The sequence below is a fragment of the Arcicella rosea genome (genome assembly GCF_014204325.1).
Taxonomy (GTDB): Bacteria; Bacteroidota; Bacteroidia; order Cytophagales; family Spirosomataceae; genus Arcicella; species Arcicella rosea_A.
In genome coordinates this window covers 1-57,671 of the sequence record NZ_JACHKT010000001.1, presented here as the reverse complement: position 1 = coordinate 57,671, position 57,671 = coordinate 1, and the positions used below count along the sequence as shown (strand labels likewise).

48 protein-coding genes (1 of these 48 running past the window's edge) are annotated in these 57,671 nt (G+C 34.1%); 27 read left to right on the top strand and 21 right to left on the bottom strand.

Annotated elements, in window-relative coordinates; all coding sequences use genetic code 11:
* The 5 genes from HNP25_RS00240 to HNP25_RS00220 all read right to left on the bottom strand — a co-directional run.
* Window positions 1-56, bottom strand: the beginning of a protein-coding gene (locus HNP25_RS00240) for a sterol desaturase family protein (RefSeq protein WP_184128336.1). The gene continues 712 nt to the left of window position 1, outside the view; 56 of the gene's 768 nt are visible here — the first part of the coding sequence; it begins with the start codon at window positions 54-56; its stop codon lies off the left edge, out of view.
* Between the two features lie 112 nt (window positions 57-168).
* Window positions 169-948, bottom strand: a complete 780-nt coding sequence (locus HNP25_RS00235; protein ID WP_184128334.1) for a LytR/AlgR family response regulator transcription factor — start codon at window positions 946-948, stop codon at window positions 169-171.
* Window positions 945-1,967, bottom strand: a complete 1,023-nt coding sequence (locus HNP25_RS00230) for a sensor histidine kinase (RefSeq protein WP_184128331.1) — start codon at window positions 1,965-1,967, stop codon at window positions 945-947. Before HNP25_RS00230 ends, HNP25_RS00235 begins: the two co-directional genes overlap by 4 nt.
* A gap of 378 nt (window positions 1,968-2,345) precedes the next feature.
* The gene (locus HNP25_RS00225) at window positions 2,346-2,885 is read right to left on the bottom strand and encodes a DUF2911 domain-containing protein (RefSeq protein ID WP_184128328.1); all 540 of its coding nucleotides are present in this window, start codon (window positions 2,883-2,885) and stop codon (window positions 2,346-2,348) included.
* Window positions 2,886-3,002: 117 nt separating this feature from the next.
* On the bottom strand, window positions 3,003-3,578 hold the full coding sequence (locus tag HNP25_RS00220) for an acyl-CoA thioesterase (RefSeq protein WP_184128325.1): 576 nt from the start codon (window positions 3,576-3,578) through the stop codon (window positions 3,003-3,005).
* Between the two features lie 224 nt (window positions 3,579-3,802).
* Here HNP25_RS00220 and nuoL point away from each other — a divergent pair, with 224 nt between their 5' ends.
* The gene (nuoL, locus tag HNP25_RS00215) at window positions 3,803-5,722 is read left to right on the top strand and encodes an NADH-quinone oxidoreductase subunit L (protein WP_184128322.1); all 1,920 of its coding nucleotides are present in this window, start codon (window positions 3,803-3,805) and stop codon (window positions 5,720-5,722) included.
* 45 nt (window positions 5,723-5,767) lie between these two features.
* A complete protein-coding gene (locus tag HNP25_RS00210) occupies window positions 5,768-7,423 on the top strand; it encodes a complex I subunit 4 family protein (RefSeq protein WP_184128319.1) in 1,656 nt (551 codons plus the stop codon).
* Here the strand turns inward: HNP25_RS00210 and HNP25_RS00205 are convergent, their stop codons facing one another.
* Window positions 7,424-8,434 (bottom strand): sensor histidine kinase, encoded by a 1,011-nt coding sequence (locus HNP25_RS00205; protein ID WP_184128316.1) that lies wholly within the window; start codon window positions 8,432-8,434, stop codon window positions 7,424-7,426.
* A gap of 73 nt (window positions 8,435-8,507) precedes the next feature.
* Here HNP25_RS00205 and HNP25_RS00200 point away from each other — a divergent pair, with 73 nt between their 5' ends.
* A complete protein-coding gene (locus HNP25_RS00200; protein ID WP_184128313.1) occupies window positions 8,508-10,034 on the top strand; it encodes an NADH-quinone oxidoreductase subunit N in 1,527 nt (508 codons plus the stop codon).
* Window positions 10,035-10,036: 2 nt separating this feature from the next.
* Here the strand turns inward: HNP25_RS00200 and HNP25_RS00195 are convergent, their stop codons facing one another.
* Window positions 10,037-10,546, bottom strand: a complete 510-nt coding sequence (locus HNP25_RS00195) for a phosphoribosyltransferase family protein (protein ID WP_184128311.1) — start codon at window positions 10,544-10,546, stop codon at window positions 10,037-10,039.
* A 242-nt stretch (window positions 10,547-10,788) separates the two neighbouring features.
* Here HNP25_RS00195 and HNP25_RS00190 point away from each other — a divergent pair, with 242 nt between their 5' ends.
* The gene (locus HNP25_RS00190) at window positions 10,789-11,346 is read left to right on the top strand and encodes a YcxB family protein (RefSeq protein ID WP_184128308.1); all 558 of its coding nucleotides are present in this window, start codon (window positions 10,789-10,791) and stop codon (window positions 11,344-11,346) included.
* Between the two features lie 61 nt (window positions 11,347-11,407).
* On the opposite strand, the gene HNP25_RS00185 is transcribed toward HNP25_RS00190, so the two are convergent.
* Both HNP25_RS00185 and HNP25_RS00180 read right to left on the bottom strand, forming a co-directional pair.
* On the bottom strand, window positions 11,408-11,947 hold the full coding sequence (locus HNP25_RS00185) for a hypothetical protein (RefSeq protein WP_184128305.1): 540 nt from the start codon (window positions 11,945-11,947) through the stop codon (window positions 11,408-11,410).
* 24 nt (window positions 11,948-11,971) lie between these two features.
* Entirely contained in the window at window positions 11,972-13,666 is a 1,695-nt protein-coding gene (locus HNP25_RS00180; protein WP_184128302.1) for a S41 family peptidase, read from the bottom strand.
* 266 nt (window positions 13,667-13,932) lie between these two features.
* Between HNP25_RS00180 and ruvX the strand changes: the two genes are divergently transcribed.
* Together ruvX and HNP25_RS00170 are read left to right on the top strand one after the other, a co-directional pair.
* Entirely contained in the window at window positions 13,933-14,349 is a 417-nt protein-coding gene (ruvX, locus tag HNP25_RS00175; protein WP_184128299.1) for a Holliday junction resolvase RuvX, read from the top strand.
* A gap of 102 nt (window positions 14,350-14,451) precedes the next feature.
* Entirely contained in the window at window positions 14,452-15,204 is a 753-nt protein-coding gene (locus HNP25_RS00170; RefSeq protein ID WP_184128296.1) for a shikimate dehydrogenase family protein, read from the top strand.
* Window positions 15,205-15,411: 207 nt separating this feature from the next.
* Here the strand turns inward: HNP25_RS00170 and HNP25_RS00165 are convergent, their stop codons facing one another.
* Window positions 15,412-15,633 carry a DUF2059 domain-containing protein gene (locus HNP25_RS00165; protein WP_184128293.1) on the bottom strand — a complete coding sequence of 74 codons (222 nt, stop codon included), beginning with the start codon at window positions 15,631-15,633 and terminating at the stop codon, window positions 15,412-15,414.
* A gap of 63 nt (window positions 15,634-15,696) precedes the next feature.
* Between HNP25_RS00165 and HNP25_RS00160 the strand changes: the two genes are divergently transcribed.
* Complete coding sequence (locus tag HNP25_RS00160) at window positions 15,697-17,070, top strand: hypothetical protein (RefSeq protein WP_184128290.1); 1,374 nt, start codon at window positions 15,697-15,699, stop codon at window positions 17,068-17,070.
* Window positions 17,071-17,130: 60 nt separating this feature from the next.
* Here the strand turns inward: HNP25_RS00160 and HNP25_RS00155 are convergent, their stop codons facing one another.
* Window positions 17,131-18,870, bottom strand: coding sequence for a sensor histidine kinase (locus tag HNP25_RS00155; RefSeq protein WP_184128288.1), 1,740 nt, complete (start codon window positions 18,868-18,870; stop codon window positions 17,131-17,133).
* Between the two features lie 39 nt (window positions 18,871-18,909).
* On the opposite strand from HNP25_RS00155, the gene HNP25_RS00150 reads away from it, so the two are divergent.
* Entirely contained in the window at window positions 18,910-19,551 is a 642-nt protein-coding gene (locus tag HNP25_RS00150; RefSeq protein ID WP_184128285.1) for a response regulator, read from the top strand.
* A 278-nt stretch (window positions 19,552-19,829) separates the two neighbouring features.
* Here the strand turns inward: HNP25_RS00150 and HNP25_RS00145 are convergent, their stop codons facing one another.
* Both HNP25_RS00145 and HNP25_RS00140 read right to left on the bottom strand, forming a co-directional pair.
* Window positions 19,830-20,762, bottom strand: a complete 933-nt coding sequence (locus HNP25_RS00145) for a metallophosphoesterase family protein (protein ID WP_184128282.1) — start codon at window positions 20,760-20,762, stop codon at window positions 19,830-19,832.
* 259 nt (window positions 20,763-21,021) lie between these two features.
* Window positions 21,022-21,963, bottom strand: a complete 942-nt coding sequence (locus HNP25_RS00140; protein ID WP_184128279.1) for an ATP-grasp domain-containing protein — start codon at window positions 21,961-21,963, stop codon at window positions 21,022-21,024.
* Between the two features lie 358 nt (window positions 21,964-22,321).
* Between HNP25_RS00140 and HNP25_RS00135 the strand changes: the two genes are divergently transcribed.
* The 3 genes from HNP25_RS00135 (at window position 22,322) to HNP25_RS00125 (ending at window position 25,081) form a co-directional block, all read left to right on the top strand.
* Window positions 22,322-23,008, top strand: coding sequence for a response regulator transcription factor (locus HNP25_RS00135; RefSeq protein WP_184128276.1), 687 nt, complete (start codon window positions 22,322-22,324; stop codon window positions 23,006-23,008).
* Window positions 23,009-23,071: 63 nt separating this feature from the next.
* Window positions 23,072-23,905, top strand: coding sequence for a UDP-2,3-diacylglucosamine diphosphatase (locus tag HNP25_RS00130; protein WP_184128273.1), 834 nt, complete (start codon window positions 23,072-23,074; stop codon window positions 23,903-23,905).
* A gap of 12 nt (window positions 23,906-23,917) precedes the next feature.
* A complete protein-coding gene (locus HNP25_RS00125; protein WP_184128270.1) occupies window positions 23,918-25,081 on the top strand; it encodes a glycosyltransferase family protein in 1,164 nt (387 codons plus the stop codon).
* On the opposite strand, the gene HNP25_RS00120 is transcribed toward HNP25_RS00125, so the two are convergent.
* Window positions 25,036-25,500, bottom strand: coding sequence for a type II toxin-antitoxin system VapC family toxin (locus tag HNP25_RS00120; RefSeq protein WP_184128267.1), 465 nt, complete (start codon window positions 25,498-25,500; stop codon window positions 25,036-25,038). The genes HNP25_RS00125 and HNP25_RS00120 overlap by 46 nt on opposite strands.
* Complete coding sequence (locus tag HNP25_RS00115) at window positions 25,501-25,704, bottom strand: hypothetical protein (protein ID WP_184128264.1); 204 nt, start codon at window positions 25,702-25,704, stop codon at window positions 25,501-25,503.
* 245 nt (window positions 25,705-25,949) lie between these two features.
* Here HNP25_RS00115 and HNP25_RS00110 point away from each other — a divergent pair, with 245 nt between their 5' ends.
* Window positions 25,950-26,486 carry a C40 family peptidase gene (locus HNP25_RS00110; RefSeq protein WP_184128261.1) on the top strand — a complete coding sequence of 179 codons (537 nt, stop codon included), beginning with the start codon at window positions 25,950-25,952 and terminating at the stop codon, window positions 26,484-26,486.
* 35 nt (window positions 26,487-26,521) lie between these two features.
* Here the strand turns inward: HNP25_RS00110 and HNP25_RS00105 are convergent, their stop codons facing one another.
* Together HNP25_RS00105 and HNP25_RS00100 are read right to left on the bottom strand one after the other, a co-directional pair.
* Window positions 26,522-26,845, bottom strand: coding sequence for a hypothetical protein (locus HNP25_RS00105; protein WP_184128258.1), 324 nt, complete (start codon window positions 26,843-26,845; stop codon window positions 26,522-26,524).
* Window positions 26,842-27,717 carry a pirin family protein gene (locus HNP25_RS00100; protein ID WP_184128255.1) on the bottom strand — a complete coding sequence of 292 codons (876 nt, stop codon included), beginning with the start codon at window positions 27,715-27,717 and terminating at the stop codon, window positions 26,842-26,844. Before HNP25_RS00100 ends, HNP25_RS00105 begins: the two co-directional genes overlap by 4 nt.
* Window positions 27,718-28,205: 488 nt before the next feature.
* Between HNP25_RS00100 and HNP25_RS00095 the strand changes: the two genes are divergently transcribed.
* The 4 genes from HNP25_RS00095 (at window position 28,206) to HNP25_RS00080 (ending at window position 32,485) form a co-directional block, all read left to right on the top strand.
* Window positions 28,206-28,730 (top strand): hypothetical protein, encoded by a 525-nt coding sequence (locus HNP25_RS00095; protein WP_184128252.1) that lies wholly within the window; start codon window positions 28,206-28,208, stop codon window positions 28,728-28,730.
* Between the two features lie 164 nt (window positions 28,731-28,894).
* Entirely contained in the window at window positions 28,895-30,271 is a 1,377-nt protein-coding gene (locus HNP25_RS00090; RefSeq protein ID WP_184128250.1) for an AAA family ATPase, read from the top strand.
* Entirely contained in the window at window positions 30,246-30,941 is a 696-nt protein-coding gene (locus HNP25_RS00085) for an RloB family protein (protein ID WP_184128247.1), read from the top strand. Before HNP25_RS00090 ends, HNP25_RS00085 begins: the two co-directional genes overlap by 26 nt.
* A 155-nt stretch (window positions 30,942-31,096) precedes the next feature.
* A complete protein-coding gene (locus HNP25_RS00080) occupies window positions 31,097-32,485 on the top strand; it encodes a GH1 family beta-glucosidase (protein WP_184128244.1) in 1,389 nt (462 codons plus the stop codon).
* Window positions 32,486-32,568: 83 nt separating this feature from the next.
* Here HNP25_RS00080 and HNP25_RS00075 read toward each other — a convergent pair whose 3' ends face one another.
* Together HNP25_RS00075 and HNP25_RS00070 are read right to left on the bottom strand one after the other, a co-directional pair.
* Entirely contained in the window at window positions 32,569-33,324 is a 756-nt protein-coding gene (locus HNP25_RS00075) for a LytR/AlgR family response regulator transcription factor (protein ID WP_184128241.1), read from the bottom strand.
* Window positions 33,325-33,456: 132 nt separating this feature from the next.
* The gene (locus HNP25_RS00070; RefSeq protein ID WP_184128238.1) at window positions 33,457-34,485 is read right to left on the bottom strand and encodes a sensor histidine kinase; all 1,029 of its coding nucleotides are present in this window, start codon (window positions 34,483-34,485) and stop codon (window positions 33,457-33,459) included.
* Window positions 34,486-34,804: 319 nt separating this feature from the next.
* Here HNP25_RS00070 and HNP25_RS00065 point away from each other — a divergent pair, with 319 nt between their 5' ends.
* On the top strand, window positions 34,805-37,336 hold the full coding sequence (locus HNP25_RS00065; RefSeq protein ID WP_184128235.1) for a TonB-dependent receptor: 2,532 nt from the start codon (window positions 34,805-34,807) through the stop codon (window positions 37,334-37,336).
* Between the two features lie 56 nt (window positions 37,337-37,392).
* Window positions 37,393-37,962 carry a YceI family protein gene (locus tag HNP25_RS00060; RefSeq protein ID WP_184128232.1) on the top strand — a complete coding sequence of 190 codons (570 nt, stop codon included), beginning with the start codon at window positions 37,393-37,395 and terminating at the stop codon, window positions 37,960-37,962.
* 137 nt (window positions 37,963-38,099) lie between these two features.
* Here HNP25_RS00060 and HNP25_RS00055 read toward each other — a convergent pair whose 3' ends face one another.
* The gene (locus tag HNP25_RS00055) at window positions 38,100-38,807 is read right to left on the bottom strand and encodes an NUDIX hydrolase (RefSeq protein ID WP_184128229.1); all 708 of its coding nucleotides are present in this window, start codon (window positions 38,805-38,807) and stop codon (window positions 38,100-38,102) included.
* 688 nt (window positions 38,808-39,495) lie between these two features.
* On the opposite strand from HNP25_RS00055, the gene HNP25_RS00050 reads away from it, so the two are divergent.
* The 8 genes from HNP25_RS00050 to HNP25_RS00015 all read left to right on the top strand — a co-directional run bounded on the left by HNP25_RS00050 (window position 39,496) and on the right by HNP25_RS00015 (window position 54,086).
* Window positions 39,496-40,425: a sugar phosphate isomerase/epimerase family protein gene (locus HNP25_RS00050; protein WP_184128226.1), complete on the top strand. Its 930-nt coding sequence runs from the start codon at window positions 39,496-39,498 to the stop codon at window positions 40,423-40,425.
* Between the two features lie 413 nt (window positions 40,426-40,838).
* A complete protein-coding gene (locus HNP25_RS00045; RefSeq protein ID WP_184128223.1) occupies window positions 40,839-44,024 on the top strand; it encodes a SusC/RagA family TonB-linked outer membrane protein in 3,186 nt (1,061 codons plus the stop codon).
* 36 nt (window positions 44,025-44,060) lie between these two features.
* Window positions 44,061-45,695 carry a RagB/SusD family nutrient uptake outer membrane protein gene (locus tag HNP25_RS00040; RefSeq protein ID WP_184128220.1) on the top strand — a complete coding sequence of 545 codons (1,635 nt, stop codon included), beginning with the start codon at window positions 44,061-44,063 and terminating at the stop codon, window positions 45,693-45,695.
* 80 nt (window positions 45,696-45,775) lie between these two features.
* On the top strand, window positions 45,776-47,029 hold the full coding sequence (locus tag HNP25_RS00035; RefSeq protein ID WP_184128217.1) for a glycan-binding surface protein: 1,254 nt from the start codon (window positions 45,776-45,778) through the stop codon (window positions 47,027-47,029).
* A gap of 100 nt (window positions 47,030-47,129) precedes the next feature.
* Complete coding sequence (locus tag HNP25_RS00030) at window positions 47,130-48,914, top strand: alpha-L-arabinofuranosidase (RefSeq protein WP_184128214.1); 1,785 nt, start codon at window positions 47,130-47,132, stop codon at window positions 48,912-48,914.
* Window positions 48,915-48,960: 46 nt separating this feature from the next.
* Window positions 48,961-50,829 carry a T9SS type A sorting domain-containing protein gene (locus tag HNP25_RS00025; protein ID WP_184128211.1) on the top strand — a complete coding sequence of 623 codons (1,869 nt, stop codon included), beginning with the start codon at window positions 48,961-48,963 and terminating at the stop codon, window positions 50,827-50,829.
* Between the two features lie 110 nt (window positions 50,830-50,939).
* Window positions 50,940-52,694, top strand: coding sequence for a glycoside hydrolase family 9 protein (locus HNP25_RS00020; protein ID WP_184128208.1), 1,755 nt, complete (start codon window positions 50,940-50,942; stop codon window positions 52,692-52,694).
* 6 nt (window positions 52,695-52,700) lie between these two features.
* Window positions 52,701-54,086: a cellulase family glycosylhydrolase gene (locus HNP25_RS00015; protein ID WP_184128206.1), complete on the top strand. Its 1,386-nt coding sequence runs from the start codon at window positions 52,701-52,703 to the stop codon at window positions 54,084-54,086.
* A gap of 79 nt (window positions 54,087-54,165) precedes the next feature.
* Here the strand turns inward: HNP25_RS00015 and HNP25_RS00010 are convergent, their stop codons facing one another.
* Window positions 54,166-54,540: a hypothetical protein gene (locus HNP25_RS00010; protein ID WP_184128203.1), complete on the bottom strand. Its 375-nt coding sequence runs from the start codon at window positions 54,538-54,540 to the stop codon at window positions 54,166-54,168.
* Window positions 54,541-55,405: 865 nt separating this feature from the next.
* Here HNP25_RS00010 and HNP25_RS00005 point away from each other — a divergent pair.
* The gene (locus tag HNP25_RS00005) at window positions 55,406-57,442 is read left to right on the top strand and encodes an LruC domain-containing protein (protein ID WP_184128199.1); all 2,037 of its coding nucleotides are present in this window, start codon (window positions 55,406-55,408) and stop codon (window positions 57,440-57,442) included.
* Window positions 57,443-57,671 lie beyond the last annotated feature (229 nt).

The window sequence follows — 57,671 nt, the reverse complement described above, 5'->3', positions numbered from 1 at the left end:
AGCAGAAAAATAAATAGAAGTATGTAAATGCGAAAAGGTTCTATTGAATGTTTCATCTTCTTAGGATTAAATACGATGTAAATTTGGCTAAGAAAAAGAATACATATCAGCGAAAAACAGGTGAAACTGACAAACTGAGGGATGAAGTGTTTTAATACCAGAATTAGCTTAATTATTCATCCAATTTTTAAAAACTGATACTCTTACTTTACTAATTAAGATGTGTTCAGTAGGTTCGGGTTTTACTTTTACAGAAAGGCGACCATTGAAGTAAAATTCAATTTCAAGAATAGCCTTGCGATTGACAATAAATTGACGATTCGCCCTGAAAAATAGTGCTGGGTCGATTTGCTGTTCTAATTGTTCCATCGAAAACTCCATGATGTACTGCTTATCATCTAAAGTATGAGCATATACAATTTCGTTGCTGGTATAAAACCAAGCAATTTTAGCTGTTTCTAAAGGCAATAACTTATCTCGATGATGAACAAGGAAAGATTTTTTATAGGATTTTAGTCCAGCATTTACATTGTCCAACAATTGGGCTAACTTTTTCCCGTCCAATTCCTGTTCAGAAGGTTTTGTTAGGTTTTCAAACTTAGCTAAAGCTTGCTCAATTTCCTGTTCGTCAAATGGTTTCAGGATATAATCAATGCCATTATTTTTAAATGCTTGAATGGCGTAATCATTATAGGCAGTCACAAAAATAACTGGACGATTGATGTTTACTTTTTTAAAGATGTCGAACGATAAACCATCCGCCAATCTGATGTCCATAAAAACTAAATCGTATGGTGATTGATTGTTCTCGAACCAGTTTATCGCTTCGCTTACACTTTGGAGTATCGCTAAAATGCTGATTTTTTCGTTCAGATTTTTCAATACATATTCCAAATTTCGGGCAGTGACGACCTCATCTTCTACCAATACTAAGCGTAATTCTTTCATATTTTGATAGGCAATTTAACGCTAAAGGATTCTTTTGTTTTTTCAATCTCAATGTCAGCATTGAAAAGTAATCTAAAACGCTCATTCAGATTAACCAAACCTATACCAGTACTACCTTCGGGCGTTGTTATTTCTTGCAAATTATTACTCACAATTAGCCATTTCCCTTCCGTATAAATACGAACAGACAAAGGTTTTTCAAGCGTGGTAATATTATGTTTGGCAGCATTTTCCAATAAAGGCTGTAAAGATAAATGGGGAATCATTGCTGAATAAAATGGTTCATCTATATCTATCAACACACTAAAGGCATTTTCAAAACGCATTTTGATAAGTTGTTCGTAAGATTTGAGCGAACTAAGTTCTTCTTCCACCGTAACCAAACTTGTTCCAGCACGCACCAAGGCATGACGAAATACTTTGGAAAGATGGACAATATAAAATTGTGCCAATTTGGGATTTTCCCTAACGATGCCTGATAAACTACTGAGGGAATTGAATAATAAATGTGGATTGAGTTGTTCTTTCAATAACTCCAACTGAGCTTCCAAGTAAAGGCTTTTCAATTGCTCATGTTCATTGTCTTTGCGTTTACTTTCTCGGAGCAATAAAATTATCTTAACAATAATGGCAACAAGTAATGTACTCAATCCAAAACGAGCTAAATAACCAGCACGCACAACACCATTCAGATGATTTTCGGCAAATAAATGCGACTGCACCCATGTACCAACCATGATAGCCAAAAGCACCGCAAAAGCATTGAACAAGTAATACAAACCATATTTCTTTTGCTCACGAATTTGTGCAAAACTTCGGTAAGGATTTAGATTAAGGTAAAAAAGTAATCCACAAAATGCCAAATTATACAACAATTGAAAACTGTATTCGGCAAAATCAAATTGCCAGTAGCGAGCAATAATACCTTTCTCCCTCAAAGCCAACAAACGAGTAGCGTTAACAAGCAAGGCAATCAATAGCGAGCTATACCAACATATCCATTTTTCATTTTTATCCATGCTTTAAATTACTAAAAAAAATCAACTGAATAAGTTTAGCAATTGGTTGAAGCTGAAAAAATTGGGGGTGAAGTGTTTAAGATGAAAGATAAAATATTTCATTTACTATTGATGAGGGAGTGTTTTTAATATAGCTATTGATATAAAAAGAGTCTCCCGACATACTTCAAGTATATTGAGAGACTCCTTTTTGAGGTATTTTGCGGTAATTTATATCTCACGAGATACTTGAAGTATATCACGAGATACTTTTTTGCGGTATTTTGCGGTATTTAGTATCTATCGACATACTCAAAGTATATCACGAGATACTTCAAGTATGTCAAAACCGAAGAAAACCGCAAAATGTTTATTTTTTGATTTCGATGCAAAATGAAACTACTGAATCGGAACGCTTACAATTGTAGTATCCCAATGTAAAATCATATCAACGCCTACTTCTTTTTCATTGAAATCAATCGTAAATTTTTCTGCGTTATCTGTTGTTTGTGTAGATGGAGCTGGTACTCTCAAAACGTCTTTATTTTCATCATAAGATAAACCCCATTGCCCAACTTCAGCATTGAAAATGATTGTCCAATCTCCTTTTTCTGGAATGGTAAAGAGCGTATATGTACCTGCTTTGAGTAATTTTCCTGAAATTGTTACATCTTTTGAAAACTTAATGACTGTTGCTTCGTTCGCTCCAGTTCTCCACCACTTTCCATAAGGTACGAGGGCTTTTTCTGAATCTGTTCCGAAAATCAATCTGCCTTTTTTGGAAGGCTGACAATAATCTACGGTAATACTTAAACCATTTTTTTCGTATGATGCCGTTGAAGATGGACTAAATGATTTGGTATAGTAAAATCTAAATAAAACTGCTACAGAAGCTAAAATTGCTAGGATAATCAGGATAACTCTTAATATTTTCATCATGAATTCTCAATTAGAGAGATTTGGAAACAGTAGGTTGTGATAAATTTGGAATCAATTTTGTAAAAATACGCCATTTTATCTTGGCTTCAAAATGATTCCAAACACCTAATAATTAATTTATATCCACTCGCTCTGCATATCTTTTTCACGTTTTACAATACAACGTTCGGCATCTAATAAATGTAAGTTTTCGTCAATTTCCATACAAGTTTTGGCATCGTGTAACAACTCTTTGTACGAACTCTTGATTTCTTTACGTTTCAGTGCCTCCAAAAATCTACGAATATCTTCATCACTTTCTAAAATCAATGGTGGAACAGCCGTCAATTTTCCGTGGTCATCTTTGGCAACCATCGTAAAATAAGAAGTATTCGTATGTTTTACACTTGCCGTTTTGATGTTTTCGGCCACTACTTTTATACCAACAATCAAAGAACTATTACCCACATAATTCACAGAAGCGTGCAATGAAACAAGCTCTCCTACTTCTACGGGTTGTTTAAATTCAACATTATCTACCGATACCGTAACCACATAAGTTCCCGAATGCTTGGCTGCACATACATAAGCCACCTTATCCATCAATGATAATAAAATTCCTCCGTGAATTTTCCCTCCAAAATTAGCATAAGAAGGAATCATTAACTCTGTAATGGTCGTTCTTGAGTAGTTTACTGTTTTTGCGTTATCCATTGTATTAAAGGTATTTGGTTAGTAAAGACTGTTAAAAACAAAGTAAGGAGATACGATTAATGACTCATAAATATCAAATATTCTGACATTACTCCACAAACTTAGTGGGTTTTATCTAAATTCAATTAGGAGTAAATACATTTTGACCCGTATATTTGCACAAAAATTGAAATTTTCCAAGAAAATCTCTACGAAGAAGTACAAATCCTTCGTAATTAAGCTATATGAATCCTTCCACTTTGATTTGGCTCATTTTATTAACCCCACTCGCAGGGTTTATTGTGCCAATTCTGTTGGGTAAAAAATATAATGCTACAGCTGCTTGGCTGAGCATCGCTTTAACAGGGCTCAACCTTATTTTTTCAATCTTACTGCTTCGTCAAAATCTGCACATTGCCAATCCTCATTTAGTTTTCAATTGGTTTATACTCGGCAAAGAATCTTACTCTTTTGGTTTCTTAACAGATTCGCTGACTTTAATGATGCTGATATTGGTAAACTTTATTGCTTTACTGGTACAGATTTTCTCGTTAGAGTATATGGAAAAAGAACCTGACCAATATCGTTACGTCGGATTTTTAAGTCTTTTCGTATTCTCGATGTTGGGTATCGTTTTGACCGATAATTTATTGGTAATGTATGCTTTTTGGGAATTGGTAGGTTTGAGTTCATACTTATTGATTGGTTTCTGGTATCAAAAACCAGAAGCCGTGAATGCTTCCAAAAAGGCTTTTTTGGTGAATCGTGTAGGTGATGTTGGTTTTTTACTAGGGATTTTTCTTGCCTATTACTTGTTTGGTCTTAGCAATTTTCTGTCATTTAGTACCGAAATGGCGAATGTTTCAGATACTTCGCTAGTACCAGTAGCAGGCTTATTGCTTTTCTGTGGATGTATCGGTAAATCTGCACAATTTCCATTACATACTTGGTTGCCAGATGCCATGGAAGGTCCAACGCCCGTTTCGGCATTGATTCATGCCGCCACGATGGTTGTCGCTGGAGTTTATTTATTGGCTCGCATTCATCCATTATTGGGTTTTGATGAATCTGTGATGGTAGCTTCTGTGGGCTGTATAACGATGTTGATGGGTTCGGTTTATGCCATTTTTCAAACAGATATTAAAAAGACTTTAGCTTATTCTACCATTTCGCAAGTAGGTTTGATGGTGGTTGGCTTGGGTTCTGATGCGTCTATTTTCCATTTATTAACCCATGCTTTCTTTAAAGCTGGATTATTTTTGAGTGCTGGTTCAATTATCCATGCACTCCATCATGTCGGACATGACTTTGATGCCCAAGATATGCGTCTGATGGGAGGTTTACGAAAAAGATTGCCTTTTACTTTTGTTTGTTACATCGTCTGTTCCTTGGCTTTGGCAGGGATTCCATTCTTTTCTGGATTTTTATCGAAAGATTCTATTCTTGCACAAGTAATCGCACAGGCGGAACAACATCAGAGTTTAGCACTACAAGTAATTTCTGTGGTATTTTTTATCGGTATTTTGTTATCTGCATTTTACATGACTCGTCAGGTTTGGATGATTTTCTTTGGTGAATTCAGAAACGAGAAAGCAGATGAATTTGCCATTCATGAAGGTTCTTGGAAAATCACTTTTCCTATCGGTTTATTAGCCATTTTATCGCTTGGTTTTGTATTCACTTTCAACCCACTCAATGCAGAAAGTGCTTGGTTTTGGGAATTTATGAAACCTGAAATGATAGAAAAATCAAGCGAAAACCACTGGGTTGCTTACCTCTCTACAGCTTTGGCTTTTGCAGGAATCGCTTTAGGATATGTATCAAGAAATAAAGTATTTGAATTTACTGTACCAACGTTGGATGTTCTCTATCAAAAAGTATTTGTTAATCCTGTGTTGAAATTATCAGCATGGTTACAAATATTTGACAAAGATTTTCTTGATAGATTCGTGAATATATTTGCAAAATTACAAGTATTGATTGCTAATATGATTGCTTGGTTTGATGCCAAATTTATTGATGGCATTCCGAATACAATGGCATTTTTTGCTGGACTCATCGGAAAAATTACTCGCTCAGTGCAAGCGGGTAAAGTACAACTTTATGTAGCCATGTCGTTTTTAGGCTTGATTGCATTGGTAATTTTTATCGTTTTTTCATCTTGATATTGCGTTTGATACTCTATCAAACACAATTTTTCTTATATCATTATGCCCATTTTATCAGTACTAATATTTTTACCATTGATTGCTTCGTTGGTTGTGGCTTTTTCTCCAGACCAATTCAAGGCGTATTTCAAATGGTTTACGCTAGGCGTTACAGCGATAGAATTAGCGATTTGTATTTACTTATACCAAAATTTTAACCACGATGTTGCCGATTATCAATTCCTTGAACAATTGGATTGGATAACGCTACCATTGGGAAATTTGGGGATTGGTTCTATCGACTACCTTTTGGGTGTAGATGGTATCAGTATGCCTATGGTTTTATTGACGGGCATTGTGATGTTTGTAGGTGCTCTTTCTTCTTTCCAAATTGAACAAAAAGAAAGAGGTTATTTTTCACTTTACTTGTTATTGACAGGTTCGGTGATTGGCTGTTTTATGGCTTTGGATATGTTTTTGTTCTACCTTTTCTTTGAATTCATGCTTTTACCAATGTACTTTTTGATTGGTATTTGGGGCGGACCAAGAAAAGAATATGCTTCTATCAAATTTTTCCTTTATACTTTATTTGGCTCTATTTTTATCTTAATTGTGATGATTGCCCTTTACCTTTCTGTAGTTGACCCAGTAGAAACGGCTGTCAGAATTGGTTTAATTAATGATGTTTCGGAAATCACGCCACAAATTATTACAGAAGTACAAAACTTATTGAAAGACCTAAAAATTCCTTCAGAGCAAATTGTACATACTTTTGATTTAAGATTTATGCCAGATGCAGGTAATTTCCTTCCTGATTCTTGGTTAAATATTTTATCAGGAACACAGATTTTCAGTTTCTCGGCTCGTGCTTTAGCTTTTATTTTATTGATGATTGGCTTTGGTATTAAATTACCAGCCGTGCCAGTGCATACTTGGTTGCCAGATGCTCACGTAGAAGCACCAACACCAGTTTCGGTTGTACTTGCAGGTATTTTATTAAAAATTGGTGGCTACGGATTTTTAAGAATTGCTTATCCAATTTTTCCAGAAGTAGCGACAGAATACGCTTTTGTAATTGTAGCCTTTGGCGTATTATCCATTATTTACGGAGCATTCAACGCTTTAGCCATGAATGATTTGAAGAAAATGATTGCTTACTCTTCGGTTTCGCACATGGGTTTCGTACTCTTAGGTATTGGTTCATTAACTAGCGAAGGTATTAACGGAGCGGTATATCAAATGTTTTCGCATGGAGTGCTTTCGGCAATGTTATTTTTATTGGTGGGGGTTTTATACGACCGCACACACGACCGCCGCATTGATAGCTATCAAGGTTTAGCCAATAAAATGCCACTATATACAGCCATGACGGCTATTGCCTTTTTTGCCTCATTGGGTTTACCTGCATTTTCTGGTTTTATTGGCGAAGTTTTCACGCTGATGGGCGGTTTTAATAGTCCATTAATTCCAAGATGGTTAACAGCAATTGCTGCCTTTGGTTTGGTATTAGGTGCTGGCTATTTTCTTTGGACTTTGCAACGAATTTTCTTTGGAAAATACTGGGTAAGACAATTTGAAGGAACTTTAGAAGACTTAACTTTTAGAGAAAAATCAATGCTTTATCCTTTAGCAATCTTAGCTTTTGTATTTGGTATTTTTCCTCATCTCATTTTTGATTTGACGAATGCTACCATTTCTGAACTATTAAAATTATTTTAACTAATAAGGCATTTTAATAATGGCTGATACTTTTCCTTGAGTATTTACAATTTTCAATGAAGCATTATCGCCATATTGCAATTCTAGGCGTTTTTTTAGGTTCTCTAATCCAATACCGCCCTCATTACTTTTAGGTCTTGGATCAAAAATACCAGAATTTTCAACACTCAAAATGATATAACCTTTTTCTGTTTTGGCAATGACCCTGATATGTCCGCCAGATTTTAATTGTCCTATTCCGTGTTTTACAGCATTTTCTAAAAGTGTATTCAAGGTCATTGGCATAATTAAAATATTTCCAATGTCTTCTTGAATCTGGAAATCATACTCTAGTCGAGTATCAAAACGGAGTTTTTCAAGAGAAAGGTAATTTTCAGCCAAACGAAGTTCTTCACTCAATGTAGCTTTTTGTTGTTCACCAAGGTTCAAAGAAAGCCTGAGTAAATCAGACAATTGAATGATAGATTCACGAGCTTGAACATTATCAATAAGTGTTAATGCTTTAATACTATTCAAAGCATTGAATAAAAAATGAGGATTTAACTGTTTTTTAAGGCTTTCAAGCTTTGATATTCTTAATTCGTTTTCTGTTTGAGACTCTCTTTGTTTTCTATCTTGATAAATGCTTAGGAAACGATACAAATGAAAAAACATAAACCAAGGCCATACTTTCCATACGTTTTTTAGAAAAACTACGATGAAAGCTCCAAAAGTATGATCTGGATAATTAAACAGTTGATAGTCGATAACGGTATAAATTGAGCCTATAGACAAACCTCCAACAATTGGGAAGAGTGCATATTGAAGATGAGTAATATCATCAGGATGAAATCGACCGAGTATGACTTTATAAAAGTGGCTCGAAATTAGTCCAGAAAAAAAATAAAGTAAAAGATAAATAGTTTTAGTAGATTGGCTGAAATCAGCAAATTCAATATGTTGAATGGAAAGAAGTGTAACAATTGTCCAACATATCAATTGAATCAACCAGTAGAATTTAGTTTTATTCATAATTTATAAAATTGAAGTTATACTCAAAAATACTAACAATAGTAGAATAAAACACGTTTGCGAAGAAAAAATAATGACCAAAAAAATATACTTAGCCGATTTACTTGAACATATTCTCGAAAGTCTGAATATTATTTCTCCAGAAGTATTTTTAGGAGCAGTCTTTTTACTCCTTATTATTGCTGAATTATTCCTTTATAAATACGCTTCTCAAAAGACTGATTTATCTGAAAGTACCAACGAAAATACTTATCAAAATACTTTGTGGGGTATAACTTTAATTTCTGTTTTAATCGCTCTCAATCAAGTAATCTTACAATTTTCGAATACAAACGATACTTTTCTATTTGGCGAAATGCTAATATTAGATAGCAAAGCTATTTTCTTTAAAGCATTAAATACACTTTCTGTTTTTTTTCTATTGGCTCATATTTATGTTTCAAAAAGAAAGTACGCTGGAGAATTCTACCCTTTAGTGATTAGTGTTTTGATTGGACTGAATTTAATGACAATGTCAGTCAATTTATTAATGATTTACCTTTCTATCGAAATCGTTTCTATTTCATCCTATATTCTTACAGCATTTAATAAAACCAGAAAAGCTGCTGAAGGTGGTTTGAAATATATACTTTTCGGTGCAGCTGCTTCGGCAGTTATGCTTTATGGAATGTCATTATTATATGGCATGACGGGCACTTTAAACATTGCTTCGCCAGATTTTTCAAGAGGAATTGCTCAAACAGATAATATTGCCTCAACCATTGCGATTGTACTGACACTTTGTGGGTTTTTATTTAAAATATCAGCCAGTCCATTTCATATCTGGACGCCAGATGTGTATCAATCTGCCCCAACGCCAATTGTTGCTTTCTTTGCTGTTGCACCCAAAATTGCGGCTTTTCTTGTCATTATTCGTTTTTACTCTGCTGTTCCTAACGACTTGCAAGTACTTACTGCTGTAATCGCTTTGGCAAGTATTACTTTCGGAAACTTCTCGGCTTTATGGCAAAAAGATACCAAAAGACTACTGGCTTATTCAACCATTGCTCATACAGGTTTTATGTTGATTGGTTTAGTAACGCTTTCTGAATTGGGAGTAAAAAGTGTAGTTTTTTACTTAATTGTAAGCTTGTTTACTAATTTTTCAGCCTTTTTATTGATTGATTTAGCGGCTAATAGAACAGGAAATGATGTTCCAGAAAGTACTTCAAAATTTGCTATCGACAATTTTAAAGGTTTAGGAAGAATTAATCCTCTATTCGGAATACTCGTAGTAATCGTGATGATTTCATTGGCGGGCTTACCTCCTACTGCTGGTTTCTTTGCGAAACTCAACGTATTTTCAGCACTTTGGGAAGCCTACCAATTATCGGGAAGACAAATCTTATTATTACTCTTCGCTTTTGGCTTGTTGAATACAGTAATTTCTTTATTCTTCTATTTAAAAATTCCTTTCTTAATGTTTTTTAAAGAAAGTGAAGAAGGACAAACTTTTCAACTTAGCACTGAGCAACTGGCTTTGGCAATACTATTAGTTTTACCAATTTTATTGTTATTTTTTAAAGCAGATTGGTTGATGAATATCATCAGTCAACTGTAAATTTATTTAAGATAAACGCCCATTCTGCTTTCGTCGTCTAGCACGACAGAGACATATTCGCTTAAAGTTGTTGAAAGTTCATAACCTACATAGTCTGCCATGATGGGAAAACGACGGTAATTTCTATCAACAATTACTGCTACTTGAATGCGTTTTACTGGAATACTTAAAAAAGGCGACAAAGAGTAAGCCAATGTTCTACCACTATTTAGTACGTCGTCAACAACGATAATGGTTTTACGTTCTAAGAATCTTTCGTCACAATCAAACTCAACTGGACTTTCGTAAGTAACATCTTTATCTACATCAATCAACACCGCACTGGCTTCAATTGGTGAAATTTCTTTCAAGGTACTTGCCAATAATTTAGCAAAAGCATGACCTTGCCCTCTGATTCCAGCAATGACAATATCCGACTCCTCAAAATTATTTTCATAAATTTCAAAAGCAATTCTTCTAATTTTTTGAAGTACTTGTGTCTGACTCAGGATTTGGCTTTCGATAAGTTCCATAATTTACAATGCTTGAAAAGTCTTGGATATTTATTCATTAAGATGTTAAAATTAGCATTCAAAAATACCTAAAACAAATCATTAAAGGTAATTTACCCATAATTTCATCTTGTACTTAAATTAATTACAGCCCAATAATTCTATGATGAAATCATTAATTTGATGCTGATAAAGCTCTTCACTACAAAACTTCCTTATTTTTTGTACCTTTGTGTTCTGAATCACCAAATTTTATTATAGACATGGCAAAAGGATACGCTCAGTCACAACAAAGACGAGTACAACAACCAATTCAATCAAATCCATTAGCAATCAAAACCAAAAAGTTTGCCCTTGAAAAAAATAAATTCATCGGAATAAACATGATGCAACTCATTAAAAATCAATGGTATTGGGGATTTGTGCCTTTAGCATTAATTTTTATCAATGTAATCGTAAACCTTACTGGTGTTTATCATAATTACTGGATTTATGTGTTGACGATTATTGGAGCATTAGCTTATTTGATTTTCTGGGCAATTCAATTTACAGGTGTTACGCAATTAGAACAATACAAACAGCTTTTTAGTAAATACCGTTACGAAATTGATAGTCGCCAGATTTTGATGAAATTGAATGACACTGAAGGAGGCGTTATTAAATGGGATATGATTAAAAATGCTAGAAAAACCAAAGAAGCATTTATCTTAGATATGGGTCAATATCAGTTTATTTACTTGCCATTCACAGTATTTAATAATGATAGCGATAAAAAATTATTAGATAGAATTTTGAAAGACAAAGGATATACGATTGACTAATCTGACATTCAATTTTTAATAAAAATCCCCTATAAACTTGGTTTTCAGGGGATTTTTATTGTTAAGTAAACTCTTTTAAAAACTCTTTATAGTTAAAGAATATCCAGAAAATATACATAACAGTTGTTACTCCTATTATCAATAAACAAGCCTTGAGAGACGAAAAAATAACGTCTTCTTTTATTGATTCATAGGCTAAATCTTTACATGATATATTTTGTTCAGGATTACTTGCTAGGTATTGCACACAAATTGTTTGACCAATTTGTCCCTCGTAACTTTTAAATGTTGTACCTACATAACTTTCACCAGAAACAGAGAATTTAAACTCTCCAAGATAACCAGTACTTCTTCTTAATGAACTCTTCTTTCTAACAATAACCGCTCTAGTTTCAACAGGATTTTTTAAAACAGCATCTCTGACCGAATTTCTGTCAACTACTTGAAATAAAAGTATAACAAAAATAAACAGAGAGATACCAATCCAAAGTAAAAACATAAAACGAATAAATGATTTTACTTTATCCCAATTTAGTTTTCTACTTTGCCGTTGTGACTTTGCATTCTCTCTAATTAATGCTCTTTTTAATCTCCTATTCAATGTTGCAAGTTTAATAAGATATTTCTACTGTTTACCCGAATGCGTCAGGGTTTCAACCATTTCTCCACGAGCTAGTTTTTCTGCTTTTTCAAAGTTTTGTAATGCTTTTTGAACTGTTTCATCGAAAGACATCAACACTTGATAATATTCATTATTTAATGTTCTGTTGGTTTTTCTTTGCCAAATATTTCTAGCTACTAAAGCTTTTACTTGTCCTCGGATATAATTGGCAGAACGCTCATAATCTTTGGCTGAATATTTAATTTTTGCTTGTGTTGCCAGTTTTTGTAAATCTGCCATCATGACATCTGTTACTACAAATTGTTTTGAAAAATCTTTGAAACTAAGTTTATCTAAAGTTTTCAAATTGTTGTTTGCATAATTCAAGGCATATTCTCTGATGACATTCTTGCTAAACAATTCGGTTAAATACTTAGAATAATAAGTAGTGTCTCTTGCCACAAATACATCTGGTGTAATACCTCCGCCACCATACACTGTTCTTCCTGCAACTGTTTTATACTTTAGTTTCTCATTAAATTTGATACTGTCAGAACTAAAAAACTCTCCGCTTTTTATTCGTTGTTCATAGTCTTTTTCGTAATCTTCTTCTTTTCCTAAAGCGTATGGTTTTTGAATACTTCTACCGCTTGGCGTGTAATATCTCGAAATGGTCAATCTCAATTCTGAACCATCATGCAAAGTAATTGGCATTTGTACCAAACCTTTTCCAAACGAACGTCTGCCGACAATCAAAGCACGGTCATTATCTTGTAAAGCTCCTGCTACAATTTCAGAAGCCGAAGCACTGTTTTCATCAACTAATACAATCACTGCTCCTTTTTCAAAAATACCTTCTTGACGAGTAAATGTTTGCGAATCAAACTTTGTGCCTTTTCCATCTGTGTAAACAATCAGTCTATCGTCAGATAATAATTCATCAACCATTTTCTCGGCACGGTCTTTATATCCTCCTGGATTTCCACGCAAATCAAGTACTAATCTTTTCAAGCCTTGCGATTTCAAAGAAGTTAACGCCTTCTTGAATTCATCATAAGTAGATTCTGTAAAACGGTCAACTTTGATATATCCCGTTTGGCTATCCAGCATAAACCCTGCATTGATTGAATAAGAAGGAATTCTATCACGAGTAACGGTAAAAGTTCTGACTTTACTTTCACCATTTCTTACAATTTCTAGGTTTACTTCACTGCCTCTTGGCCCTCTGAGTTTACTAAATATCAAACTTGAATTTACTTTTTGCCCAATCAATGAAACACCATCTGCTTTAATCAATCGGTCGCCACTTTTGATACCTACAGCATCTGATGGCCCACCTACCATCGCATTAACCACATAGACGGTATCATTAAAAACATTGAATTCAATACCAATGCCATCAAAACCCGATTCCAATTGTGAACGTGCCGCTGCTACATCTTCTGTTGAAAAGTAGGAAGTATGTGGGTCTAATTTCTCTAACATTTTTTTGATAGAAAACTCTACTAAAGAATCTGTACTGACAGAATCTACATAATTGGTTTCAACCAAAGAAAGTACTTCACGATACTTGGCAATACCTTTGGCTACATTATTCATCCTCGACTGACCACCAAAGAAATTGGCACCAACAAGCATACCTATCACCAAAGTAAAAGCAATGATAATTGGGATTCTGACACTCATTGGAGAATTATTTACGGGCTTATTTTCCTTCATCTTTTAAACAAAAAATTATTTTAACAACAAAATACCAATAAATTCTTAAAAAGCATATAATATTCTACCTTTTTCAGCAGGAATAGGTTTTTTAATAACGATGAATCCTTTCGGAAAATATTTGCCCGATAAAATGATGTAACTTTGTAAGATTATCAATCAACAATACTTCATCCTTAGCTTTCCTATTCAGAAGAAAGATTTTTCAATTCAATTTCTTTCTCTTGAATATTTAAAAGAGTAATGGTTGAAGTAATTCAAATACAATGGGAAGAATTTTAGCCATCGATTATGGCAGTAAAAGAGTAGGTTTGGCAGTAACTGACCCTTTAAAAATCATTGCTTCTGCTTTAGATACCATTCATAGTAAAGATGTCTTGGAATTCTTGAAGACCTATGTTGCCCGTGAAGAAGTAGAAGCAATGGTTGTGGGAATGCCCGTAAACCTAGATGGCGAAGACACCAACAATACGCCACAAGTAAAAGGCTTTGTGAAAGGTCTAAAAAAAGCATTTCCTGAAATGCCCATTCATTTGCATGATGAACGTTTTACTTCGTCGATGGCAATGAGTGCGATGATTGCGAGCGGATACTCTAAAAAAGACCGCCGTGAAAAAGGAAATATTGATAAAATCTCTGCGACAATCATTTTACAATCTTTCATGGAAAGTAAAGGAATGTAATTAATTGAGCGTTTGAATGAATGATTTAGTGATTAATACATTCAAAAACAACAATTTTCAACAAAGCTTATAGCGTACGCTTCAAGCCAAAAAACAATCAACATGAATCTTTACGGACTTATTGGCTATCCGCTTGGACATTCATTTTCTAAAGGATACTTCACTGAAAAATTCCAACAATTAGGCATTGCCGACACCCATACTTATGAAAAATTTGAATTAGAAAACATTCAAGATTTTCCTGCTTTATTGAAAAGTAATAGTCCAGCACTGAAAGGTTTGAACGTTACCATTCCGCATAAACAAAACGTTATTCCATTTTTGGATGCAGTAGATGAAGCCGCTTTAAAAATCGGTGCGGTTAATACCATCAAAATCATGCCTGATGGTTCTACTAAAGGTTTCAATACTGATTATTGGGGTTTCAGATGGACTTTAGAAAAGTGGGCGGATTTTCAAGAAATCTTACCTCAGAAAGCTTTAGTGTTAGGAAAAGGTGGTGCAGCAAAAGCAATTATTCAAGCTTTGCAAGATTTGGGATTAACAACACAATATGTATCAAGAACGAAAGAAGAAGACACCATTACTTATGAAGAATTAACTGAAGAAGTAATGAAAGAACATCTTTTTATCGTGAATACTACTCCTTTAGGAATGTATCCTAAAACAGAAAACTTTCCAGCAATACCATATCATTTATTGACAGATAAGCACTTGTTGTATGACATCGTCTATAATCCATTAGAGACTACTTTCTTAAAAAAAGGAATGGAAAATGGGGCAAAAGGTGTTCATTTCGGTTTAGAAATGCTTCACGGACAAGCAGAAAAAGCTTGGGAAATTTGGAATACATAAAACAATGTTCCCAATTACACGGCTTGTTTGCCAAGTCACAAAGCTAGATTCCTTAATGGGTTTTAATTTTTATTAATAAGAATTAGGAAATCGAGGAAGATAAATTCCATTTATTCTTTATAAATAATTCCGTAACACGGATTTTCATTCCGTCATAAAATCAATAAAGTGCATAAAAAAACACGAGTTGGAAACTCGTGCTACGGTTTATTTATTTTCTTCTTCTTCTTCGGTTTCTTCTTCTTCGCCTTTTTCTTCTAGCATTTGTTGATATACTTTCTTACCTAGCTTCTCTCCAAATTCTTTACCCATTTGCATGGAATCAGCTAGGATGAGTGGTTGTTTTTCAATTACTTTTTTCCCTATCGGACTTTCATGATATGCTATCAGTTCTTTTATTTCACTATGGGTGAAATACTTAGTGTACAATAAGCGTTTTTTAGTAGCTTTGTGAAATACCTTATTAATTCAACTTGTAACATTTCTATCACTATGAAACACTCCGTTTTTTACATCGTACTGTTATGTACTTTTTTTACCCTTTCAAACCTTCGTGCACAAGTACAATTTGACAATTTCCCTTCTTATGAAAAGTTAATCTCTGAAGCCCAAAAAGACAAAAAACTCATTTTTGTTCAATTAAATGCAGCCACTTGTAATCAATGTAATGAAGTAGCTCAACAAGGGCTTTCTAGCATTATTTTGAAAGAAAAATATGCACTCAATTTTATTGCTGTTTCAGTAAAAAAAGAAGATGAAATCTTTAAACAAATCAACGAAAAAAATCAACTAGAGAACTTTAATATGGGTTCTATTTTTTTAGATGCTGATGGATTTATTTTACGAAAAGCAAACTCTACCAATTCAGATCCTACCTTTTATTTAGAATTAGCTGATAAAGCCATTAAACTTTCAAAGAACAATCCTTTAAAAGAGTTAGAATTGAAATACAAAAAAGGAGATAGAAGCAAAGAACTAATTAGAAAAATTATTGAAGAAAGAAACAATTTTGATATCGAAGCTTATGAATTGGTGGATGAATACCTTCAGATGCAAACTTTAGCAGAACTTTCAACGATTGAAATGGCTAAATTCATCACAGTACAAGCTTTACCACTGAACAATATTGGTAGAAAACTCTTGTTAAATCTTTTTTCTAAAAAAACTGTTGATAGCTTATTTTTTACTTATTCTTTAAAAGAAAGAGTAAATATTAACAACAAAATCATACAAAGTACTAATGCCATTGCAATGAAAAATAAGGACAAAGCTTTGGCATATCAGATTGGTGGTTTTATAGAAAATGTCAATACTGATGGTTTTGAAAAAGGAAGTTTCAAAAAGTATAGTTATCTACTTAGCTTCTTTGAAGCTATTAAAGACACTACTGCATATTTAAGAGATTCTCAGGCTTTTTGTGATTATTTGTTGATGAATATATCGGTAGATAATTTGAAAAAAAGAGAAGATAAAGAACGAAATGCTATACTTGATACGAAGAAAAAAGAGCAAAATGGTATCGCAGTCGTGTCCATCACATATACTCCTTTTTTCATGGGTTATGCCCGACAATTGAATAATGTTGCTTTTTCTTATTATAAATATACCAACAATTCAGAAAACTTATCAAACGCTTTAAGATGGTCGAAGAGGTCTATGGAGATCTACGAAGCACTTTCGCCTGATGTAAATCATAAACAAAACCCAATGATGATGGATACTTATGCTTGTTTACTTTATAAGACTGGAAAAAAAGAAGAAGCGATTCAATGGGAAACAAATGCGGTAGAAACTTTAAAAAAATATGGTCAAGAAAGTAGTAGTTTAGAGAAGACTTTAGACAAAATGAAAAGAGGAGTTTTGTAGAAAAGAGTAATTTTAACGCTCAATACTGAATCGAAAACATTTAGTATTGAGCGTTTTTTATCAAACAAAAGGAATTGAAATCGTTACAGAAGTACCAGCCGTAGGTTCTGAATGTAAAGTAATAATGCCATGCAAATAATTTACTCTTGAGCGAATATTGTTCCAGCCATTATTTTCGGGTTGGGCTTTGCTATCATCAAAGCCTTTTCCATCATCTTCTACCGTAATTGTCAAGGTTCTTTCTTCTTGATAAACAAGCTGAATCAGGATTTCAGAAGCATCAGCATGTTTGAGGGCATTTGTCATCAATTCTTGAATAATTCTAAAAATCATCAAGCTACTTTCAGGCGAAATCTCAAATTCTTTCCCAAAATGTTGAAAGATAATATTCGGTGAAGTACTGTTTTGTTTTAAAATCAAATCATCAATCGAACGAATTAACCCAAATTGTGTTAGTGCATTGGGTTGTAAATTACTTGAAATAATACGAACTTCAGCACAGGCATCGTCTATCATTTCGGCAATTTGGTCTTTAGAAGTATTGATGTTTTCAGTCTGGAATTTAATTCTGGACAACAAAGTACCTAAGCCATCATGAAGTTCTTGCGAGATGCGAAGTCTTTCAATTTCTTGTCCGTTAATCAAAGCACGAAGTGTTTCGATTTGAATATTTTTCTTTACTTTCTCGGCATCCAAACGATTGAAGCGTTGTCGGCTAAAATAGGCATAAGCCAGCACACTAATCAAAAGAATCGCCAAAATAATCAAGACTATATACATTTGTTGGCGAATCAAAAGTTTATCTAATTCAATATCAGCAAGTTTCTTTTCTAAAGCAATTTTAGAAACTACCATACGCTGTTTTTCCAGCAAATTATATTCGCTAAAAGCACGAACATCGCTTTCCATTTTAGAGAAATAGATTTCTTCAGTAGTTTTTCTAGCCTTATTCATAAAGTCGTAAGCCTTCTGGAAATTCTTTTGTTTGAAGTAATAGTTTTGTGTTTCATAATACACTTCCTTTTGTAATGGTAACAAAATGCTATTGCTTTCAACAATTTTTTGACTTTCTAGTAAGGCTTGCAACCTTTCTTCTTGATTATCAAGTGCATCTAAGCATTTAGATTTTACATATAGAGAAAGAGCCTCCAACCAATCAATTTGTAATTTTTTACCTATTCTATAACTTATTTCAGCATGTTTCAGCGACTCGTCGTAGTTTGCTATACGATAATAATAATCTGAATAAGAAGAATGAAGTCTTCCTTCGTATGCCTCATCTTTTACTTTTTTGTTAAGCATTTCAACCCTATCAAGAATTTCTTTTACGTTTTTAAAATTATTCTCGTGAATATCAATATTGGCTAAATTCACTAAATGTCCAATTTCACTAATTGGTTGATTTTTTACTCTGAAATAATCAACAGCACTTGTAATGTATTCTTTTGCGTATTCTTTGATAAAAGGTCTATCCATAAAGTAAGAACCCAAAGCACCTCGAATATTGTAAAAATTAGCGGAATCTTTCATTATTAAAAAACACTCCATACTTTTACGGAGGTTCGTAAGCGGAGAATAATTGAGTCCGTACTGTTTCTCTTCACTTTTGGCATAACTCCAATAAGTATAGGCAAGCCCAAGCGTATCTTTTTTGTTTTGATATTTTTGTAGCAGTTGGTCTAATTGAGTTTTAGTATAGTTTTTACTTAAACTAGGGTACTCATCTTGGGAAATTGCAAAAGAAACCTTGAGAAGCAAAAATAATATTGTTATTTTAGGAGATAAAAGGAGGTTCTTCATATTAGTATAAATATACATTTGCCAAATATTAATCACGTAATGATACGCATTTTATTAGTTGATGACCATAAAATTTTCACAGAGGGAGTAGCTTCATTGTTATCACCTATTTCAGATTTTGAAGTAGTTGGTGCTTACAAAACAGCTGAACAAGTTAAGACTTTTTTAGCTGCAAATAGCATTGATGTAGTCTTGTTAGACATCAACCTTGGCGAAGACAGTGGCTTGGATGTTTGTAAGTATATTTCAGATAATTATCCTACAGTAAAAGTATTGGCGATGTCGATGTATAATGATGAAAGCTTTATCACGAAAATGATTAAAAATGGTTCTTCGGGCTATATTTTGAAGAACACTGGTACGGAAGAATTACAAAAAGCCATTAGAACAGTTTACGAAGGTAATACCTACCAAAGTGAAGAAGTGATGAATATCATCATGAGGGGATTAACTCGACAAAAACAACAAGAAAAAAGCCTTTATCAGATTCGTTTTACCAGAAGAGAAAGAGAAATACTTGACCTTATCGGAAAAGGTTTAACCACAAAAGAAATTGCCACAACACTTTTCATCAGCGACAAAACCGTAGAAACGCACAGAAGTAATTTATTAGCAAAATTTGAAGTAAAAAACGTAGCAGGACTTATCAAGCTTGCTATTGAATATGGGTATTTGAAGTAATTGTGATTGAGTGAGTTGTGAATTAGTGAATGCTTTTGGTCTAAAGAATAATTTGGTTATTAAGTCATAGACTATATTATTTTCTGGCAATAAAAAATAAGCTTTAATATTAATAAGAAGAATACTTGTAGCGGTAACCTTTACGGTTACCGTTTCTTATTTCAGCAATTGCCAAACGGTAACCGCAAGGGTTACCGCTACAAATTATTCTCAAGAAAAATCTATTAGATTATACCTGATAATTTACTAATTCACAATTCACTAACTCACAACTACAACTAATAGCTCACATAATTATTAGTAAACGAACCGTCGTCGTATAAATCAATTACTGCATAACCCGCTTCGGTATGTTGGTATTTTCCAAACCACCATCTACCCGAAACAGCACCATTACAACAATACGAAACACCATTATAATCCACACGGTCACTTAAATGTATATGTCCTGAAACAGCCAGTTTTACATTTTTATGGTCATGAAAAAGTTCAGCTAATTGTTTGGAATCAGTGTGCATCCAACTACCTGGTACTTCCCAACGCCCATCTTTTTCTTTCATGTTGTTTCCATCAAAAAATACACAAGCTGCCAAAATAGGAATGTGCGAGATAACCATCGTTGGTTTATTGGCTGGTAAAACTTTAAGGTCTTTTTTCAGCCAGTCAAATTGCTCTTCATCAACATTGGCTGTGTACCAAGAACCATCTTTCTTTTTCTGAACACTATCCAACATCACAAAATGCCAATCTTTATTATCAAAGCTATAATAACGTTTGTCAATTCCCATTTCGTCCATAGCCCATTTTTTACCATCTTCAAAGCTAGTTTGGCTATCACCTTCACAACAAATGTCGTGATTACCAACGCTATGAAAAATAGGTAAAGAATTTTCAGCTTTCAGGACATCATTGAATAAATTCCACTGTTTTTTTACATTCCCTTTTCTGTGTTTATGGGCATCCATCACACAATCTCCAGAATTGATAATCAAATCAGGTTTTATAACATCTTGAATATGATGCAAACACTTAGCAAAACCTTTTGAAGAATTTACCAAAGGAATCGCTTCCTCAATGTGTACATCTGTAATATGAGCTACTCTTAAAACTCTTTTCGGAGTATTTGTTTGCTCTTTTGCTTTTACAAAATTCGGAATGGATAAACCGCCAGCAACAAGCCCCATCTGGCGAAGTAAATCACGTCTTTGCATCTAATTTCAGTTTGGTTTCGCAAAGATTACCTTTTAAGATAAGCTATTGGTTGTCTGACAATTAAGCCTTTGTAAACTTTACTGATGAAATGTAAAGGAATTGTAAATAAGCTATAAGCCTTGAGCAATGAGCTATGAGTTTTTAGCAATGAGTTTTGAATTATCAACTTAAATACTCACTTTTAAAAGGTTTACAGCGAAAGTCTCATAACTAACTTTTCAAGGCTAAAATAAAATCTCAAGGCTCACAGCTCACAGCTCAAAGCTCATAACTTACAGCTCGTAGTTCATAGCTAAACGCTGATTGAGTCATCAATAAAATTCTACGGAAAAGTTCTTTCAAATCAATACCTTCATTCAAAGCAATACTCGGCAAAAAACTACGAGCATCTAAATTGGGCATTGTATTAATATCCAACACATAAATTTCACCATTATGAATACGAATATCTGTTCTAGACATTCCTCTAATTTTCATGGTTTTGTGTAAAGTCAGAACTTTTTGCATAATTTCCTGACGGATACTTTCTTCCAACGCTGGATTTAAGATTTTTTCAGTTACTCCATAGGCTTGTCCTGCTATATATACTTCTCTGTTATCATCAGGACGAATCTCTAAAGGCGATAAAGCCATATAATCAGTTCCATCTTCATTCGGAATTACCCCAACTGTAAATTCACGCCCTGTAATATAAGGTTGAATAATGTAGTCCTCTTTCTCCATCAAAGTCTGATAAGGTATTTCAGAAGCATCAAAAACCAACATATTCAAATGCAAACTTCCCATGCGATGTTTTACAATATAGCGTTCGTATTCTAAAGAAGCGACATCGCTGAGTTCGATAATTGGAGGTGTTTTTACTTGTATTTCTTCACAGATTTGTGGAAGATTCATTTTGTCTTTCGCTAAAATTTGTACTTCATAAGTACTAGCAGTGTGCTTGATAGCATGGCTATCTAACCAACGGGCAATATCCGCCTGACCTGCTTCTCCGAAACCATAACATACATTAAAAACCACATCGAATTGCTTTAAGAAATCAGCAAACTCTGTCGTAAAACCCACAAAATGTGTTACATAAGGATAATAACTGTCGGGTGTAGCTTTCAAGAAAGTAGCAATGGTACTTCCGAAAATATTTTCTTTCCACGGTGTGAAAGTGGAATCAGAATAAAGGAAAATAAGTTTTTGGGCTGACATGATTTCATGGTTAATATTAGAAATCGAAAATAATAGACGTTACAAGCTTTAATGATTATCAAATAATTATGGATGTATTAAGTTTTAGTACGAATAATTTCTTTTACAAAAACGTAAAGTGCTGTTAATGATATGATTATATTAGAAAACTATTTTTGTGGCGTAAATTAAAACAAATCATCTCATGCAAAAAGTAGGACGTTATCTAGGCGTTTTTCAACGCAATTTTACTTGGTTTATGACATCTATGTTTGTTTCATAATAAACATAAAGAAAACATAATTCAAGCTTAACACTGAGATAATCTTAGGGCAGTAAGTTTGATTAAAATTTATCAAACTTTTTAAGATTATAAAAAATGATTGACCTATCTCTGAAAATCTTATTGGTTGACGACGACCCAGATATTCTAGAATTACTTGAATACAACCTACAAAAAGAAGGTTTTCAAATCCGTACAGCCGAAAATGGTCTTCAAGGGATTCAAGTAGCTCAAGATTTCTTGCCTGATATGATTCTGATGGACATTATGATGCCCGTGATGGATGGTATTGAAGCTGGTAGAATCATCAAACAATCTAAAGAATTGAAGAATACTTATCTGATATTCTTGACCGCCAGAACAGAGGAATATTCGGAAGTCGCTGCTTTTGATATTGGTGCAAATGATTATATCATCAAGCCTGTTAAGCCTAGGGCTTTAATTAGCAGAATCAAAGCTGTTTTCCAGCGAAATATTGCTGAAACCTTAGAAGAAGAAAAAGTGGTTTTGGAGGATTTAATCATCAATCGCCAGAATTACTCTATTGCTGTAAAAGAATCTTCTTGGACTTTACCCAAAAAAGAATTCGACTTGTTGATGTTCTTTGTAAGTAACCCTAATAAAGTCTATACCCGAGACGAAATCCTTTCTAGTGTTTGGGGAAAAGGCATTCACGTTACAGAACGCACTGTTGATGTACACATCCGCAAGATTCGTGAAAAAATCGGAGAAGATTATATCCGTACTATCAAAGGAGTAGGTTATTTGTTTTCAAGAAACTAATCCTTAACAATCCTTTAATATTCTGGCAACCATCTTATTAAAGTAAAATAACAACTTTGGATTATGAAAACGCCAAAGCAATATAAAACCGTCATCATTTCTGATGTTCACCTAGGCTCAGAAGGTTCAAAAGCTAAAGAAGTAACAGCTTTCTTGAAGAGTATTTCCTGCGAAACCTTAATCATGAATGGCGATATTATTGATGGTTGGCAACTGAAAAAAGGTGGTTCTTGGAAGAAAAAACATACTGCTTTTTTCAGAACTGTCTTGAAAATGATTGAAAATCATAATACCAAAGTAATTTATTTGAGAGGTAATCATGATGATTTTTTAGACCAAATCATTCCTTTCCAATTAGGAAAATACTTTATCGTTCAACGTGATTATATTTTACAATCTGGTTCAAAAAGCTTCTTCATTACTCATGGAGATATTTTTGATTCGGTTACTTCACAAATGAAGTGGCTCGCCTACCTCGGCGATATTGGTTATAATTTCCTTTTATCTACCAATAAACTATATAACCAGTACCGTAAGTGGCGAGGTTTTGCTTATTATTCTTTTTCTCAGAAAATTAAACAAAGAGTAAAAGAAGCGGTAAACTATGTTTCGGATTTTGAAGAAAAACTCATCGAATTAGCCAAAGCAAATCATTGCGAGGGTATTATCTGTGGACATATCCACAAACCAGACATTCGTTTGATTCAAGATATTACCTATATGAATTCGGGCGACTGGGTAGAATCATTAACGGCTTTGGTTGAAGACTACCAAGGTAATTGGGATTTACTTTATTTACTCCAAAATACACTGGATTTAGAAGAAGAAGTAACAGATGAAGTAATAGATGCCGAGGCAATGAAAACTGCCAAAGGAATTTTTATGAGTATCTCTTAACATACAACCAATATGAGCAAGTATTTATTCGTCGTGCAAGGAGAAGGTCGTGGACATTTAACACAGGCTATTTCTCTTTTTGAAATCCTGACTGCCGCAGGGCATGAAGTGGTTTCTGTAATGGTTGGCATGGAAGACAATCGTAACTTACCAACTTTCTTTACAGATAAAATAAACGCTCCGATTAATACTTTTGCTGCTCCAAGTTTAGTTTACGGACAAACCAAAGCGGTGAAAGTTTGGGATACTATTAAAACACATTTGTTAAAATTTAGCAAGTATCGTAAGAGTATTCAATATTTAGCAGAAGAAGTTAATACTCATCGCCCAGATGTTATCGTGAATTTTTATGATATTATTTGTGGATTGTATGCACAATTTCATCGCCCGAATATCCCAGTTGTTTGTGTTGGACATCAGTATTTATTACTTCACAATCAATTTATTACTTTATCTGATAAAAAAATAGACCGTTTATTATTAAACCTCAACACCCATCTTACCTCTCTAAATTCAACAAAAAAACTAGCATTATCTTTTGTAGAAATGCCCGAAGATAATGCTAACAATATTGTGGTAACTCCTCCGCTTTTGCGTGAAGAAGTAAAAGCCTTACAACCTACTACAAAACCTTATTTTCTAGCCTACATTACACACCATAAATTAGCCGAAGATATTATCAATTGGCATGCAGAACACAGAAATGTGGAAGTACATTGCTTTTGGAACAATCGTGAGTTTGGCAATGAATGGAATTGTCATGAAAACCTTACTTTTCACCAAGTAAATGCCGATAAGTTTTTGAATATGATGCAAAATTGTGCAGGATTAGTTTGTACTGCAGGTTTTGAGTCTGTTTGTGAAGCAATGTATTTAGGAAAACCTATCATGATGGTTCCTGTCCCAAACCATATTGAACAACAAATTAATGCTTTAGATGGCGAACGTGCTGGTGCTGGCATTGCTGATACTACTTTTAACTTCTCTCGTTTTATTGAATACCTTCCTCAGCACCAAAGTATTGCTAACACTTTTCAAGCTTGGCAAGCACAAACAGCCAGTATTTTTTTACATACTTTAGAAGAAGTAACCAAGAAAGAAATTGAGATTTATACTTTCAGAAGAACAACTCAATTGGCAAGATATTTCCGTAGGTCTTTGGGTTCTAGTTTGTAGCGTTGGAGGAAGTAATTATTGAGATGATCAAAGTCTGCATCTGTAGTGACTAGCGTTAAATTTAACAAAGAGGCTGTAGCGGCAATCCAAAGGTCATTTTTACCCATATTTCTGGATGTTTTATGAGGGAATTCTTGAAAACTTGGATGATTTCTTTGACTGAATGCGTCGATATTGATATAAGAATCAATCAATATATCTGTCAATTCTATTACAGTAACATTACTGAAAAGATATTCTAAAGAAGTCAACTTAACACTTCCCCAATTATTTTGAAAAGCGATAGATTGTACTTCAGCAATACTCGCAATTGAGATATAAATAACTTCAGCATTTGGATTTAATAGTTCAACTGCTCTCACTGGATTTGTCGAACGGGCAATTGAGATAATGATATTGGTGTCGAACAGTAAATTCATCTATCTGTTTTTTAACGTCTTCAGTGCTTTTTTATATTCTTCTTCTGTTAAAGGTTCTCCTACTGGCATATCTTTTAAACGTTCTGGCGTATGCCCCGTCAACTTCCCAAAAGCAGTCGTGCCTCCAGCTGCAATGATTTCTTCTGCGGAATAGGTTTTTACTTTCTTGAAAATATATGGCTTATTTGTTGAGTCAACTTTCATGAGTTCTAAAGGATGATATACTTGTAAATATAACAAAAATTTCAATGGCTTCTATTCCTATTTTTACTCTTTTGAAGGTAAAATCTTTCAGCATTTTCAAGATGAATTATCAATTTTGATATACTATAATCTTTAAAAATCAGTTAAAAGCTTATCGACAATTGGATAAAATAAAGATAAACGTTTTCGTTTTTGAACTTTTTTAACTAATTTAGACACTGAACTCAGACATCATACCCAATATTATGCTGAAAAAAGCTTTATTTACCATCTTTTGTATTGGAATTAAATTTGTTTCTTTTGGACAATTTACTCCTTCCGATTCGACCCACAAGAAGTCTAATCAATTCACTTTCGGTACAGTAAATAATCTCCTTGACTTCGCTAATGACCACCTTCATCTGAGGTATCGCTCAGGTGGAACTTCCAAAAAAGGTTTTGATTGCTCTGGTTTTGTTCGCTATTGCTTTAAAAACTTTGGGATGATTTTACCGCATGGAAGTGCTGCTCAAAGTCTATTGGGTTACTCTGTTTCCAGAATTGAAGCCCAGCCTAGTGATTTAATTTTCTTTAAAGGACACAATGCCAAAGGGAAGAGAGTCGGTCACGTCGGAATAGTTACCGAAGTAACCGACAAATATATTAAGTTTATTCACTCAGCTTGGAACGGTGGTGTTCGTTACGATTATTTAGATGCCGCTTATTACCAGAAAAGATTCATGGGTATTAAACGTGTAATGAATCCTGCTGATGCTAAGAATATTAAGATTGAAAAAGATTAGTATAATTGTGATTAAGTGAATTAGTGATTTTTATATCACCTTTCATTAATTTCTTTCAGCTTTTCAATAACCTGCATAATTTCGCAGTATAATAAACCACTTCCTCCTCCGTAATGCTGAACTATGGGTAAATTAGGATTGATACTTTGAAAGTATTCTCTCAATTTATTTTCAGATGCCTCTTCTATTCCGCTTCCTAACAGAACCATATCATACCTTTTTTCCTTGCATAGTCTGCACGATTCTTCGTCGGTCAAAGCACCTGTAGCTTGCCAAGCTTCATTTTTGTTGATTAATCTCAATACCGTTTCATGAATATCAACATTCCTTCCGATTACTAATATTTCGAATTTTCTCATAACGACATCGGTACTTCCATTAATAAAATTTCCGCATCTTGACTATTTGCTTTTATTTGCAAATGATCAATATCCCAAACACCAAAACCATCTCTTTGAGCAACCGTAAAACCTTCAATGTCAAAACTTCCACTCAATACAAAAGCATAAACGCCATTTCCTTTTTTCTTGATTTGATATGTTTTGGCAAAACCTTCATCAAATTTTCCTAAGTGAAACCAAGCATCTTGATGAATCCAAACACCTGCATCTTCTGGATTGGGTGATAAAATCTGTTGAAGATTATTATGTCTGTCATTAACATCTAAAGTAATTTGGTCGTAGCGAGGAGTAATATTCTTTTTGTTCGGGAAAACCCAAATTTGTAGAAATTTCACCAAATCATTTTTACTTTCATTATATTCAGAATGGTAAATGCCCGTACCTGCACTCATTGCTTGGATGTCTCCTTTTTTGATGACTGCCACATTTCCCATGCTGTCTTTATGTTCTAAATTCCCTTCTAAAGGAATAGAAATAATTTCCATATTATCATGCGGATGCGTTCCAAAACCTTTTCCTGCATCAACACGGTCGTCGTTCAAAACCCTTAATACACCAAAGTGCATACGTTCAGGATTGTAATAATTGGCAAAACTAAAAGTATGATTACTGTCTAACCAACCATGATTAGCATGTCCACGAGAATCAGCTTTATGAAAAACAGAATTTTCTAAAATCTTAGAAGGTGTATTTGGAATATGGTTGAAACCAATAATATCAAGTTCTTTCAACTCATCAATATCGTTTTTAATAACATTTCCCAAAGCAGCAGAAGCTGCAAAAATACCTGTACCTGTAATTCCTTTTTGTATGAAAGTCTTTCTGTCCATCGTCTTGTTTGTTTTCTTGTCTCAAAATTACTGCGACGATACTTCCAAAACATTGAACTAGGACAAGATTACACTTTCTACTTAAAAAATTTATTGGCATAGTTTAATGAACAGACTCAACTGTGCCAGTTGATTTATTTAATGCTGATTAAAAATAAATAAAATATCAATGACTAAAATTCTATTAAAGCATCTAACTCTTTGAGTGATTTATGAAAATTGAAACAAGTAATTTGTAAAAAGATAAGTTTATCAAACTATAGTTTTAGCTAATTGATTATTGGTTATTTATAAGGTATTAGGTTTTTTAATAAGTAAAAACTATCATGAATTTTCAGAAGTCAGGATATAACCTACAGTATTATTACTTATAAGTAGTATTAGAGACTATACGATGAAGAAAATTATTATTAAATTTGCCAATCTTTTTGAATAGATTTTACGTACAGTAAATAGTCAACAACTTTCATACAAGCAATCGAAATATTATGGAAACAAAACTTAACAAAGACCAAAAAATAATTCTCAACAGCATTGGTTATTATCAAATTATAGGAGGTATTACATCCATTGGCTTTGCCATTTATCAACTATCACAAACCAATGTTATTAATCAAACAATAGCAATTCTTTCGATATTTTGTTTAGCTGTTAGTGCTTTGTCGGTGTATAGTGGGCAGTTACTTGTAAAAGGAAAACACAACAAAGGCTTACAATTTTCATTGCTTAGTCAAGTATTACAAGTCTTTAATTTTACGCTTTCTGGCATCACTTTTAAGTTTGTAGCAGGTATCATGTTATCGTTAGGCATTAGTTATACCGAAACATTAAAAGTTATCTCAGGTTTTTCCCTTGCTGAAAATACACTCAACTTTAATGCAAGCGATAATTCAGTCATTATCTCCATAAATATTGTAGCGTTGATTTTAGTTTACATTATTGATAAAGTACAAAATGACATTGAAGACAAAGAGATAGCACTTGAGAATGAAGCGAATAAAACGATTTATTAAATACAAATTTCAGCTTCAATTGAGGGTACAGTTGTTTTTATGATTCATTCAACCATAAATAAAAGCCAATTGCATCTCATAAAATTCAAAATGTATTATCAAATTCTTGATAATGATAGGATAAGAAATCAAAACAATATAATTTGCGTGAAAATTTCACGAATATGCTAATCAGATTTGTATTAAATAATGTTTTGTCTTTCGGTAAACAGAAAGAGTTTAATCTATTTCCTAACAAACGATTAGGGACTCTGAAAGAACATATCTATAAATTTCAAGATTTTGAGGTATTGAAACTATCTGCTATATATGGGGCTAATGGAGCTGGAAAATCTAATCTTATTCATGGGTTGGCTATGCTGAAATATTTGGTTTTAGAAGAACATATTCCATCAAAATTAAAAAATGGACAATTCAAGTTTCAAGAGAATAAATCAGATACTCCTCAGTTAATTGCCATTGAATTTATGCAGGATGATATTACTTTTTACTATGGTGTTGAGATAATAAATGGCATTATTTCAACAGAAGAGCTATATCAATCCGGATTGGGAGTAAAGGAAGACGTTTTAATTTATGAACGAAAAACAGATTCTTTTGAAAAAACAAGTATTCAGTTTTCAGAAAAGTTTGAGAAAGATGAAAGGAGTCAAATCATAAAAGAAGTTTTACTACAAGAGTTTGTTAAGCCAAACAAACCTATTTTAAAATTACTTGCGAATAGAGATAATGAAAATCTGAAAATTATAAAAAAAGCATTCGGATGGTTTGAAAACTCTTTGAAGATCATCAAACCTGACACTAAAGCAACAGCTTTGCCACAAAGAATAGATTTAGATAATAAATTTAAAAACTTTGTCGATGTAATTATGAGTTCTTTCAATATTGGCATCACAGGCTTATCAATTCAGAAGATACCCATAGAAGATTACTTTGGTAAAAATGACCAAGATGAGCTTGAGAGAATTAGAGAGAAAATAGATGAATCTGAAAATAAAGTAGTTTCTGCTCGCCTAAATAATGGTGATGAATTAAATTTTGTCAAAGAAAATAACCAGATTTTTGTAAAGAGAATACAGCTTAGCCATAAAGGTGAATCATCAATGATTGCTACTTTTGATATGAATGAAGAATCCGATGGAACTACCAGACTATTAGATTTCACCCCTGCTTTTGAAGGGCTAATCAGTGACAATAAAGTATATGTGATTGATGAAATTGAAAGAAGCATTCACCCACTGTTGATTAAAGAGTTAGTGAAGAAATTCTCGTTAGATACTGAAACTAAAGGACAGCTCATATTCACAACTCATGAGTCGAATTTGTTAGATCAAGAGATTTTTAGAATAGATGAAATTTGGTTTGCAGAAAAAGATGATACTGGAAGTACAGATTTATATTCGTTAAGTGCTTTTAAAGAACATAAAACAATTGATATTCAAAAAGGGTATTTAAATGGTAGATACGGCTCTATCCCTTTCTTAGGAAATTTACAAGACTTAAACTGGCATCATAATGTTACTACGAAACAGACCGTTTGAACGAGAAGAACCAGAAAGAAGTGCCACAAAAATCTACATATTTTGTGAAGGTAAAGATAGAGAATTTAAGTATTTTCAGTACTTCGAAGGTATTGATTCAAGACTAAACCTTATTGTACATGAATTAGATTCAAGTGATGATAATTCTCCTAAAGGTTTATGGCTGTTAGCACAAAATTCTCTGATAAAAAGTGATGAAAATTTAGAACCTAAATATGATTATCGAGAAGGTGATAAGGTGTGGATTGTCTTAGACACAGACGAAGACAATACTAATAGCCGAAAACCACAATTAATAGATTTAAGAGCCTATTGTGATAAGCTAATGAATTGGAATATTGCTCAAAGTAATCCGTGTTTTGAGGTGTGGTTATATTATCACCAAGAAAAAAGTAAACCAGATTTTGAAGGCTTAGAAGTATCTAATAAATGGAAGTCATTTGTAGGTAAAATAGTTAAAGGAGGCTTTAATCCTCGGAAACATCCGATTCTTATTCAGTATGCGATTAGGAATTCCGAGCCACATTTTCAAGTCAATAATGATGGTTTTCCTGTCCTTGCAACTACAGAAGTTTTTAAACTTGCTAAAGATATTTTAACCATTGGAAAAATTAAGGATAAGATTAATAGTGAGATATTGAAAAATAATGAAGAGGAACTCTTCTCATAGCTTTTTTACTCTGTTTTAGGATTTCCCAAAGCTTAAAATCAAAAAGAGTGTGCATTCTCAATCAGTTTAATACACCCTAATTTCCCCTCCAAAAAATTTAACATAACAATAACGATTTTTATACTTACTTTTGCAACCCAAAATTTTAGGTCTAAATGCAAGAGAATCAATATATTAGTTTGTCGCCCACTTCAATCGTTCAAGAAAAGAAATTTTCAAAAGAGGCTTTCGGGAAAGATTTTGCTTGGGGAATAGCCATGGCTGCTTTCCAAAACGAAGGTGCTTGGGATAAAGATGGTAAAGGCGAATCTATCTGGGATAAGTTTTCTCATAAAAATAAAATCAAAGATAAGCAAAACGCTAAAGTAGCTTGCGATTTCTATCATCGTTTCGAGGAGGATATTTTACTGGCAAAGTCGCTCAATTTCAATACTTTTCGTTTTTCTATCGCTTGGACTCGCATTTTACCCCACGGTACAGGCAAAGTAAATCATGCAGGATTGGAGTTTTATCACCGAATAATAGATTGTTGCTTAGAGAACGGTTTAGAACCCTACGTTACCTTGTATCATTGGGATTTACCACAGACTTTAGAAGACAAAGGTGGCTGGACAAACCGTGATATTATCGAATGGTTTTCGGATTATTGCGAAGTTGTTACTCGTGAATTTGCCTCAAAAGTAAAGTATTGGTTAGTGCTAAACGAACCCGCAGGTTTTACAGGTTTGGGTTATATGACGGGTTATCACGCACCCGGTCGTTTGGGAATGCGAAACTTCTTGCCAGCCGTGCATCATGTAGCCATGTGCCAAGCCGAAGGTGGAAGAATTATCCGCAAAAATGTACCCGAAGCAGTGATTGGTACTACTTTTTCGTGTTCATTTATCGAGCCTTTTACCGATAGCGACAATGATAAACGTGCTGCCAAACGCATTGATGCTTTGTTGAATCGTTTGTTTCTTGAACCTACTTTGGGTTTGGGTTATCCTGTGCATGAGTTGCCTTTTCTACAAAATATGATGAAAAAGTACGTTCATGCTGGCGATATGGAGAAATTAGCTTTTGATTTCGACTTTATTGGCGTACAGAATTATTTTAAATTGGTAGTGAAAAGTGCCTTTTGGATTCCATATTTGAAAGCCCTTGAAGTAAAACCAAAAACCAGAAAAATTGATACTGTAACGGATTTAGGTTGGGAAGTATCGCCTGATGGAATGTATAATATTTTGAAACAATTTGGTGAATACAAAGGCATTAAACAAATCATGGTGACGGAAAACGGTGCGGCTTTTAAAGATGAATTAATTGACGGAAAGATAAACGATAGCGAAAGAGTAGCTTTTTATCAAAGTTATTTACAACATATTTTGAAAGCCAAACAGGAAGGAGTAAATATAAATGGATACTTGGCTTGGACACTCACCGATAATTTCGAGTGGACAGAAGGTTATATACCAAGATTTGGTTTAGTTCACATAGATTTTAAAACGCAACAAAGAACTGTGAAGGAATCGGGTAGATGGTTTGAGGAATTTCTTAAATAACAATTTGATGATTTGGAAATTTGAAGATTTGAAAATGAAATAGGATGTTTCAAATCTATCATTTTCAAATCTTCAAATCCGCATCATCTTTCAATAAACTCCTTAAAAGCCTTTCTATAAGTATCAGAAATCGGTAAAAATACTTTGCCGATTTGTACTTTTTCTCGGTGAATAGATTCTATCCATTCTAAAGCAACGATATATGAATTGTGTATTCTGACGAATTGTGTTTCTGGCAATTGAGCTTCCAAAGCTTTCAAAGTTTGTAAAGCCACTACTTTTTGCTGAGTAGTATAAATAGTTACGTAATCTTTCAAGCCTTCAATATACATAATCTCAGATAGGCGAATCTTTACCAGTTTTGTGCCATCTTTTACAAAAATAAAAGCCTGTGTTGCATCTGCTTGGTTGATGATTACTTCTTTGATTACCTTTTCTTGTATAACAGGCACTTGTGGCTGTTGTTGATTAGGAACGGTAGTATTCAATCGTAAAGAAGCTTTTTCTACAGATTTTAAGAATCTTTCAAAGGTGATGGGTTTCAATAAATAATCCAATACATCTAATTCATAGCCTTCTATGGCGTATTCAGAATATGCCGTTGTAAGAATTATCAAAGGCTTTTTCTGTAAAATCTTCAACAAAGTAATGCCTGTAATCTCGGGCATTTGTATATCCGAGAAAAGAATATCAACCGTATTATCTCTAAGAAAATCTAAGGCTTTTAATGGGTCTGAAAAAGATTGTACTAATTGTAAGTACGGCACTTTCTTCACGTAAGTTTCCATTAAACTACGAGCCAAAGGTTCATCTTCAACAATGATACAAGTATGGGGCATCTTTTTTAATTGTGAGTTATGAGTTGTGAATGAGTGATTATTTCAATTGTGATTGAGCGAATTGCGAATAAGGGAATAATGTTTTAATTAAAATCACTAATTCACTCAATCACAATTCACAATTAAAGCCCACTAAATCAAAAGTGTCAGCTTTACTTTATAATCCGTTTCTCCGTCTTCGACGTCTAATTGGTATTTGTTAGCGTAGCTTAAATCTAATCTACGACTAACATTTCTTAAACCAATACCCGATTTTTCATGATTGGAAGACTTCAATTTACTGTTTTCTACCGTATAAATCAAAGACTCATTGCTCACCAATAATTTTATAGCAATAAAAGCATCGGTAGAATTATTACTGACACCATGCTTGAAGGCATTCTCCAGAAAAGTAATCAGAATTAAAGGGACAATTTGTGCTTGTGTGATGTTTCCTTCAATTTCCAAACTAATTGGAATTTGGTTGTTCAAACGTAGTCTTTCAAGACTTATATAATTTTCGATGTACTCAATTTCTTTGCTCAACAATACTTTTGCATGATTGGAATCATAAATCATATAACGCATCATTTGTGATAATTTAGCAATTACTTCGGTAGTATTTGGCGAATTGGTAAAAGCTAAATAGTACAGATTGTTCAACGTATTAAACAAAAAGTGCGGATTGATTTGAGCTTTCAAGAAAGTAAGTTCCGCTGTAAGCTTTTCGTTTTCTACTTCTTTTCTTTTGGCTTCTAACTCCAACCAATCTTCTGCAAACTTTAACATCCCTACGAAAATGACAATGAAAAATGTTCCTACCGAATGTTGAATGACAAACTTTGTGGTATAGAAGTAGCCGATATGGATATTATGAGCCATCTGAAACCTCTTTACATAAACATAAGCTGTTATCAGAATAGCAAATAGTGGAAGGAATTCAAACAAATAAGCTATTAGGTTTTTATTCTTTAAAAAGCGTGGGAGAAAAATAAAGTAATTGATATAAGCGACCAACGCTACAAAACCTACATGAAGTAAGGAAATTACCAAAGCATCTACTAAATCGGATTCCTCACCAGGCTTGGTGAAACTAACTTGATAATAAAAGAAAGAAAAATACACACACCAGAAAGACAAGTGTATCAGTAAAATTCTATTTCGTTGGATATAAGCTTGCATATTTTTATAATGAATAATAATCAGTTTGGTATAAGTACAAATCAAATTTCTGTAAAAAAACTTATATATACTCTTTTGAGGATACAGAACTAGTTTAATTGTCTAAACTATTGGATAAGTCAACTATTTTATCCGATACTTCTCCTCAAAATCCCGACAATTCCTCTTTATCGTGCATGAGTCCGACTCGTCGATTTTCCTTCCCAGATTGTCTATCGCTGATTTTCCTTTCATTTTATTGTACTTGTTTTGTAGCAGGAAATTCACAAAGACCAAAAAATCAAAAGCGTTTTCGATACAAATCAAATATTTTACGACGATGAAAAAATTATTAATATTATTCCTAATCATTTTCACAAGCAGTGAAATCGCATTAGCCCAATTCGGAGGGCCACCAAATGGAGGTGGTGGAGATGGAAATGGTAGAAGACAAACTACTCAACAAGCTACACCAAGTTTTGAAATCAATACTCCTAAAGGAAACTCTAAAATCTCAGGTTTTATCATTGACTCAACGGTTACTAATGCGGTAGAATTTGCCAATATTTCATTAATCAATATTACTACGAAAAAGCCAGTTGATGGAACAATGGCTGATGAAAAAGGAAAATTTTCATTAACGAAAGTAGCTGTTGGGGATTATAAATTAATGATTTCATTCATCGGTTTTGAAAGTAAAACCATCGATAATATCAAAGTAGAAAAAGGGAAAGATATTGACTTAGGCGTGTTGAAATTAACACCCATCTCACAATTACTTGATGGAGTAACGGTTACGGCTGAAAAGTCATTGATTGAAGAAAAAGTAGATCGCTTGGTTTATAATGCTGAAAAAGATATGTTGGCAAAAGGCGGAGACGCTTCGGATATTTTGAAAAAAGTACCCATGCTTTCGGTAGATTTAGATGGAAACGTTTCGTTAAGAGGAACAACAAATATTAAAGTATTAATTAATAACAAACCTTCTACCATCGTAGCAAGTAGTATTGCTGATGCTTTAAAAATGATTCCTGCTGATTTAATCAAAACGGTAGAAGTAATTACTTCGCCATCAGCTAAATATGATGCTGAAGGTTCGGCGGGGATTATCAATATCATTACTAAAAAATCATCTATTGAAGGTTTGACGTTGAATGTTGATTCAGGCGTTGGGCTTCGTGCTTCAAACTTAGGCTTAAACGGAAGTTATCGTAGTGGTAAATTAGGAGTTACTTTGGGCGGTTTTGGAAGATTATCCTACAATAAAGCAGGTACTACTTTAGAACAATCTTCTGTAAGAAATGGCGTCAGCCAGTTAACACAACAAAGTTCTGATGCAAAAGATAATGGACTTTTTGGAAGATATAATTTAGGTTTCGACTATGAAATTTCGAAAAGTCAGTCACTTAATGCTTCAGTGGCTTTTGGTACAAGAAATATGGAGCGTAACCAGAATTATTTAACAAAGCTGTTTTTAGATAATTACCTTAGTTCTACTTCTTATAGAGACGTTGACAGTAAAGATTTATCCAATTCAGTAGATGTGAATTTGGATTATATAAAGACTTTTAAACCACAACAAGAGTGGTCGATTTCTACACAATTCAGTCAAAACAATTTGACCAATAATTTTGACGCTAATATTTTGAATGGTGCTAGTGAGTTATTGAGCCGTCAGAGAAACATTAATGGTAATACTAACCGTGAGATTACAGTTCAAACAGATTATCAAACGCCAATCAAACAAAACCAAATGTTTGAAGTAGGCTTAAAAAGCATTACTCGTCAAGTAGATAGCGACTATCAATATTTATATGCTGGAAGCACAGGTGGTTTTAGTACAGATGCAAACAATCCTGCGGGTTTGTTGAATTATAAGCAAATGATTTCTTCGGGATATGTTTCTTATACTTATTCAACCAAGAATAAATATACTTTCAAAGTTGGAACACGTTACGAATACACAACGATTGATGCTACAACTGATAAGAATTCAATCAATATTCCATCTTATGGAAATTTGGTGCCAAGTATTAATATTTCTAAAAGTTTAGGTGGTGCAACTTTGAAATTGGCTTACAACAATCGTATCCAACGTCCGGGTTTACAACAATTGAATCCGAACTTCAATGCTTCAAATGCACAAAACATTACGATTGGTAATCCAAGCTTAAAACCAGAAGTTACTAATAATGTTGAGTTAAGTTTGAGTAAAAATATCAATAGAACGTATTTGAATGTATCGGTATTCGGTCGCCAGACGAACAATTCAATTGTAAGAATTAGTACTCCTTCTGATACTCTTGCTGGAGCGATTGTTACAACGTTCCAAAATATCGGTAAGCAACAAACTTACGGAGCGAATATTTTCGGAAATACTTTTATCACTCCGAAGTGGTCGTTGAACGGAGGAATAGATATTTATTACAATTATTTAGAAGGACAAGCAGCTAATGCAACAGGTGGTTATTCATTGATTAATAATTCAGGAATAGTAATTTCAGGAAGAATTACGTCACAAATACAATTAAATAACGGTTGGGGCGTTCAAGCATTTGGTGGTTACCGTGGAAACCAAGTACAATTGCAAGGTTCACAAAGTGGAATGGGAATGTATTCTGTTGGTGTAAAGAAAGATATTAACAACAAAAAGGGAAGTATTGGCTTAGCAGCAGAGAATTTCTTTGGAGGAATGTCGATGACTTCAACGTTGAATACCGCTCAGTTTAGCCAAATAAGTGTGAATAATATTTATAACCAAAATATCAAATTAACATTTAGTTATAAGATTGGTAATATGAAGTTTGTTGAACAGAAAAAGTCGAAATCTGTTAAAAATGATGATGTAAAAGGTGGAGAATCGAATAATTAAGAATAAAATTTGTAATTTTAAACGTTAAAGTAAACCAATCTAATCAATCTAAAACAATGAAAAAAATAGCAATCTTAGTAACAACAATTGTTGTATCAGTGACATCATCGTTTGCTCAAAAATGGAATGTTGATAAAGCTCACTCTAAAGTTGGTTTTACGGTAACCCATTTAATGCTTTCAGAAGTAGATGGTAATTTCAAAACTTTTGATGCAACAATTACTTCATCAAAAGAAGATTTTACAGATGCTGTTTTTGAATTGTCAGCAGATATTGCAAGTGTTGCTACTGATAATGACATGAGAGATGGTCATTTGAAAAAAGCAGATATGTTTGATGCTGAGAAATTTCCAAAATTGACTTTCAAAAGTACTTCTATCACGAAAGTTGATGCTAAAAAATTTAAATTAGCGGGTAATTTAACAATCAAAGGAGTAACTAAACCTGTAACGCTAGATTTAACTTTGAACGGTGTTGGTAAAAACAACAGAACTCAAAAGCCAATTGCTGGGTTTAAATTAACAGGAACTATCAAACGTACTGATTTCGGCGTAGGCGGAATGCCATCAGCAGTAGTAAGTGAAGACATTGAAATCAGAGCAGTAGGTGAATTCGGTAAAGAATAAAATTAAAGGAGTAATTAAGTATTATTTCTCTAAAAATATAGGCAATCTGGAACACACGTAAAGTTGTGTTTTTGATTGAAAAAAGAAAGGCTTGCTGTTCTACGGCAAGCCTGTTCTCTTTTATGATAGTGAGTAAATTACTTTCCAGTGAATCTATACAAATAAGGTGCTTTATTGGCTGCTCCCGTCATTTTTTTATCTAATCTTTCCAAAATTCCCAAGCTTAACATTTTGCGTTGAAAGTTAGTGCGGAGTAACTTTTTATCTAAAATAGTTTCGTATAAATTCTGCAAATCATTCATCGTAAATACTTCTGGTAAAAGGTTAAACCCAATCAGTTTTTCATCCAGAAAGAAACGCAAAGTTTCTAAAGCTTTTGATACCATTAATGAATGGTCATAAATTAAAGTAGGAATTTCTTCAATATCATACCATTCGCAAGTATCTGAATGCACATCTGGTGTTGGCGTTGCTTTCGTAAAATCTATCAAAGCATAATAACCAATCGAAATAAAGCGACGCATCAAAAAATGATCAGGCTCAATAATATTTCCACCAGCCGCCATTGCAGATTTCATTACTTCATCGTCACGTCTATTTCTATCACCAAATACATGAAATTGTTCTAAATAAATGTTCGTCAAACCAGTACGTTCTTCTAAAATTCTTTGTGCTGCTTCTTCTAAATTTTCACTTTCTTTGATAAATCCACCCGGAACAGCTAACCAGTCTGTACTTTTAAAATTCAATAATAATATTTTTAATTGATTGTCATGAAATCCAAAAATCACGCAATCAATCGAAATGCCTGGAAGATAGTCAACAGCACTAATTAGATTACTCATAAGCTTTTTTGAGATGTTTAAGCGAAATTTTGATAAATGTAAAGAAAAATTTGGTAAGATAAAAAGGTTCAATTATCATTGTACCTCAATGATACAATAATTTTAATACTATTTAATCTTAAAAAATAAATATGATTTTTTTTGAGTATTTTGCTTAGTACTTTGTTAATTAGGTTTTTAACCAAATTAATAAAATGAAAGTGAAAGTTCAGATACTTGCCGATTGCCTTATCAAGTATTATATATCATAGAGTACGTAAGACGTAAAAAATACTTTAAATACGTTCATTATTTAGCGATTTCAACTGTAAAAACTAAATTTTATAGAACACCTTGAAGTCAATCATTGGCGTTGAAATAGTATAAAGAACTAGATTCATTAAATAGACAACTTATCCTTAAGTATTAAGAATAAATAAATTGAGAATATAAACCTATGAGGATTTGAGGTAAAATCTCTTATTTTTAGTTAATCATTAAATCCTTATAGGTTTAACTAAATACTTAAAAGAAATAAAGTGCAACTATAAATCCCCCGACTCATGCCTGCCCTAGGGCAGGCGATGTCAATAAATATCTGTAAATATTCTTGTATCCAATTTGACAAAATATTTGATTCGATAAAGTGAAATCACTACCAGTAACGGCTTATCTTTTAAAATTTGATAACAATACATAACCTGAAACTATGCAAAATAGAAGAGACTTTCTTAAAAACACAGGATCTTTAGCAATTGGCGGAATGCTTATACCGAATTTGGCAGAAGCATTTGCTACTAAACTTACTCCGAAAAATTTTGGTGTGCAGTTATTCACAACGATGTCGATTATCGACAAAGATGTAACAGGGACATTGAAGCAAATTGCTGGAATTGGTTATAAAGAGATAGAATCAGCTTTCAGTATGAAAGGTGGATATTATGGTATGAAACCAAAGGAATTTGCAACAGTAGTGAGTGATTTGGGCATGACTTGGCAAGCACATCATATTATGGGTGCACCTTTCAGGATGCCAGCTCCCAAACCAGGAGCACCCGTAAATCCGAATGCTGAAATGTTGAAAAAAATGCCACCGATGAAATCGTTAATGAACGATACTCAACAGGTAGTTGACGAAGTAGCAGAAGGTGGAGCAAAGTATTTGGTATGTGCAAGTATTCCAGTGAAGACATCGGAAGACATTAAATCGTCTTTAGAGATTCTTCAAAAAGCAGGAGAAGCTTGTAAAAAAGCAGGACTTACTTTTGTTTATCATAATCACACGGCTGAATTTGAAAAAGTAGATGGTCAATTACCTTTCGATATTTTTACTTCTCAAATCAGTGCTGATTTATTGAAATTTGAATTGGATTTAGCTTGGGCAACGAAAGCAGGCGTAAATATTCCAGCATTGTTTACCAAACATCCAAGTCGTTTTCCTTTGTTTCACGTAAAAGATTTGAACAAAGAAACCTTGTTGCCTGTAGAAGTAGGAACAGGAATTGTTGACTTTAAATCAATTTTTGCTGCTGCTGATACTGCTGGTGTAAAACATCTTTTCATTGAACAAGATGGAGCACCATCACCAATTGATAACTTAACGACAAGTTTTGGTAATTTAAAGAAGATTACAGCTTAATAGTTAATCAAATAATTTAAAAAAAATCCCACAAGCAATATCATATCGCTTGTGGGATTTTTTTGTTTTAAGCTATAATTACAGCCTGTAACACGAGTTTCTAACTCGTCCGTTCAAATCTTTTACGAGTTGGAAACTCGTGCTACAGAAAAGGTAATTTTTGTATTTTTCTGCAATTCGTCTTTTATGGCACCTAATACTTCTTTGCCAAAGTAAATCTTGTCTTTTTTGTCAAAAACCAAGGGTAAACCCTTGATTTTTAAATCAGGGGAAAGCCCTGATTTATATAGTACAAATTAAACCCAATTTTGTGCTATTATTTTTTATACTATCCCGATATAAAATTCAACTTTTTTAAGTGTTCCAATTTACTCTAATAATTCAAATACATTATACCCAATAAATTCTTTACAATGAAAACAACTTTCCAAAGCAGTAGTCCACCCAAAGTGGGCAAAAATTTATCAATCAAATTGTTATTTATGTTGTTGATGTTTGTTTTTCAAATAAACGAAATCTCAGCACAGAAAGCGACTGTTCAATTACAGAAAATCACAGGTAAGATTGTCTCTAGTCAGGATAATCAACCCGTTCCAGGAGCAAGTATTTTAGTAAAAGGAACTACTGCTGGTAGTACTGCTAATGCTTTAGGTGAATTTAGTATTGAAGCTGGGAGTAACGCAACTTTACTGATAACTTCGGTAGGTTATTCTTCTCAAGAAGTAAAAGTTGCTGGGAGACTAAAAATCAATATAACCTTGGTTGAGAATATTTCATCTTTAGATGAAGTAGTTGTAGTTGGTTATGGTTCACAGAAAACTCGTTATCTGTCAGGCTCTCAAACTAATATTGGAGAATCTGAAATTAAAAGAACTGTCAATACTTCACTAGACCAAGCTTTACAAGGACGTGCAGCAAACGTATATGTAGCAAGTAACTCTGGTAAACCCGGAGGAGCATCTTCTGTTTACATCCGTGGAGTTTCTTCAATCAATGGAAATACTCAGCCGATGTATGTGATTGATGGAGTACAAATTGTTCCTCCAAACAATACAGAATCTGACGGACAATCAAACATTCTAGCAAGTTTAAATCCAGATGATATTGAGTCGATGAACGTGCTGACAGGGCCTTCTGCACAGTCAATCTATGGTTCTAAAGCATCCAATGGTGTAATTGTAGTTACTACTAAAAAAGGTAAGGCTGGTGATACAAGAATCAACTTTACGAGTATGTACAATTTCCAGACACTACCGAATCAATTGCCAGTAATGAACTTGAGAGAGTACGCAATCTACAGCAATGCTTGGGCAGATGTTTCTGGTTATGGTCGTCAAGCGGAGTTTGCAGATCCTTCTATTTTAGGAGAAGGAACAAACTGGCAAACAGCTTTGTTCAAAACTGCTGCGATGAAAAAACAACAACTTTCATTGAGTGGAGGAAATGATAAAACTACGTATTATCTCTCAGTTGAATTATTAAATCAAGAAGGGTTAGCACCCAATTCTGGCTTTGATAGAAAATCGTTGAGATTGAACGTTGAAAATAAATTACGTAGTTATTTAAAGGTTGGTACAAATTTATCGCTTTCAGGTACAAACGAGAATCTATCTATTGGTGACGATCAAATTATTAGTACAGCTATTCAACAATCACCTGCTACTCCGCTTAAAAATGGCGACGGTTCTTGGGGTGGCCCACAAAACGTTACACCCAATACGCCATCGTATGTTTTTGTGACCAATCCTGTTGCTTTAGCTTATACCAATAGTAACGTTTATAAACGTATAAGTACCTTCGGTGCTATTTATGCTGATTTAACTTTCTTGAAAGATTTTGTTTTCCATGCAGAATTTAATGGTACTTATGGGAATGATACCAGAGCAATATTTAATCCTTCATATCAATTTGGAGTAAACAATATCACAATAGGTGCAACTAACCCTGTTACCTCATCAAGAAGAATTGCTGGAAATAGTTATTATTGGAGTACAAACCAGCGTTTAAATTATTCGAAAAGATTTCAGAAACATGATATTAATGTAACTGTTGGTCATGAATCGCAGTATGGTTTCTCTGAGAATTTATCGGGAAGTGTAACAGGATTTACAAGTAATAATATCCCAGAATTATCAGCAGGAACTAAAAGTACAGCAATCACAGATAGTTATAGAGATGCCAGTTCACAAGAATCATACTTTACTCGTTTAGGCTATATTTTTGATGATAAGTACATTGTCCAAGCAACTTATAGAGCTGATGCTTCTTCAAATTTTGGACCGAACAATCGTTGGGGATTCTTCCCATCAGTTTCTGCTGCTTGGATTGTATCAAGAGAGAGTTTTATGAAAAGTGTAAGTTCGATAGATGAAATGAAACTAAGAGTAGAAATGGGGTCAACTGGTAATCAGTACTATGGTAAACCAATTTATGCAGCATTGAATGCCATTCCAACACAAACAGGTCAGGGCTTTTTAGCTGCCAATTTCGCTAACCCAGATTTGAAATGGGAAAGTACCCAATCTTATAACATCGGGTTTGATTTGCATGCCTTTAAAAATAGAGTTCAAATCGTTTTTGATGCTTATTTAAGAAAAACCAGTAACCTAATCACTGAATTACCATTACCTGCTTATGCTGGAACAACTGGTACAGGTGCAATTGCTGCACCTGTTGTAAACCTTGGTGATTTGGAAAACAAAGGACTTGGTATTTCAGTAAATACTGTACCAATTGAAGGAAAATCAACAGGTTCATTAACTTGGAAAAGTGGTTTCAATATCTCATTTGATAGAAATAAATTATTAAAACTGAACACAGAAAGAGCCTTTGCAAGTCGTAAACCTTGGTTTACTGATGTAATTTCTCGCTCAGATATTGGTCAACCATTATGGCAGTTTTATGCGTATAAGTATGCAGGAATTTTTCAAAATTATCAAGAGTTGGTTAACAGTCCAATTCCAAAAGACATACCACGTAGTGAAACTGGCGTTTGGGTCGGTGATGTTAAATTTGTAGATGTAGATGGTGACGGTGTAATTGATTCTCCAGATAGAACGATTATTGGAAATCCTTGGCCAAAATTCACTTTTGGTATTAATAATAGTTTCTCTTACAGAAATTTCGATTTGACAATTTTTATGCAAGGAACTTATGGAAATCAAATATTCAACCAATTGAAATTAAATAATTCAGGCTTTACCAATCTTATCCGTGGTGCTTACAAAGAAGTAATCAATTTTGCCAGACCAAGTAGCTTTGACGAAACAGCACAATTGTTGAATCCAGGAACGAGCGTTCCAAGAGTAGGTAATACACCAAACGGTAATAACCGTGCTACAGATAAGTTTATCGAAGATGGTTCGTATTTACGTGCTAAAAACATCACGTTGACTTATAATTTACCGAAAGCAATTCTAAAAAAATACTTGCCAATCAATGGTTTACGTTTGACGGCGGGTGTTCAAAATGCTTTTACAATTACCAAATATACAGGTTATGACCCAGAAGTAGGAAATGCTGCAAACGTTCCTGGTTTTGATAACGGTCGTTATCCTTCTTCAAGAATGTACACTTTTAGCTTGTCGGCAGACTTTTAATCAACGTACATTTTATCAAGTTTAAACATCAAGAAAATGAAAAAATATAATTTTTTAAAATACATATTCTTATTCTTAACTATTTGTGGGCTGGCAAGTAGTTGTAAGGAGGATTTCTTAGAAAGACCGCCATTAAGTAACCTTACCGCAGGTACTTTTTTTAATAATGATGCTGAATTATCTACTTCATCAAGTGCTTTGTATAACCAAGTTTGGGCAGGCGCAAACGGACAATCTTTATTAGCTTTTGGTGATGGGCGTGGAGGAAACTTCTTTACTCCTTACGTAGCTGACTGGCTTCAATTTTGTTCGTTTGCTGTTTCAAATACCAACGGTGCTTTGAAGGATTCTTGGTCGTCATTTTATAATATCATAGCACAATCTAATGTGTTGATTTACAATATCGACAATTATTCAAAACCCGCAGTTTCCACACTTGCAAAGAATACAGCTTTGGGTGAGGCTCGTTATATGCGTGGTTTAGCCTATTCTTTTTTAGTACAAAACTGGGGACCAGTACCCATTATTACAGATAACCTCAAACAAGGTGCTGATACTACTTTATCAAGAAATACGGTAGAAAGTGTTTGGGAATTTGCTATTCGTGATATGCAATATGCTATTGCTCATCTTCCTGTTACTTCTACATCGGGGCGTTTGACGAAGTACTCTGCAAAAGGAATGTTAGCAAGATTTTACTTGACTCGCTCAGGTTTAAATTCAACAAACGGACAGCGTAACCAAATGTATTTGGATAGTGCTAAGTATTATGCCAAAGATGTAATCATGAACAGTCCCTATAAATTGATGGATAATTATGCTGACTTATTTTTTACAAAAAGCAATAATAACTCAGAACAATTATTTGGTTTACAGTGGATTGGTTTGCGTGAGCCTTGGGGTGTAGGCAATACTTTTCAATCACAATTTGCAGCAAATAGTACTATTACAGGTGGTTCCGATGGTTGGGGTGGCGGGCATGGTGCTTCGGCAGATTATGTATTAAACCTAGATCCAATCGACTCTATTCGTAGAAAAGCTACTTATATGTTCCCAGGTGACTATTATCCTGAATTAAACAGAAAAGGTGGAGGATGGGCACAGCCAATTCCAAATGCAAGTACTTACAGTAATATTGCTCACTTCAAAAAGTACATTGTTGGTACACCAGAGGATAATGGCGGTGGGCAAGTACAAGCTACTGGAAACAATACTTATATGCAACGTTTGGCAGATGTGTATTTTATTTATGCAGAAGCTATTTTAGGAAATAATACTACTACAACAGACCCAGAGGCATTGAAGTACTTTAATGCAGTAAGAAACAGAGCAGGTTTACCTTCAGTGACTTCTATCAATATTGATAAAATTTTACATGAACGTCGCTACGAATTTGCTGTTGAAGGTGATGCTTGGTACGATATTATTCGCTTATATTATTACAATCCGACGAAAGCGAAAGCAATTATCAACGCTCAACAAAAAGGAGAATATAAAATCGACATCAAGCCAGGTACTTATGCGAATGGTAGAATTCGTGAATTTACGACAACCATTTTAGTGCCACGCTCATTTACAGTAAACGATGCAACGATGTTTTTGCCATATCCTGATACTGAAATAGCAATGGCACCAAACTTATTGAAACCGCCAGTGCCTTACAAGTTTTAGTTTCAAGTATCAATTGTAACAACATTGAAAGGAGAGGCTTCCTCTCCTTTGATAAATTCTCATAGAAAATGAAAAAATCAATGAATCATATATTTGGTAAGCTGGGATTATTACTCGTTGTCTTGCTTGCTATTTTATCTTCTTGTCAGGATTCCGAACTAGAGCCTATATCTACAGGAACGCCCGTCATCAAAAAAGTCTATCTTTTAGACACTATTTCCAGACATAAAGACAGCACATTTGTCGCAACAATCCCTGATGATAAACTATTGGTGATTAACGGTGAAAATTTAGGAGGCATCATCAAAGTGTATTTTAATGATTATGAGGCTTCTTTCAATACCAATTACAACACTAACACACACTTAATTATTAGACTTCCTAAAGAAGCCCCAACAGAAGCAACAATGGCGACGGTCTCTAATAAACTTAGAATTGTTACTAGTCATGGAGAAGTATCTTATGATTTCTTGTTATTGCCACCACCACCCAATATTTATTGGATAGATAATGAAAATGCACTTCCTGGTGCAACCGTTTCGGTTTATGGAGCTAACTTTTTATTAGTTCAGAAAGTGATTTTCCCGGGTAATATTGAAGTAACAGATTTTAAATCAACGAAAGAAGGAGACAAAATCGAAGTAAAAGTTCCTGCAAATTTAACCCTTGCTGGTCCACTTCAAGTTGTAACAAAATATGGTATTGCTAAAACAGTATCACCATTTAATTTGAATGCAGGAACAAGTGTATTTGCTAATTTTGATGATAAACAATGGGCAAACTGGATGTGGAATATTTTTGTAAAAAACAGTACGACAGACTATCCGGGTGCGCATGGCTCTTATGCTTATTTTGAGAAAAACTCAGTGACAAAAGCAGGAGATAATGCTTGGTGGAATGCTGATGGAAGAGCCATGTGGTTAACTACTGATCTAAGAAATCCTTTGATGAGTAAAGATAGTTTAACAAATAGAGTAGAACATTTTTCATTGAAATTTGAAATTAATGTAAAACAAGCTTGGGCTTCTGGTGCATTTTTGATTAAAGCCAATGGGAAAAACTACGCTGCTCGTTATGAACCTTGGAGAACCGCTGGAAGGGCTTATACTACTCAAGGTTGGGTAACAGTAACTATTCCGTTAACCGATTTCAGAACAGCCGATGGTACAGGTACTTCTGCGGCTTCAATTAGCGATATTCTTGGGGCTGATGGAAATAATGGCGGAGCTGAATTTGTTTTCTTCTTCGATAATACAACACCACAAAATAGTGATATTGATAAAATAGCAATAGCAGTCGATAACCTGCGTATCGTAAGAACAACAAATAAATAATTCACTTCACTCTCAAAAGAAAAATCCTTCTAGCTTTTTAGAAGGATTTTTTTTCAAACATCCTTACTTTTTATCTTTTATCCAATTTATAGACATAATTATGAAATGCTTTAATCCAATATTATGTTTTGGACTATCAATCATTTTGGGTTCTTCATGCTCAAAAACGGTAGACGAAAATATCATTACTGTTCCTAAAGACACCACAACAGTGACAGTTATTCCACCTGTTGAACCAAAAATTGCCAATACTGTTGGCTTTTTCTTGGACGATTGGCAAGCTAAAAATTACATTGTTCCAGCTTATACAGATTTTGCTGCACCAACACAAGCCTTAACGACAGTAACGGTTGATGCTTCGGATATTATTGCTAAAATACCTCAACAAATCTTTGGTCATAATGCCAATACTTGGATGGGTACTTTGGTTGATCAACCTAGTTTTGTGACGGATGTTACTAATCTCAAACCAAACATTATTCGCTGGCCTGCGGGTAGCGGAAGTGATGGCTATTTTTGGAATGCCTCGCCAGTGCAAGACCCAAATAATAATAGCAGACAAACACCTGCCGCCCAATACATGAAAGACTGGGGAGTACCCGACAAACACATGAATAAAGATGGTGCTTTGGTAGATGCTTTCTTTTTTTATGGACAAACAAAAGATAATTGGCGAGGTTCTCTGAGTAATTATTATGATTTGCTGAAACAGAGTAATAACAAAGGAATCATTACGATTAATTACGGTTTTGCTCGTTATGGCACAAGTGCTAATCCTGTGGCAACTGCCGCACATTTAGCCGCTGAATGGGTACGTTATGATAAAGGAAGAACACAATATTGGGAAATTGGTAATGAAAATTATGCCGATTGGGAAGCTGGTTATAGAATTGATGTTAGTAAAAATAAAGACGGACAACCAGAATTTTTAACGGGGAAATTATATGCACAGCACTTTAAAGTATATGCTGATTCCATGCGGAAAGCTGCAGCTGAAGTTGGTGCAAAAATTAAGATTGGAGCGGTTATGCAAGAATCTGTTACTGAATCTTGGCAAAATAATACGACCAAAACTTGGAATGCAACCCTGATTCCTGAAATCAATAACAACGCAGATTTTTACATTGTCCATAATTATATTACTCCCTTCGGACAAAAATCTAATGCGGCTACTATATTAAGTTCAGCCCTGAATATTCCTGCGGTGATGATGAGTTTTGTAACCAATGAAATTACTAAAAATGGTGGAGAAGTAAAACCTATTGCCTTTACAGAATGGAATATGTGGGCTTTGGATTTAAAACAACAAGTATCGAATATAAGTGGACTTTTCGCTGTCATTGTTCAAGGTGAAGCCATTAAAAATAAATATGGTTTGGCCGCTCGTTGGGACTTGCTAAACGGTTGGGAAAATGGTAACGACCACGGACTTTTTAGCGATGGCGGTAGTGCCGACGACCCACGCTGGAATCCTCGTCCTTCTTTCCATCACATGTATTATTTCCAAAAAATGATTGGTGATAGATTGGTTTCTTCAGCCGTAACTGGCAATGGTGCAACAGCCATCAAAACCTATGCTTCAACTTATAGCTCAGGTCAGGTAAATGTTACATTATTAAATACTTCAAGTGTTCCGCTGACGATAGAAGTAAAAACCAAAAACTTTTTGATGGGCAATCGCTATTACTGGTACAGTTTGGAAGGCAGTAACGACAATGGTGAATTTTCAAGAAAAGTATTAGTGAATGGAAATGGCCCGAAAGGTGCTGCTGGTGGGCCAACGGATTATGCTTCATTGAAAGCTCGTGCTGCCCTTACTGGTACAGGTATCAAAGTAATTGTACCAGCTTATGGTTCGGTTTATATGATGGTTGATAAAAAGTAGTGGAAGATTTTATTTATCAATAATTAAGCTTCAAAATATAAATTTTATGAAATACATTTTATTTATATTCATTTTTATGAGTTTGTCGATACAAGCACAAGTATCTATTAAAATTGATGCTACTGCCGACAAAAAAGCTATTTCTCCGTACTTATATGGTAGAAATAATTCCCTTTCTACAGACCCAGGGCAAGTATTGAACATTAATTGGACGATGCTAAAAGATGCCGGGATTACTTTTTTTAGAGAAAGTGGTGGAAATAATTGTACAAAATACAATTGGCGAAAGAAATTGTCTTCGCATCCTGACTGGTACAATAATGTTTATGGCAATGATTGGGATGTGGCGGCGAAAGCCCTAAAAACCTACATGCCAACAGCACAAGGAATGTGGGCTTTTCAATTATTAGGAAAAGTAGCTAAAACAAACAAAGCCAATTTCCCTGATTGGGATTATAACAAATCGCAATGGTGGGAGGGCGTGAATCAAAATTTAGCAGGCAATGGTGTCCTTAATCCTACAGGTACAAAAGCCAAAGTAGAAGGAGATATTAATCAATACTTAGAAGATTGGTCTGCCGATTCTACTGTAGCGATATTAGATCACTGGTTCAAGGATTTGGCATTAGACAAAAATAAATTATTGTATTGGAACATGGATAATGAAGTAGAAATCTGGAATGGCACACACGACGACGTAATGCCAGTACAAATTTCAGCCGAAGCATTTATGCAAAAGTACTTTGACGTAGCCAAGAAAGCTCGTGCAAAATTCCCAAATATCAAATTAGTTGGGCCAGTTACCGCCAACGAATGGCAATGGTACAACTGGCCAAATGGGATTACTGTTAATGGAAAAAGCTATCCTTGGTTAGAATATTTTATCAAAAGAGTAGCCGAAGAACAGAAAAGTTCAGGCATCAAATTATTGGATGTGTTGGATATTCATTACTATCCGGGAAGTAACAAAGTAGATGAAGTACTACAATATCACCGAGTTTTCTTTGACAGAAATTATGTATATCCTGAAGCCAACGGCGTGAAAACTATCAATGGCGGTTACGATAATTCGCAAAATAAAGAGTATATTTTTGGAAGAGTAAACGACTGGCTAGAGAAATACTTAGGTACAAATCATGGTGTGAAACTAGGCATAACCGAATCGGGTATTAATATCACCAATCCTAATGCCATAGCCGTTTGGTATGCTTCCACTTTGGGTGAGTTTATGAAAAATGAAGTAGAAATATTCACACCATGGTCTTGGCCAGTGGGAATGTGGGAAACGGTACATTTATTCAGTCGTTATAATAAATCTTTCTCTATCAAAAGCACTTCTTCAGACGAAACACTTGTATCGGCATATCCAAGTATTAACGCAACCCAAGATTCTATGACGGTCGTGTTGGTGAATCGTTCTTCAAGCAGTTCAAAAACTACTTCTTTGAGTTTTGATAATTTCGTTTTGTCTGGTAAAACTGCCACGGGTTTGGCTTTAAAATCATTGCCCAATACCGAAACCTTTGTATCGCATACACAAAATGCCTTGAGTAAAAGTAATGTGGCCATAGAAAATAATACTATTTCGCTGACGCTCCCTGCGATGTCTATTACTTCAATAATATTGTCGGGAAAATTAGGACAATACGCTGCTGTGTTGGGTACTTCAACAGAACCAGAAAGGATCATTAACGTTTTCCCTAATCCATTTAGGGATGAATTTACGATTGATACTGGTGTTGAGAAATTCAAACAAATTGAACTTATCGACGAAACTGGAAAACAAATTTACACTCAATTTATACCGAACGGCGAGACGGTTATCAGTGTAAATCAAAAAGTGAAATCAGGTACTTATTTCTTAAAACTATCCAATGACAAAGCGATGATAGTGAAGAAAATTGTAGCCCTCTGACAAATAAATACATACAACGAATTACTTTATTTTTTAGCAATTCATGCAGGAATATTTTTACAGATATTGCTGCGATTTGAATCACAACAAACCATTTATAAAATTATCCAATGAATATTAAACTATTATCCATTTTATCCTTCATAGCGATTCCGTTTGGTTCAGTTTATTCGCAACAATTATCTGAAAATATTCGCCTCAATCAAGTAGGTTTTTATCCAAATTCGCCCAAAGTAGCTGTAATTGTTAATGCTAATGCAGAGACTTTCATGGTCAAAACCGCTGATTTGAAAAATACTGTTTTAACAGGAAAATTAAGTAATGAACGTCAGTCGGAATTCTCAGGAAAAAGAACACAAATTGCTGATTTTTCAAGCTTGCAAAAAGACGGAAAATATATAATTGAAGTACCTAAATTAGGTATTTCTTATCCATTTGAGATTAAAGATGAAGTACACCATAATGTAGCGAAAGCTTCCCTAAAAGCTTTTTATTTCCAAAGAGCATCTACTAAAATTCCTGAAAAGTATGCAGGAAAATGGGCAAGACCATTCGCTCATCCTGATAACAAAATATTGATTCACCCTTCGGCAGTTTCTGAAAAAAGACCCGTAGGAAAAGTAATTTCATCGCCAAAAGGTTGGTATGATGCGGGCGATTACAATAAGTATATCGTAAATTCTGGCATAACGATGGGAACGCTCTTTGCTATGTACGAAGATTTTCCAGACTATTTTCAGCAACAAAACCTGAATATTCCTGAAAGTAATAATGCTATTCCTGATGTGTTGGATGAGGCTTTGTGGAATTTGCAATGGATGCTAACCATGCAAGACATCGACGGTGGCGTGTATCATAAACTGACAAATGCTAATTTTGATGGCATGTTGATGCCAAACCATGCCAAGAAAACCAGATATGTTGTTCAGAAAAGTACTGCCGCAACATTGGATTTCGCCGCTGTAATGGCTCAGGCTGCTCGTATTTTCAGACAATTTCCTAAAGAATTTCCAACCTTGGCAGATTCTTGTTTAGCTGCATCTATTCGTGCTTGGGACTGGGCAAGTAAAAATCCAGTCGTGAAATATGATCAGAATAAATTAAACGAACAGTTTTTACCGAAAATCACTACAGGTGCTTATGGCGATAATAATGTATCGGATGAATTTATTTGGGCTGCTTCCGAATTATACATTACTACGAAAGACGAAAAGTATTATCAAAACATTGATTTATTACCTGCAAACAAAATGTCTGTGCCTTCTTGGAATCAAGTTCGTTTGTTGGGTTATTACTCTTTGGCAAGGTTTCACAATCAATTAACTGGCAAGGCGAAAGAAGATATCCCTACTTTGAAAAGTAATTTAATAGCTTTTGCAGATACGCTTTCAAATGGTATTGAAAAACGTTCATTTCAAACCGTGATGGGCAAAACTGCTAAAGATTTTGTGTGGGGAAGTACGGCAGTTGCCGCCAACCAAGGCATTGCCATGATTCAGGCTTACCAACTCACAAAAGATAAAAAGTACTTAGATTTAGCTTTAACAAATCTTGATTATATTTTAGGAAGAAACGGTACAGGATATTCTTTTTTAACTGCTTTTGGTTCAAAAACGCCTATGCACTTGCATCATCGTTTGGCAATTGCTGATGGTATTGCAGAACCTTTACCAGGTTTTTTATCGGGCGGAACAAACGCTGGACAACAAGATAAATGTGAAGGCTATACCACCAAAGTAGCCGATGAATGTTATTTAGATGCGGAATGTTCGTATTCAACCAATGAAATTGCCATCAATTGGAATGCTCCGTTGGCATATTTAGCTGGAGCAATAGAAGCTTTGCAAGTAAAAATCTTAAAATAAAGCTTGATGAAAAATATTATTATTGCCTTACTGTTCTTATGTTTTGGATTGAATCATAAGCTATTTTCTCAAAATCTGGCTTCTAAAAGAGCCTCTGCAATGGGTTTGGGAATGAATCTTTCTTATTTAGATAACTATTGGGGTGGCTCAAGAGCGAATCATTTTGGTGATTTTGTGAATATTTCGGGGCTAATGAAACGTAAAGCAATGCTTGTTAATATGGCAAAAGCAGGCTTTAAAACGGTTCGTCTTCCTGTTTGTTTTAGTGCTTTTGCCAGTATTCAAGCACCTTATCAGTGGGATTTTCCTCTTGGACTTGTCGCAGTGGATTCCATGTTAAAATGGAGTTTAAACAATAATTTGAAAGTAATAGTAGATTTTCATCATCCAGAATTTGATGGTTCTGTGCAAGGAGCGAATACGCTTGAAAGAAAACTTGCTTTATGGAAAAGTATTGCTGAAAGATACAAGAATACAGACCCAGAAAAAGTATTCTTTGAATTGCAAAATGAACCCCACGATGTTACTGCTGCTGAATGGCGATTACAAGCTAACCAATTGATCAATGCAGTTCGTGCTATTGCTCCCAATCATACTTTTATTGTGGGTTTTCATGATTGGAATGGGCGTGATGCCATGATTCAGTCGGAGCCATTTGCGGATAATAATATCATTTATACTTTTCACTATTACGAACCTTTTATTTTTACACATCAAGGAGCAACTTGGTCGAGTCCAGAAATTAAAGAGTTAAGAAATATTCCATTTCCATACAGTATTAATCCCAATATCACATTACCCGCATCTGCAAAAGGTACATGGGTAGAAGGAAGTATAAAAAACTATCCCAAAGAAGGTACTGATGAAGCGATTTATACTGCTCTTTCAAAAGCTAAAGATTGGTCGATACAAAAGAATGTACCTGTTTTTCTGGGAGAATTTGGTTCATACAGCGAGTTTTCAGATGTAGATAGCCGATGCCGCCATGCCACGGCGGTTTATAAAGCTTTGGGGTTGTTAGAGATTCCTTCTGCTTGGTGGGAATGGGACGCAGGTTTTTCAATGTTTCAGAAAGGTACAACAGAGATTTCGGCTTGCATGAAACTTGCTCTCGAAAGTTATACCTTAAAAGCATTGGGATTGAACGAAGTGTCAGAACTAAGCAATATTGAAGTTTTCCCAAATCCGAGTCAAGATATTTTTACGGTTAAAAATACGATGAGTGCGATTACATCATCAGAACTGATAGATTTACAAGGAAATATAATTGCCAAAATTGAAGTAATCAACAATAGCATTACACTAAGCTCACAAGCTTCAGGGATTTATATTTTAAAGTTTTTTGATGCCAAAAATAGAATATTAGGCTATAAAAAAATCATCAAATTATAACAAACCGTAACACGGATTTCCAATCCTTCATTGAATTGATGTTCTTTGTTGGATTGGAAATCTGTGATAGGAAATAGCATTAAATATTGATATAATTGATTGGATTTGAGTTGCCTTGTTTGAAATACTCGTTAACACTTTTACCTACGTATTTTGCTCTTATACTTTCTTCTGCTAAGGTTCCTAAAAACTCTTTACGACCTGTAATATTTACATCATCACGAGTAGCATAATGAGTTGTTCCTGCTGGATGCCACGAGTCTATTCTATAAACATCTAAAATAAAGCCATTGGCAATAGCAAAAGCATAATCAGCGTTTTCATGCCTTCCATTTCCTAACTTCCAAACTCCTCGTGTTGCCTCATAGAGATACTCTGCCGACATATTCTCTTTATATTTTTTTGATATTCTAATCAAAATACCTTTTTCTGTAATCTCTAAATCCTTATGCATAATAATTATAAATTTTATTGGAACAATACTTAATACAATAATTTCGACAGAACAGACACTGCCAATAGCAGGATAACTTACATTTATTACAACAACTTAGTGAGTATATAGCGTAAAGTTCTATTTCTATTTTTTCCCACATAGCAATAGATAGCATCTTTTGTATATGCCAACTTTACATCCTCAATAATGCCCTTCTTGGTTTTTAAACGAAAAATGGGTAGAGCTATTATACAACTGTTACATCCTCAGGGTAAATGAATCAATTTGAGATAGTCAAACAATGTCCTTCGTAGAATGTCTTATGGGATAATGGTGTTTACTATTCAATTTTCTCCAATAAGTATATAATACGAAGTATGTTGCAAGAAGAAAGGTAATCGGTGTCGAAAATCAGGTGTTAGCTACCAATCTTTTGCCTTAACAAACGCATAAAAATTATTGATTGAAAAACCTTGAAACAAAAAAAAATTATATTGATATTTATCATTAAGTAAAAAAATCCGATGAAGACTTCCATTGGAGATTATGGTGCTTGTTCATAAAAAATGTTATTCTCTAACAATACTTTTATACAGAGTTACAAGCTTGAAGTTTGAGTCAACTATCGTAGCTTGTATTTTTAATAGATTTTTTGGTAATTTAGTTTTTTCAATTTTCACTTATGTTTTTTTAGCAAAAAAATATAAAATAATAACCATCGAATAATCTAAAGACGATAACTTTGGTACACTATTTGTTATTCATTATTTGAATTGCAATGGTGCTAGATACACGAAAAAAAAGATATTAAAACAAGGGTTAAACCTTTAAACAAGTATCACCACTATTTGCACATATTTTTCCATTTTTTAACACAAACAAAATGAAAGTTTACTATAATCTTCTAATTCTGATAGGATTAACAACCTTACTTAGTAGTTGTTTTCCTGATGAAAATGGTTCAGTTGGCACACCATCTTCTACAGCAATGGAAAACCTGAAAGTTCCATCAGCATTCAACTTCAAAACTTCAAAAGAAATAACGTTTAAAATTGGTGCTTTTGACAATACGAATAGTCCTATTTCAGGAGTAATAATGTCTGTTTATAGCTATCCTAACCAAGAACTTTTATTTAAAGGAATTACTACTAGTAATGGTACTTTTAGCCTTAGTCAAAAGATACCTACTTATGTTACAAAAATAGCGGTTCGTCCTGATTTTATCGGATTACCTTCCGAGACCATCATTACACTGAATGGCACAACCGCTGAAATTATTTTTGGAGGTAATAATCCAACTGCTTCAGAAAGTATTGATCAACCCGTAATAAAATCAGCAAGAATTGGAGCAAGCAATGCACAGACTTACCCAGCAATTGACTATCTTGGATCTTGGAATAGTGACGGATTACCTAGCAATCTTGAAAAAGATAGAGACCCTATCACAAGCTCATTTTTACAATATGTTAATGCAAGCTTACCTGAAGGAAAGTCTGTTCCTTCTGCACACCCTGACTTCTTGAATAACAATAACCGTAACTTCTTATACATTACAGAAGCTGCAGACGTTTGGGTAACTTTTGTACATGAAGGTGCTGGATGGAAAAATACTTTAGGATACTATACTTTTAATCCTTTAAATCCTCCAAAAACTACTGCTGATATTTCAAAAATGAATATTGTATTCCCTAACGTTTCTTACAAAGGGGCAGGAGGAGCATTAATTTCAGGAGATAAAGTAAAAATTGGTCAATTTCCAGCGGGTACAGGTATAGGGTTTGTTCTCTTAGCTGATGCTTTTGCTTCAAGTAAAGTAGGCAAGGGGAATTACGCACACTTCTCTCATGATGCTCTAAACGTAGAAAGCAAAGCGAGCCTTCGTCGTCATTTAATCGTTTTAAATGAACCTACTAGTAAGAGAATGATTTTAGCGTTTGAAGATATTGAAAGAGAAAGCCCAACTTGTGATCAAGATTTCAACGATGCTATCTTCTATGCAACGTCTAATCCAATTAAAGCCATTGATACCAATAATGTACCAATTGTAGATAGCCCAAAAGATACTGATGGAGATGGTGTAGGTGATAGCCGTGACGAATATCCAACAGACCCAAATAGAGCAATCAACAATTACATTCCAGGAAGTAATACTTATAGCACACTTGCTTATGAAGATTTATGGCCATCTAAAGGAGATTACGATATGAACGATTTGGTGATTAATTACCAATTCCAAGAAGTATTGAATGCTAAAAATGAAGTTGTTGATTTAAAAGCTAAATTCTATGTTAAAGCGGTAGGTGCAAGTTTTAAAAACGGATGGGGTTTTCAATTGCCAATAGACCCATCAATGATTAAATCTGTATCTGGGCATTCACTTACTGATGGGGCGATTACAAATTCTGCTAATGGTACTGAAGCTGGACAAAAATATGCTACGATTATTGCATTTGATAATGCCTTCAAGCAAATGAAAACTTCTGGAGGAGGATTTGTCAATACAATTAAAGGAACGCCAGTGGTAGCTCCGAATGATACTTTGAGAATGACTATCAACTTTACCTCACCGATTAACAAAAGTTCTTTAGGCTCGGCTCCATATAACCCATTCTTGTTTTCAACATCGAATAGAGGCAAAGAGGTACATTTACCTAATATGATTCCGACATCGAAAGCTGATATGTCTTTATTTGGCAAGGAGAGCGACAGTTCTGTTCCTGGTTCAGGTATTTACTACAAAACTGCTAACTTATTACCTTGGGCAATAGACTTACATAGCGACTTTAAATATCCTTCGGAAACAATACCAATCGTTGATGCGTATTACGAATTTGGAATATGGGTTGAAAGTGGTGGCGTTCTGTACCCAGATTGGTATGTAATTAGCAAAAATTACTTCAATTCTGCCAAAGTGTTTTAATTAACATTACAAAAGCAAAAGTAAAAAGCCCAACATAATTTAATAGATTATGTTGGGCTTTTTACTTTTTATGTATCCTACTCTTGGCTTCCCTTTATGAGTGTAATCTTTTAATAATCAATATATTACCAATAAAATAACCCCGAAAAAGTGTCAATATTGGCAATTTTCGGGGTTTTTCTGTATTTTGTTTCTGCTAAGAAAATATAAATACGGATGCAATATACAT

Excerpts from the sequence above, each read along its gene's own strand:
- HNP25_RS00235 (WP_184128334.1), bottom strand. The coding sequence starts at position 948 with ATGAAAGAATTACGCTTAGTATTGGTAGAAGATGAGGTCGTCACTGCC.
- HNP25_RS00230 (WP_184128331.1), bottom strand. The coding sequence starts at position 1,967 with ATGGATAAAAATGAAAAATGGATATGTTGGTATAGCTCGCTATTGATT.
- HNP25_RS00225 (WP_184128328.1), bottom strand. The coding sequence starts at position 2,885 with ATGATGAAAATATTAAGAGTTATCCTGATTATCCTAGCAATTTTAGCT.
- HNP25_RS00220 (WP_184128325.1), bottom strand. The coding sequence starts at position 3,578 with ATGGATAACGCAAAAACAGTAAACTACTCAAGAACGACCATTACAGAG.
- nuoL (WP_184128322.1), top strand. The coding sequence starts at position 3,803 with ATGAATCCTTCCACTTTGATTTGGCTCATTTTATTAACCCCACTCGCA.
- HNP25_RS00210 (WP_184128319.1), top strand. The coding sequence starts at position 5,768 with ATGCCCATTTTATCAGTACTAATATTTTTACCATTGATTGCTTCGTTG.
- HNP25_RS00205 (WP_184128316.1), bottom strand. The coding sequence starts at position 8,434 with ATGAATAAAACTAAATTCTACTGGTTGATTCAATTGATATGTTGGACA.
- HNP25_RS00200 (WP_184128313.1), top strand. The coding sequence starts at position 8,508 with ATGACCAAAAAAATATACTTAGCCGATTTACTTGAACATATTCTCGAA.
- HNP25_RS00195 (WP_184128311.1), bottom strand. The coding sequence starts at position 10,546 with ATGGAACTTATCGAAAGCCAAATCCTGAGTCAGACACAAGTACTTCAA.
- HNP25_RS00190 (WP_184128308.1), top strand. The coding sequence starts at position 10,789 with ATGGCAAAAGGATACGCTCAGTCACAACAAAGACGAGTACAACAACCA.
- HNP25_RS00180 (WP_184128302.1), bottom strand. The coding sequence starts at position 13,666 with ATGAAGGAAAATAAGCCCGTAAATAATTCTCCAATGAGTGTCAGAATC.
- ruvX (WP_184128299.1), top strand. The coding sequence starts at position 13,933 with ATGGGAAGAATTTTAGCCATCGATTATGGCAGTAAAAGAGTAGGTTTG.
- HNP25_RS00170 (WP_184128296.1), top strand. The coding sequence starts at position 14,452 with ATGAATCTTTACGGACTTATTGGCTATCCGCTTGGACATTCATTTTCT.
- HNP25_RS00160 (WP_184128290.1), top strand. The coding sequence starts at position 15,697 with ATGAAACACTCCGTTTTTTACATCGTACTGTTATGTACTTTTTTTACC.
- HNP25_RS00155 (WP_184128288.1), bottom strand. The coding sequence starts at position 18,870 with ATGAAGAACCTCCTTTTATCTCCTAAAATAACAATATTATTTTTGCTT.
- HNP25_RS00150 (WP_184128285.1), top strand. The coding sequence starts at position 18,910 with ATGATACGCATTTTATTAGTTGATGACCATAAAATTTTCACAGAGGGA.
- HNP25_RS00145 (WP_184128282.1), bottom strand. The coding sequence starts at position 20,762 with ATGCAAAGACGTGATTTACTTCGCCAGATGGGGCTTGTTGCTGGCGGT.
- HNP25_RS00140 (WP_184128279.1), bottom strand. The coding sequence starts at position 21,963 with ATGTCAGCCCAAAAACTTATTTTCCTTTATTCTGATTCCACTTTCACA.
- HNP25_RS00135 (WP_184128276.1), top strand. The coding sequence starts at position 22,322 with ATGATTGACCTATCTCTGAAAATCTTATTGGTTGACGACGACCCAGAT.
- HNP25_RS00130 (WP_184128273.1), top strand. The coding sequence starts at position 23,072 with ATGAAAACGCCAAAGCAATATAAAACCGTCATCATTTCTGATGTTCAC.
- HNP25_RS00125 (WP_184128270.1), top strand. The coding sequence starts at position 23,918 with ATGAGCAAGTATTTATTCGTCGTGCAAGGAGAAGGTCGTGGACATTTA.
- HNP25_RS00120 (WP_184128267.1), bottom strand. The coding sequence starts at position 25,500 with ATGAATTTACTGTTCGACACCAATATCATTATCTCAATTGCCCGTTCG.
- HNP25_RS00115 (WP_184128264.1), bottom strand. The coding sequence starts at position 25,704 with ATGAAAGTTGACTCAACAAATAAGCCATATATTTTCAAGAAAGTAAAA.
- HNP25_RS00110 (WP_184128261.1), top strand. The coding sequence starts at position 25,950 with ATGCTGAAAAAAGCTTTATTTACCATCTTTTGTATTGGAATTAAATTT.
- HNP25_RS00105 (WP_184128258.1), bottom strand. The coding sequence starts at position 26,845 with ATGAGAAAATTCGAAATATTAGTAATCGGAAGGAATGTTGATATTCAT.
- HNP25_RS00100 (WP_184128255.1), bottom strand. The coding sequence starts at position 27,717 with ATGGACAGAAAGACTTTCATACAAAAAGGAATTACAGGTACAGGTATT.
- HNP25_RS00095 (WP_184128252.1), top strand. The coding sequence starts at position 28,206 with ATGGAAACAAAACTTAACAAAGACCAAAAAATAATTCTCAACAGCATT.
- HNP25_RS00090 (WP_184128250.1), top strand. The coding sequence starts at position 28,895 with ATGCTAATCAGATTTGTATTAAATAATGTTTTGTCTTTCGGTAAACAG.
- HNP25_RS00085 (WP_184128247.1), top strand. The coding sequence starts at position 30,246 with ATGTTACTACGAAACAGACCGTTTGAACGAGAAGAACCAGAAAGAAGT.
- HNP25_RS00080 (WP_184128244.1), top strand. The coding sequence starts at position 31,097 with ATGCAAGAGAATCAATATATTAGTTTGTCGCCCACTTCAATCGTTCAA.
- HNP25_RS00075 (WP_184128241.1), bottom strand. The coding sequence starts at position 33,324 with ATGCCCCATACTTGTATCATTGTTGAAGATGAACCTTTGGCTCGTAGT.
- HNP25_RS00070 (WP_184128238.1), bottom strand. The coding sequence starts at position 34,485 with ATGCAAGCTTATATCCAACGAAATAGAATTTTACTGATACACTTGTCT.
- HNP25_RS00065 (WP_184128235.1), top strand. The coding sequence starts at position 34,805 with ATGAAAAAATTATTAATATTATTCCTAATCATTTTCACAAGCAGTGAA.
- HNP25_RS00060 (WP_184128232.1), top strand. The coding sequence starts at position 37,393 with ATGAAAAAAATAGCAATCTTAGTAACAACAATTGTTGTATCAGTGACA.
- HNP25_RS00055 (WP_184128229.1), bottom strand. The coding sequence starts at position 38,807 with ATGAGTAATCTAATTAGTGCTGTTGACTATCTTCCAGGCATTTCGATT.
- HNP25_RS00050 (WP_184128226.1), top strand. The coding sequence starts at position 39,496 with ATGCAAAATAGAAGAGACTTTCTTAAAAACACAGGATCTTTAGCAATT.
- HNP25_RS00045 (WP_184128223.1), top strand. The coding sequence starts at position 40,839 with ATGAAAACAACTTTCCAAAGCAGTAGTCCACCCAAAGTGGGCAAAAAT.
- HNP25_RS00040 (WP_184128220.1), top strand. The coding sequence starts at position 44,061 with ATGAAAAAATATAATTTTTTAAAATACATATTCTTATTCTTAACTATT.
- HNP25_RS00035 (WP_184128217.1), top strand. The coding sequence starts at position 45,776 with ATGAATCATATATTTGGTAAGCTGGGATTATTACTCGTTGTCTTGCTT.
- HNP25_RS00030 (WP_184128214.1), top strand. The coding sequence starts at position 47,130 with ATGAAATGCTTTAATCCAATATTATGTTTTGGACTATCAATCATTTTG.
- HNP25_RS00025 (WP_184128211.1), top strand. The coding sequence starts at position 48,961 with ATGAAATACATTTTATTTATATTCATTTTTATGAGTTTGTCGATACAA.
- HNP25_RS00020 (WP_184128208.1), top strand. The coding sequence starts at position 50,940 with ATGAATATTAAACTATTATCCATTTTATCCTTCATAGCGATTCCGTTT.
- HNP25_RS00015 (WP_184128206.1), top strand. The coding sequence starts at position 52,701 with ATGAAAAATATTATTATTGCCTTACTGTTCTTATGTTTTGGATTGAAT.
- HNP25_RS00010 (WP_184128203.1), bottom strand. The coding sequence starts at position 54,540 with ATGCATAAGGATTTAGAGATTACAGAAAAAGGTATTTTGATTAGAATA.
- HNP25_RS00005 (WP_184128199.1), top strand. The coding sequence starts at position 55,406 with ATGAAAGTTTACTATAATCTTCTAATTCTGATAGGATTAACAACCTTA.